The organism is Helicobacter enhydrae, assembly GCF_001693335.1.
Taxonomy (GTDB): Bacteria; Campylobacterota; Campylobacteria; order Campylobacterales; family Helicobacteraceae; genus Helicobacter_G; species Helicobacter_G enhydrae.
This window is the reverse complement of sequence record NZ_CP016503.1, coordinates 288,358-346,028: the sequence shown is the minus strand read 5'-3', so window position 1 is coordinate 346,028 and position 57,671 is coordinate 288,358. Positions and strand designations below refer to the sequence as shown.

Below are 57,671 nucleotides of genomic sequence, written 5' to 3'. Positions count from 1 at the left end.
GAGATTTGGAATCTGCAACATTCTAAGCGTATGGAGATTATGAGTTATTTGGGGGCACCTAGTTGGATGAAAAACAAAGTATTGTTCAAACTCGCCTCTATTGATTCATTGATTGCTTCGGTGCTTGTGATTGTGGGGTTGATGTTTTTCTTGGAGAGCGAGGAGCTCAAGCCTTTGTTTGTGTCATTGGAGATTGAAAATGTGATTTTCACTCCTGTTCAGGATTTTGCTATGTTGCTAGTGATTTCTTTGGCAATTTCATATCTATCCGCAATTGTAGTGATAGCAAGACAGAAGGATTATTAAGTCGTGCGTGTCATTGTGATTGCTTTTTTGATACTAAGTTTTGCGGTTGCCAACTCGTTGCAGCGTGATATACAGACAAATCAAGACAAGATTCGCAAAAATATCAACGAAGAAAAAAGAATCAACAAAAAAATCAATGCCTTGGGGCAGGAGATCCGCGTCCAAAGCAAAAATCTCAAAGGCATTATTGAGCAGATACAGGTTTTGGAAAAAGAGCTTGAGGACAATCAAGCGCGTTTTGCACAGCAAGAGAAAGATCTCTTTAGCGTCAAAGAGCAAGAACAGAGTTTGCAAAAAAGAGACGAGGAGATACAGCAACAAATCACCCAGCTTGTCGCACAGAAACTCGCCTTTCGCGTAATCGTGAATCAAAAGCAGATCACCTCTGCAGAGGGGTTGATCGCCCAAGAGTTTTTCCAAACAATGAGTCGCGAGGCAAAAAACAAAATTAGCTTTTTGACACAAGAGAAAATGCGGCTTGGTGTTGAGATAGGCAAACATTCAGTAGAGGTTGAGAGATTGCAAGGGTTGATCGCTCAACAAAATGAAAAACGCAAACTTTTGGGCAAACGACTTGATGAGCGTAATGGATTGATCAAAAAACTTCAAACAGATATTCAAAACTACAATCAGCGTTTGGTGATCATCAGTCAAGAGAGAGCAAACCTTGATGAGATTCTAGAGAAGCTCAATATCAAAAAACGCAATCTAGAGGCAATTGCACGCAACAAAAAAGACGCCAAAAAAGACGGATTTAGTGCTCCTCTTGAAGTCAAACAAATGGCAAGTTCTTATCGTCAGGTTTCTACGACCAAATATTATGGCAAAACAACTATCGCTCCATTGGAAAAATATGAGATTGAGCAGAAGTTTGGGGCTTATTTTGATCCTGTGTATCAAATCAAAGTGTTCAACGAATCTGTGATTATGACTCCTAAGCATTCGGGTGCAAATGTGAGAAGTGTGCTAGGTGGTAAGGTGGTTTTTGCCAAAGACACGCCAGTCTTGAAAAAAGTCGTGATTATCGAGCACGCCAATCAGCTCCATACGATTTATGCTTATTTGGACAAGATCGCTCCAACGATACGACCCGGATTGCGTATCAAAAAAGGCTATGTGATTGGAAAAGTGGATAACAAGCTAGGATTTGAGGTGACGCAAAAAGACAAACATATAGATCCGCTAGAATTATTTAGATAAATTAAAGTAAATAGATTTCTGCCGATGTTGTAGAAATTACTCTGGTTATAACAATATACAAGGAGGAGTGAATGGTAATACAAGCAATAAATTTGAACGCACAAAACAAAATTATCGAGCTTGCAAAGCAATACACTCAAGAAGTGAAAAAAGCAGAGCCACCCAATGGTGACAAGATCGCTCAAGGGCATTTCGAAAAAATCGAAAATGATCTTGAACGCACAAATCGCACAAGCAAAGATGAGCTAATGAAGCTAAGTCAAGATCTCAACACAAAGATGAAGAATCTAAACACCAATGTAAAATTCACATATAGTGATGAGATCAAGGGTTTGCTTGTGACGGTGAGGCAAGAGGGGAGTGACAAAGTCATTGCTGAGCTTCCATCCAAAGAGGCTATCGCATTGATGCAAAAAATGCACGATTTGGTCGGCATACTCTTTGATCAAAGAGGATAAAGTTAATAAGGATTAGTTGTTATGGCGATGGGGAAACTTAGCTCTTTGGGGGTTGGGAGCAATGTTTTAAATTATGATGTGATTGAGAAGCTCAAAAAATCTGACGAAAAAGCAATGATTGAGCCAATCGATCGCAAGATGAAAGAAAATGTTGAAAAACAGGCTGAATTGGTATCGATTATTTCAATGATTGATACGATGCGTGGAGATGCTCAAACTCTCTCTGATTATTCTTCTTATATCAAACGCAAAACAAGCGTGAGCGGTGAAGGTGTCACAGCGACTGCAAGTCCCGGGGTGCCGATACAAGATATTGCGATTCAAGTAAAGCAAGTTGCCAAAAACGACATCAATGAAGTCGGGACAAAGTTTGAAAGTCGCGATTCGGTTTTTACCGAGAGTGATACGAGACTTTCGTTTTATGCAGGAGGACAACGCCACACTATCAACATCAAAGCAGGGACGACTTTGGGTGATTTGGCACAAATGATCACAGATCAATCAGGCAATAAAGCCATAGGGATTGTGATGAAAACAGGGGGGGCAAATCCCTATCAGCTGATGATCAACTCCAAAGAGACAGGGGAGGAAAATCGTATCTATTTTGGTGCGACTTATCAATCCAAAGAAATCAAAAGTGGTCCGATCTCATTGGGAGAAGGCGATCTTGAGCTGATACTCAAAGACAAGCAAGGGCTAGATCAAAGCGTGATGGTAACGCTCCCACAGACTTTGGAAACAAGCAAATCTAGTGATAATGCTCAAGCTTTGAAAGAGGCAATACTTCAAGCGATTGAGGAAAATGCAGAGCTTGCAGATTTGCTTGGTTCAGACATTAATGTCGGCGTTGGTGTGGGTGGCAAATCTTTGGTGATCAATGATCGCCGTGGGTATGAGGTGCAAGTTTTGGGCACCAAAGCCAAAGAGCTTGGGTTTGAGGATACACAAAGCCCAGAGGACAACCTCATCACAGGAAAAAGTGCGGTCGAAAAAGGCAAGATCAATGGGCGTATCAATATCAATGGAATCCCACTCAATCTCGCAGATCTCACATCATCAAGCCAAAGCGGTGCTCAAAATGCCCAAAAAATCGTTGAAGCCTTGGATAATGTGTCAGACATTCGCGTATATACCGACAAAGATGGGCGTTTGGTTTTCAATTCAAGCAATGGTGAGATTTTTATCAAAGCCGAAGATGAAGAGGGTAGGGAGGCTTTGGCTAAATTGGGATTGGCTGAAGGGACATTTGCAGAATATAGCAAAACTCAAGAGGGGATTTTCAAGTTCAAAAACATTCAGGCAGGGCAAGATGCGGTTTTGACTTATAATGGTGCGACGGTGGTGCGTCCCAAAAATAGTATCAATGATGTAGTGGGAGGGGTCAATCTTGAGATTACAGCACCAACTCCTGAGGGGCAGGAAGTCACAATCAATGTATTGCCTGACAATGAGAACATCATCGAAGAAGTCAAGGCTTTTGTTGAGAAATACAACGAATTGATCCCAAAACTCATAGAAGATACGCGTTATGATCCAGAGACAAAAGTGGCAGGGATTTTCAATGGCGTGAGCTTCATCCGTATGATTCGCTCCTCAATCAATCAGATTTTTTCCTACACTTCAGGAAGTGGATTGGAAACCAAAAGTTTATTTAAGTATGGCTTGAGTCTTGACGATAATAGTAAAGTCGTTTTTGATGAAGCAAAGCTAAGCAGTGCTTTGAGTTCTGATCCTGATGGCGTGAGAGATTTTTTTGTCGGTGTTGATAAAAGTGTGTTGGGCAAAGACACTAGGGTCGGGGGAGTGTTTAGAATGCTCAATGAAACACTTGATGGAATGGTCAAAGGTTCCAACTCTTCATTGAAACTCTATGAGCAGAATCTTACTCGTGATGATAAGAGGCTTAGAGAAGACAGGAAAAGGACGATGGAACGCCTCAACAACAGATACGAATCGATGGCAGAACGCTTTGCAAGTTATGATAGTCAAATCGCTAAGACAAACAATTCTTTTAATAGTGTGCAAATGATGATCAATCAAGCAACTAAGGGAAAATAAAATAAAAAGGAAGAGAGATGAAGAATGCCTATAGTCTTTATCAACAAAATTCTGTTTCTATCGAATCTCCAGCAAAACTCATCGAAATGCTTTATGAGGGGATTTTGCGTTTTGCGTCTCAAGCAAAGCGTTATATCGAAGTTGAGGACATCGAAAAGAAGATTTACTATATCAACAAAACCACAGATATTTTTACAGAACTTTTGAACACACTTGATTATGATAGGGGCGGAGATGTGGCACATTATCTTTCTGGACTTTATACCCATCAAATCAAGCTTTTGGCTCAAGCCAATATCCGCAATGACGGCGAGAAAATCGACACAGTGATTTTGGTCGCAAGAGGTTTGCTAGATGCGTGGAGAGAGATCAATCAAAATGAATTGGCTTGATGGATTGAAAATCGCATTGCTTGAAGAGAATGCACAAAAGGCTTTTGAAATCAGTAGCAATCTCCCCAAAGAGGGGTTTGCCAACCTTGAAGAAATGCTCCAAGCTCGAGAGCTAATCGCACAAACCACAGATTTGCTCAAAAGAGAAAAAGAAAAACTACGCATTGCAATGCAACAGATTCGCACAGCACAGAAGTTTTTGCAAGATTAGATTTGACTGATGCGTGTGTTTTTTGTCACAGGTAGCGATACCAATGTGGGGAAAACTTATGTCACTTCAGCATTGGTGAAGCTTTTGAATCAAAGGGGGCACAAATCAGTAGCACTCAAGCCCATTGAAACAGGAGTGAGCGGTATGCCACTTGATTCGATGTTGCATTTGGAGACTGCAAATAGCTTGGGATACAATCTGACACTTCCACAGATCAATCAATACGCCTTTGCTTTGCCCGCCTCGCCTTATTGTGCCGATGTGGAGCATAGGATTTGTGTCGCAAGTCTTTTGGAGCATATTGAGCGTTTTCAAGATTTTGATTATGTGTTTGTCGAGGGGGCGGGGGGGTTGTTTGTCCCGATTCTTGAGGATTATTTTATGCTTGATTTTGCCAAAGATTTGCAGGAGAGATTTCAGGGAGAGACGCTTTTTGTCTGTGATACGCATTTGGGGATGATCAATCGTCTTTTGAGTGCGAGATATATTTTGCAACATCAAGGGATTTGCTCTCACTTCTATCTCAACTGCCTAGATACAAAAGAGTTTGAGCAAATCAGCCTACCATTTTTGAGAGAGGCGGGTATAGAATACACTTGCACCCTTGATGAGTTGTCGCTTGTCATTGGGTGAGGTGGGTGTATCAGAAGTTTGATTTCAAGTATCTGATGAAAAATGCTAGAATCCAAACTTCATTAAGAAATTTTAAGGTTATTTATGCAAAACATCGATTTCAAACATTTGGCACAACGCTACCAGACTCCTTTGTATGTGTATGATTTCCCAAAAATCCAAGAGAATTTTTTGGCTTTCAAAGAAGCTTTTGCAGGACGCAAGTCATTGATTTGCTATGCCCTCAAAGCAAACTCCAATCTCTCTTTGATCGCTCATTTAGCTCAAATGGGGGCAGGGGCAGATTGCGTGAGTTTTGGCGAGGTGAGAAGGGCGTTACTGGCTGGGATCCCAAAATACAAAATCATTTTTAGTGGGGTTGGTAAGCGTGATGATGAGATAGAAGGGGCGTTGAGAGAGGATATTTTGTTTTTGAATGTGGAGTCTTTTGGGGAACTCAAAAGGATTGAAAAAATCGCACAAGCACTCAATCTCCAAGCACGAATCTCCGTGCGTGTCAATCCAAACATTGATGCCAAAACGCACCCATACATCTCGACAGGAATGGCAAAAAACAAATTCGGCGTTGAGATTGAGGAAGCCAAAGAAATGTATTTGTATATCAAGCATTCCAATGCCCTTGAAGCGGTGGGGATACATTTCCATATCGGCTCACAGATTTGTGATCTCTCTCCATTTATTGAGGCTTCCAACAAAATCGCCAAACTTCTTACCTCCTTGTTGGCTCTAGGGCTTTCAATCAAGTTTTTTGATGTAGGCGGGGGGCTTGGTGTGTGTTATGATGATGAAAATCCTATCGCACTCTATGACTATGCACAAGGGATTTTGGCGAGTTTGGGGGGCTTGGAGCCTACGATTATTTGTGAGCCCGGTCGTCGTATCGTGGCAGAGAGTGGGTATTTTTTGACGCGTGTCATCGGTGAGAAGCAAAACTCTCACAAGCGTTTTGTGATTGTGGATGGGGCGATGAATGACTTTTTGCGTCCTTCATTGTATGAGGCTTACCACAGAAGCACTTTACTAGACTCCAAAAGCTTGGATTCTAGTTTGTGTGATATTGTTGGACCTATTTGTGAGAGTGGGGACTATTTGGCGAAGGATGTTTTGTTGCCAAGCACGCAAGAGGGAGATTTGATCGTGTTTGAGGGGGCAGGTGCTTATGGCTATAGTATGTCTAGCAATTACAACACACGCACCAAACCCGCAGAAGTTGCTTTGACTGAGAATGGAATCAAACTGATACGAGGACGCGAGTCTTTGGAGGATTTGTTTGCCAAAGAATTGGAGTGCTATGAATCTAACAAAGCTTAGAGTAGAGATTGACAAAATCGACGATGAGATACTAGAGCTTCTCAAAAAACGCATTGAAATCGCCAAGCAAATCGGCATTCTCAAACGAGAGCAAAAACAAGAAATCATTGATTTACAAAGAGAGCGTAGGATTATCGAGCGTCTATCCCAAGATGATATATTTTCTCAAGCAGAGATTGCTTCAATCTATCAAGAGATTTTTCGCCTAACAAAAGCCTATCAGAAAGGAAAAGATGAAATTTGAACCCATTGATTTAGGACATAGAGAGCTTATTTTGAGCTTCCAGCAAGATGTGGAGTTGCCACTATCAGATTTTAATTTTGCAAATTTATTGATTTGGCACAATGCGAGGGAGATTAGTTTTTGCGTGATTGAGGATGCTTTGATTCTTAGGAGCCAATACCCCAATCAGAAGCCTTATTATTTTTATCCTCAAGGCACATCTCCACGAAACGCCTTGCAACGCTTGATAGAAACAGAGCGAGATTTGTATTTCAAATCTCTCACTTTTGCACAAACCCAAGAGCTTGAGGCACTTTATCCCCAAAGGTTTGACATCTCCCAAACCCCAGAGCATTTTGACTATATTTACAATGTTTCTGAGCTTATCGCACTCTCAGGACGCAAATACCACAAAAAAAAGAATCATCTCAACAAGTTTTTGCAGACTTATCCTCATTTTGTGTTTGAGGAAGTTTCTCTTGCCAATAGTGCAGAGCTTGTGCAAACCTATGCCCAGTGGTATGAGGCAAACCCTCACAAAGACGAGGCATTGCGTGCAGAAAAAGAGGGGATTGAGACTTTGCTCAAACATTGGGAGGTTTTGTCCAAGCCAAACGCTCAAGGGCTTTTTGGGCTCAAGGGTGGGATTTTGCGTTTGGATGGAGAGATCATCGCATTTGCTTTGGGTGAGGCATTGAGCACACAAAGCGTGGTGATACATATCGAAAAAGCCAATATTGCTTATGTGGGGATTTATCAGGCAATCAACCAACAATTTTTGGCAAATGTTTGGCACCAGTATTTGTGGGTCAATCGCGAGGAGGATTTGGGGCTTGAGGGTTTGCGTAAAGCAAAGCTTAGCTATCAGCCCACGCAACTCCTCCACAAATACTCCGCTGCATCACGCCTATGAATCTTTTTGGGGAATATGTTTATCATCATTCTCTTTTGAGGATTGTTGCCTTTGATCAGCAGGGGCTTCAAGAGGCATTTGCACAGATACAATCTTGCAGAGACAGGGGGTATCTGCTAGGTTATGTCGCTTATGAGGCGTATTATGCACTCATTGATGAGACTTATCGCTCCAAAACCCCATTGCTTTTTTTTGAATGCTTCGCACATCGTGAAGCATTCACTTCTTTGCCCAAGACTCACAAGATTTTTGCACCCCAAGAAGTGCGATTTGTGGATTATGAGAGCTATGCTCAACAGGTGGAAGCAATCAAAGAGCAGATACTAGAGGGCAATACCTATCAGGGCAATCTGACGACTTGTTTTGAGTTTGTTTCGACTTTGGAGCTTGAGGAGATTTTTGCGGCTTTGTTGTATCGGCAGGACACCCCATATCGTGCTTTTTTGGACACCCCTTATGGCAAAATCGCCTCTTTCTCTCCGGAATTGTTTTTTGAGATTAAGGGGGGAGGATTTATACTGAGCCGATGAAAGGCACGATTGGGCGTGGGGCTGATACTTCAGAAGATCAGAGACTCAAAGAATTTCTACAATCTGACATCAAAAACCGCAGTGAAAATGTGATGATTGTGGATCTGCTACGCAACGACCTTAGTAGGATCGCTACAGAGGTGGAGGTATTGGAGCTTTTTGCAATCAAAACCTATCCTACTTTGTTTCAGATGACTTCAAAAATCGCAGGGAAGCTCAAAGACAACGCCACACTGCTAGAGATTTTCACAGCCCTTTTTCCTTGCGGTTCTATCACAGGGGCACCCAAAAAACGCACGATTGAGATTTTACAAGGGATTGAGAATAGGGAGAGGGGCGTGTATTGTGGGGCGATTGGATTGATAGAATCCCAAGAGATGACATTTTCCATCCCTATTCGCACTCTGGTGCAGAGGGCAGATCAAGGCACATTCAAACAATATGCCTATGGCGTGGGGAGTGGGATTGTTTGGGATTCGGATCCTTGGGAAGAATATCAAGAGCTTCAGATCAAAAAAAGCTTCTTATTTGAAGAGTTTGAGCTGGTTGAAACGATGCGTTATGATGATGGGATCGCCCTGCTAGATTTGCATTTACAGAGATTGCAGAGGAGTGCCAAGTCTTTGGGGTTTTGCTATTGTGATGGCATTGAGGAGCATTTGCGATCCCTTAGATTCTCTATCCCTCACAAAATACGCCTCAAACTTAGCAGAAATGGGAGCTTTGTGCTAGAAAACTCTCCTATCACTCCGATTGTGTGTGACAAAATAGAGATCGCAAAGCGTATCGGAGGCGGGGATTTGATCGCACACAAAACGACTTTGCGTCCTTATTATGCAGATGTGGCAGCTAGGATTGCTAGATGTGAGGTGTTTGATGTGGTGTTTTGTGATGAGGAGGGGCGATTGCTAGAGGGCTCAAGAAGCAATGTGTATCTTGAGATTGATGGGAAGCTTTTGACGCCCAAATCCCACATTTTGCCGGGCGTGTATCGTCAGCATTTGATAGAGCAGGGGAGGGTGCAAGAGGAGGAGCTGTGGGTTTGTGATTTGCAAAGGGCAGAGAGGGTGTTTTGCTCCAATGCGGTTTGTGGTTTGCTAGAAGTTGTGAGGGTTGGTGGCGACCCAAAGGACTTCCTTTTTGAGTTGGCTTGAGAGGATCTATACCCTCTGGTGATTCTTTGGTTGCCGAATCTTGGTTTGAGAGGTTATACTCTTTGGCAATTTTAGAATCTCTTAGTTTCTCTTTTTTGGGATTGGTTTTGCAGAAGCACGCTTTCTAGTTTCCAAATCCCACTTTGCTTTTTTTCTATAAGGGGGACAAGGGGGTTTATTGCGAGGCACCCCCCTTATCCCCCTTAAAATCCCCCAAATCCCTGCCCGCTTTTTGTGTGACAACCCAACGATAGAGTACAATATTTGAGTTTGATTCTTGTTTGTTGATTTTTTGATTTTTTATTTAAATCTTGAATCTAGATTCTTGTTTTTGTTTAGATTCTTTAAATTCTTAGAATCTTTAGAATCTCTTTGCAATTTTTTAAAAAATCACAAAAACACAAAAACCCCACTAAGTTATCAAGGAAATGAAAACTGCTAACCAAACCAACCTTGTAGAACCAAAAAAGATTCCAAGTCAATATAATCTTGAACGAGCCTTGCTAATGCAATGCTGGGGTTATGGGGGTTGTTAAGGGGGATAAGGGGAACGCTTGCTTTAAGTTCCCCTTGCCCCCCTTAAGAGAGATCCTAGGGGATTCTAGAATTGTATAAAGGGTGCTTTGCTCAAGCCAAGATTAAAAAAGAACCCTAGATTCTAGAATCACCAAAAGAACAGACTTCCTCAAACCAACTTCAAAAGAAAAACACCAAGCCAAGCTTGAACCACCCCAAAGCCGTGCTTTATCCAAACCAAGCTTGAGAAATTAAAAAATGTGCTTTTGCAAAAACCAACTCCATTTTTTGTGTGACAATCCAACGATAGAGTGCAGACTTTTGCTTAATGATGTTTTGCGATTTGAAGTGCCAAAGCTAACGAACTTTGACAAATTTAGAATCTTGGTGCTTTTTTAGTGTAATATTTTGGCTTTATTTTGAAACAAACATAGACGGATTTTAATCAGCAAATCGGAGAAAATAGGTGAGAGTGAGATTGAGTGTGGCTTTGAGTGGCATTTTGTGTGCTTCATTGTTATCAGTAGAGGCTACAACACTTGTTGCAGACTTCGGGAGCAATGCAAGTGGGGGTAAGGGCAACTATGCAAGTGTCACAAAAAATGGAAGCTCACCCTCAACACAAGCCACATTTGGCACAGACTGGACAGGGAGCGATAGCTTCCTAAAGCTTCAAACTGATAATCTCACTTTTACTTTCCCCAAAACTTCCCAAACAGGTGCTACTACTCCGACAACTTTAACCCTCAAAGATGGCTTCAAGATTCAAAGAAGTGGTGGTGGCACGGTGACTTTCACAATCAAAAAGGAACAAGAGCCTCAAACTCTAACCACCTTTGCCTTTGGTCAAACTCCCGGTGCTTCCTCAGTGCTTTTGGGAGAGTATATCACCCTCACGCTTGATGGATTTACAAAAAGCCAAATCGTGAGTGGATTGGTTTTGCAAAGAGATAGCCATTTCAAAGGCGTGGGGGATTTGGAAAACAACGGCACGATCACCTTGCAAAAAGATACAAGTCTAGAGGGGGTGAAAAGTATCACAAGCACTTCTAGAGGCAAAATCATACTTGAGAAAGGTATAACAGCCACAATCAGCGGGGCAGAAGAGGGGAGTGCAGGTGGCACAGGCACATTGACAATGCTAAAGCAAGACATCTCTATCGGAGACAATGCAACGCTCAAGATCAATATGCCCAAAGTAGCAAAACCTGCACAATCTCCTGCACCAAATGGAAAAACCCTTATTTTGAAATTGACAGATGGAACTTCTAGCAGAGGTGAGGGTGAGTCCTATGGCGTGACTTTCAAAGGTGGCAAAGACTCAAAAATCACTTTGGAAGATTTTACGGCTTTGGAAACCCAAAGTGCGAGTTTTGAGAATATTACCCTAAACTCCAAGCTCGCTACTCTCAAAAACACCAAACTAGCATTGACTTCCACAACACTTGCAAGTGAAAATGCTCTGACTATTCAAGCAGGTAGTGCCTCCACCTTTGTGCTCACAGGTGAGAATACGATCAATGCCAAAACGATACAGGTGAAAGGAACGCATAGTTTCGAGGGCAAGGGGGTGCTGAAGCTACAGGGTGAAGTAGTGACATTTGGAGAAGAGGGGCAAAGTAGCCAAAAAGCAGAAATCACGACTATTTCATCTACTGGAGCTAGAGAGCAAAACAAGCCAAAGCTTCAAATCTTGGGCAAATTGCAAACCAAAAATCTCAAAATCTCAAATCTTGATGTAGAGATCCTATCAGACAAATCTACGCCTTGGGAAAACAAGAATCTCGTGCTAAATGGTGGGACAATCACAGCCAAAACAAATGACACCAAAAAGCTCTCAACGCTTGAGATCAGCAATGAAGCCAAAAATACTAGCTACGGCACGATAAGCGTGACAGGTGACACCACTCTCAAAGGGAGTGATATAGGAATCTATGGGCAAACGATTACTTTGGGAAATGGTAGTCGCACTCCTACTCCTCCTAAGCTCACATTGGAGGCAGAGGGAACGATCACGCTTGGCAAACAAGACACAAAACCAAAAGCTCGTGGGGCACAAGACACTCAAACCAAAGATGGCAAGGTGACAATCAGTGGAAACACATCAGAAAAACTAGAGCTCAAAAGTCGCAAAGTGGTTTTTGGAGATTTGACACTAAATAAGCTAAATGTCACGATCACAAGCCCTGATTTTGATTGGGCAGTCATCAGTGGTGCTGATGCGAGCTCCACCCTCACTCTTGGCGAGGCAAGCAATGGTGGTCCCCTAACAATCACAACGCAACACTCCAAAGACAAAAGCAGTGTTTTCCAAGCCCTTTCATTTGAGAGTGCAGAAACTAGCACTATCAAGGTTGATGGAGATACGAGTATCAAGGCTTCCAAACTTGGATTTTCACAGCAGGATGTCAAGATAACAAGTGGCAAAGCACTTAGCCTTTATGCGTTGGGGGTCAGTGGTGGGGAGCCGATCGGTGAGTTCAACTTCAAAAACACTTCTATCAGTAATAGCAGTGCAACAAACTCAAGCCTCAAACTCTATGCCAAAGAAAAAGCCAAACTTTTTGCAAACAATCTTACGCTAGAAAATATCCAAGTTAGTGTTTTGAAATCAAGTGACGCAAGTGGCACAGGTCGCACAGACACAAAGGCAAAGCTTGATTTATCAAGTGGTGGGACTTTGAACGCATTGGGTGCAGTGACTATAGAAGCTGGTGGGATATATAGTGGAGAGAATCAAGGGTTCGGACTAGGGATCAATGTGGGGAATAGCACCAAAACAGGGACACTTATACTAAAAAGTGGAGAAAGTGGCACTGAATTTAGAATCGATGGGAGTTTAACGATTGATAATACTGCCAAGGGCAAGAGTGTCAAGACTGATACAGATAGCAGTTTTGATGTGGAGCTAAACGGCAAAAAATTAAGCGATCATCAAGTGGCTTTAAATGTAGGGGGCGTGTTGAGAGGGATTGGCACAAGCACAAATGTAGTAACTATCAAAGCTCAAAATTTCACATTTGGAGAGCATTCAAGAGTAGAGGCGATCAATACTGCTTTGTATCTTGATGAGGGGAGTGCAAGCACAAATAATAGTCCTATCGATTTGAAAGGCATTGTGTATCTAAGCAGTGCCGATTCTAATGAAGCTCAAATCAAAAGCAAAAAAGCAAACAATGGTGGCAATGGATTAAAAATCAAACATCTTATCTCTCAAGGCAAAGCGAGAATTGAGGATAAGCTAACATTTGATAATGCAAATCTTGAAATCTTTAGCAATGGAAATGCCAAAACTCTGACTTTGAAAAACACTGATACTGCTTCTAGCAATAAAGTTTCAGGAGTTTCAAATATCTCTTTGCACAATGCAGACTTAATCATCAATAATGGTGGTAGTAATGCAGAGCTTGAAATGACAGCAGGTGGATCTATCCTCTCGCAAGGGGATTCAAGTATCCAAGCAAACAAGGTAAGCGTAGCGAGTAGTGGCACTTACACACTTCAAGTCAAAAACGGCACTCTGACTTTGCAAGAATCCACTCCAACTGGCAATGCGATAGGCGATCTCACTTTGGGCGATGAGAAGGGACAACAAGGCGGACATTTGATTTTGCAAAAATCAAATGGTAGTGGCAACGCTACTCACAACAGCTTCACACTCAATGGCAATCTGAAATCTTATGGCGACACTTCAATCACCGCTTCAGGCTTCACCCTCAATAATGGGACAAGTAGAACGAATCAAACCAAAACAATTTCAATCAATAATGGAGAATTGAAGTTCATCAAAGGTGGCACCACTAGAGCGAATGCTGGTGATACGCTAACGATTGGGGCAGATGTTAAGCTCAATGCAGGAAGCTTGAGTCATTACAAAACTTCTAGCACCCTTGGCAACATCACTTTGAATAGCGGAGTGAGTATCACAAGTCAAGGTAATTCTGCAATCAAAGCAGGGACTTTGACACTCGCCTCCAATGACATCAATGTCGGCAATGGAGAGTTGCAACTGATTGGGAGCGTGGCTTCTACAAGTCTATCCACCACGACTGCCACAGCACATACGATCGGAGATCTCAAAGTGCAGAATCAAGGGGTTTTCAAGACTTTGGATGGCAATGGATCACGCACGGCGATCAAACTCGCTTCAGGCAAAGCCATCACCCTAAGTGCTGAAGTGGGCTATGTCAATGCGGTGCGTCCGATCGGCAAAGGTGTCTTTGGAAAAGTGGAAGCAAAGAGCATAGAGTTTGAGGGAAGTGGCAAACTAATCAACATCACGCTTGACACCCCCAAAGAAACCAAAGATGATCGATTGTTTGCTTTGAGGGCGGGGGACATCGTTTTGATCGATACAGAGGACGGGATCAAAAAAGCAAAGCCAAGCGCACCGGGTGGAGCAGGTGCTAGGACTCCAACAGAAAAGATCACCCTAGAGGATATTAGCGTCAATACAGGGCGATTCCATACGCTCACTTTGACTCCCAAACTCATCGAGGATACACAAAAGCAGTTTGTCCAAAAACTAGCTTTGGGTCTCTCCGTCTCCCAAACCAAAGCCCTAGAGCTCCTAGAGAGTGTAGAAAACCCCCAAGCCAAAGCACAACTCCAATCTCTCATCACTTCAGGCAACAATCAAGCAATCATTGATTCTATCCTTACAACCAACAATGCCCTCAAGATAGGACTTGCAGAGAGTATCGCTAGTGGAAATGTGACCCTTGCCTCTCAAGCACTCTTTATGATCAATCAATCTTTTGCAAATCTAGGAGAGAGCATTTATGCAGGGACTCAAACCCTCCAAGCCCTCAAGATGATACGACACAATAACTATGAAGCAAGAATGGCAAGAAAAGGCAATCCTTTTAACTCCAAAAACGAAGTTGCCTCCCTTATCCAAGAAGCTTCCAAATACCACTATGCCAACAATGATGATAGCCTCCTTATCGGACTACTGGATGAACCACAACCCAACAACCCTTTTCAAGGAGAACTTTGGGCAACCTATGATGGAGCCATCAATGCCAACCAAACACAAAACGCCACACTCAATGGAATGAGTGCAGGTTATGATTTGATTTTGGGAGATAATCAAGAATACCTCCTAGGCTTTGCCCTAAGCTATGGCTATGGCACCTATACCACTTCCACATTGACAAACTATTCTCACAATATAGGTTTGGGAGTTTATACAAGAATGTTTTTTGGAGAAAATGAAATCGATCTCACCCTCTCTCAAAACATCGGACTTGCACACTCTACAAACAAGCTTGATACGATTTATTATCAAATCAACAACATTCTCAATCAAGATTTATCTTATAACTTCTATTCTACAGACTTAAGTGCTCTCTATGGATATAGCTTCAAAGTAGGAAATGAAGAAAGCCCTTATTATCTCAAACCATTAGGAGGGATCAATTTCTCTTTCCTTTACAATGGTGAAGCACAAGGCAATGGTGTAGAAAAACTAGGAATGCAATCAATGAGCAACTATCGCCTTGATATTGTCCTAGGAATGGAAATGCGTAAATATCTCAATGAGCACACTTATTTCTATCTCCTCCCATTCCTTGAAAAATCGTTGTTCAATGATGGAAGTGATGCAAACATTGGATTTGCCAATGCTCTCATAGTCCCTTATGTTTTACCAAGAAACAATGCAGTCAATCTAGGAATCTATGCAGGAGGAGAAGGCAATATCACTCAAGGCTTTGCTCTCACAGGAGGCATAGGAGCCAAAATGTCAGTGGATCAAAAAGAAGTATTCACAAACTGGAATGTTGGATTGAGGTATAGGTTTTGATAATGAGAAACAAAGGGAATTGGATGAGGGTGAGTTTGGCGCTGAGCTTGATGCTTGGTGTGGCTGTGGCAGAGGATAAAAGTCCTGATTTGATAGCTAATTTTGGCAAAAATGATACAGGGGGGAAGGGGAATTATGAGACTGCGAAAAAAGATACGAGCAGTGATGCAAAATATGGCACCGATTGGACAGGGAGTGATAGCAATCTCACACTCAAAACCACTTCACTAGAATTCACTTTTCCCAAAACTCCAAAGGATCCTCCAACAGCCACAAATCTAGTCCTCAAAGATAAATTTAGCTTTGTCAATCAGACTGATGGAACCGCCAATCTCACTTTGAAGATTGATACTTCAAAAACTGGTGGGCTAAAAAAGTTTATCTTTGGAGAGACATCAGGCGTTTTGGCAAGTATGATCACTATAGGTAAGAAAATCAATCTAACCTTGGGTGTTTTTACTGATGGCGTGGAGTTCAAAGGACGCACAAAGGTAGAGGCAGATTCTTCTATCGCTACGACTTCGCAAGTGAGTATCACTGGAGGATTGATCCTCGGAGAGAACGCAAGTTTGAAGCTTAATGGCACAAACTCCACTTTGACAAACACAGGGAGTTTGCAACTCTCCAAAGGTGCCTCTCTGGTGGGCGTGAGTGAAATCAATGCAACTCCACCTAGCCCACAAGCTCCGTTGGACTACAACCCTTCAGCCAATCTCATAATCAAAGGAGATGCAAAGATCCAAGTAAAAAGCGGTAGTGGTCTCACAATCAAAGATCAAAAGCTACAGATTGATACTGGTGCGACTTTGAGCATTTCAAGTATAAAGGCAAGTGGGGTGGGGAAAACTGCACAAACTCTAAGCTTTGATACAGCAAATGGTGGCACTTCTCTTATCCAAGGTGGCACGCTCAATGTAGGGGCGACTTTTGAGACTTTGGATGCTAAGGCATTGAGCCTTGTGGATCACAAAATGGATTTTGCCACCTTGACATCGCTCAAAGTGAGCAACCTCACAATGCAAAATAGTAGCATTGTGAGCACGAGTGATCTTGGGGTGACTATAGACGCAAGTGCTGGGAAACCACCTGCAACCCCTACTTTCACCGCCAAAGGAATGAACAAGATTGAAGCTACAAAAATCACCTTTGGTGCAGGGAATTACAAATTTGGAGGTGGTGGGGATTTGGATTTTGTCGCTAAGGGGGGTATCACTTTTGCAAATGCTTCAGGGGTGACTCTTGGGATTGCTGATAGCGAGAGTTTTAGACATTTAGGGCTAGGTGCGACAAGTATCACAAATCAAGGCACTTTGAGCATTTCTAGTCTCAATCTTAGACTTTTTGCTGACACAGCAATCACTTGGACAAACATCTCTACTTTGACTATGAGTGGCACGAATGTTGAGGCTTTGAACGCTGATAAGAATGCAAGACAGGATCTAAAGATTGTCGGTGCTAATGCTAGCTCTAGCACGATAAAAGCTAAAACAAGCGGGACAATCTCGGCTAAAAATCTAGAATTGAGCCAACTGCAAGTTGAAGTGGGTTTGCCTACTCCTGCAGGCACCTCAGGTGGTTCGCCTAGCACGCTCGTTCTAGACACTCAAGGCGTAGGGACACTCAAACTCGGTCTCCAAAATGGTAGCAGTGATGGCACCAATCCCAACAAAGTCAGCTTCGAGGGCAAAAGCACACCAACTTCCACGCTCAGACTAGAAGCAGAATCTGTGCAGTTTGGAGATCTTTCATTCACAAAGCTCAATCTCATCACTGATGCCAAAAGCAGAGCAGGGGGATTGAGCTTCTTGGCTGAAAATGCAAGTTCTAAACTTGTTTTTGACACTGGGACAAGTATCAAAGCAGGGGATGAAAAGAGCTATCAAACATTGACTTTTGGCACATTGGGCGATTTCCAATCCTCTCTTGAGATAAAAAATGGCTTGACTATCACAGCTTCGGCTTTGAGATTCCAAAATCAAAATATAGAGTTACAAAACGGAGAATTTAAACTCTATGCACTCGGAGCAAAGGGAGAGGGTTGCACTCAAGAATGCGGGGTGATTGGGGCAGGAAGTGGGACTTTTGCTTTTGAACACACCAAGATCAGCAAAAGCAATGGTGTCGGTGTTAGTGCGGGTGCTACTACCGAAGTGAAACTCTATACTCAAGGGGGGGCGTTGTTGCAACTCAATGGCAAAGAGAGTGCTTCAGGTCTGACACTTGATGGGATCAATCTCACTTCTTATAAGAACGCTACTACTAGGACAGATACACTCAACCCTTTGGATCTCTCAAGCAAGAGTGCTGATCTGTCCATACTGGGATTGACTGCACTTGAGGGTGTGACAATCAAGGCAAGTGGTATCTATACGCAAGGTGAGGGGGGGACCAAGCAAAGGGGGTTTGGCATAGGGATCGGCGTGGGGGATAAAAACCAAACTGGGCAGTTAGTCCTTACAGACACATTGGATGGCACAGACACTTATCTCATCAATGGCAATCTCACTTTGGACAACACAAAGGGAAGTGCTGAGGGTGGAGTTGTTGAAAATGGAAGCTCAAATGGCAAAACAACTTTTGATATTCAAGTGGGGACAAGTAGTCTTAAAAAGCTAAGTGATCAAACATTGGGGCTCAATATCGCAGGACACCTCACCGCAAAGGGTGAAGGTGCGACCAAGAGTGTTAGGATCAAGGCAAAAGAATTGACCTTTGGCAAAGAATCCAAAGTGAGCGTTTATGACACAACCCTAACGCTAGAAACAAAAACAAATAGCACAGGTGGATCAAGCACTCCTCTTGATCTGCAAGGAGAAGTCTATCTAGAGGGACAAACTGACAAAGAAGCGATTTTGGCAAAAGGCACTAATGGTGGCAATGCACAAGGGCTAAAGCTCCACAATATCACCGCCAAAGGCAAGGCAAGCATATCAGATAATCTCACTTTTTCTGATTCGACAATCAAAGTGATCGGCAATGGAGCAAAAGCCAATAACGGCTATACACTTAAACTTTGGGATAAGACTGCTTCTGCTACAAAGATGACAGATATTTCTAAGATTGAGCTAGAAAATGGAGTATTGCAACTCAAAAGCAATGGTAGTGGCAATAACGAGACAGATAGCGAAGTGTTGCTGAATGCTGGGGGGACTATCATTTCCTCTGGGGATTCCAAAATCGAAGTGAAATCCCTCAAAGCTCAAGTGAGTGATGGGGCAAAAACAGGGCTTTATGCACTTCAAGTCAAAAACGGCACTTTGACTTTGCAAGAATCGGATCGCACAGAAACTCAACCCTCACCACCGCCACCCCCGCCACCACCCTCACAACAAGTAGGCAATGTGGATTCTATAGGCAGTCTCACTTTGGGCGATGAAAAAGAGCAAAAAGGCGGACATTTGATTTTGTTGAAATCAAATGGTAGCAGTAGCCCCACTTACAACAGCTTCACGCTTAAGGGCGATCTGAAATCTTATGGAGAATCAAGTCTGCAAGCACAGGATCTCACACTGGTAGGCAAGCTAGAAGAGGGCACGCATTCTATCTCAAGCACTGGCGGGGAACTGAAGTTGTTCAAAAAAGATAACACTACACCACAAAGCATAGAAATCAACGCCGATACACATCTTGGCAATGGTGCGATTGGTGCGTATAGTGGAAGTTTGGAAAATCCCTCATTGATTGATATGAAGTTTGGCAAAGATGTGAGGATCACAAGCTATGGGGATTCAAGTCTCAATGCTAGAGTGCTGACTTTGCGATCCAATGCTATCAGCGTGCAAAAAGGCACTCTCTCGCTCAATGGCGCGCGTGATGGGATCGAGGCGGGCAATGTGTTTGTCGATAGTGGGGTGCTAAGGATCAATGCACACACACGCCCCTCTGGAAATCAAGAACAGGCTTCTTTGTATATCGCAGAGGGAAGCTCGATCACGCTTAGTGCGCGTATCGGCTATGTCAATGCAGAGAATCCTCTGGGGGGTGGTGTCTTTGGAAAAGTGGAAGCAAAGAGCGTGGAATTCAAAGGGGATAGCAAATCTGATGCCAAGCTTGTCAATGTCAAAGTCAATGCGTCAAGCTATTTGAGCGATCAGGATGATCGATTGTTTGCCTTGAGGGCGGGGGCACATACAATCATCCAAACAGAAGAGGGGATCAAGAAAAAAAGCTATATGCCCGGCGGAAGTGCGGAAAATCTCACATTGCAAGATGTCGCAGTCTCAAGTGGGGAGTTTAGCACGCTCAAAATTAAGCCAATCCTAGAAGAAGCGACTTTTGGGGGGCAAAAGATCGTCAAAAATCTCAATCTCTCTTTCTCCGTCTCCCAAACCAAAGCCCTAGAACTCCTAGAGAGTGTAGAAAACCCCCAAGCCAAAGCACAGCTCCAATCTCTCATCACTTCAGGCAACAATCAAGCAATCATTGATTCTATCCTTACAACCAACAATGCCCTCAAGATAGGACTTGCAGAGAGTATCGCTAGTGGAAATGTGACCCTTGCCTCTCAAGCACTCTTTATGATCAATCAATCTTTTGCAAATCTAGGAGAGAGTATTTATGCAGGGACTCAAACCCTCCAAGCCCTCAAGATGATACGACACAATAACTATGAAGCAAGAATGGCAAGAAAAGGCAATCCTTTTGGCTCCAAAAACGAAGTTGCCTCCCTTATCCAAGAAGCTTCCAAATACCACTATGCCAACAATGATGATAGCCTCCTTATCGGACTACTGGATGAACCACAACCCAACAACCCTTTTCAAGGAGAACTTTGGGCAACCTATGATGGAGCCATCAATGCCAACCAAACACAAAACGCCACACTCAATGGAATGAGTGCAGGTTATGATTTGATTTTGGGAGATAATCAAGAATACCTCCTAGGCTTTGCCCTAAGCTATGGCTATGGCACCTATACCACTTCCACATTGACAAACTATTCTCACAATATAGGTTTGGGAGTTTATACAAGAATGTTTTTTGGAGAAAATGAAATCGATCTCACCCTCTCTCAAAACATCGGACTTGCACACTCTACAAACAAGCTTGATACGATTTATTATCAAATCAACAACATTCTCAATCAAGATTTATCTTATAACTTCTATTCTACAGACTTAAGTGCTCTCTATGGATATAGCTTCAAAGTAGGAAATGAAGAAAGCCCTTATTATCTCAAACCATTAGGAGGGATCAATTTCTCTTTCCTTTACAATGGTGAAGCACAAGGCAATGGTGTAGAAAAACTAGGAATGCAATCAATGAGCAACTATCGCCTTGATATTGTCCTAGGAATGGAAATGCGTAAATATCTCAATGAGCACACTTATTTCTATCTCCTCCCATTCCTTGAAAAATCGTTGTTCAATGATGGAAGTGATGCAAACATTGGATTTGCCAATGCTCTCATAGTCCCTTATGTTTTACCAAGAAACAATGCAGTCAATCTAGGAATCTATGCAGGAGGAGAAGGCAATATCACTCAAGGCTTTGCTCTCACAGGAGGCATAGGAGCCAAAATGTCAGTGGATCAAAAAGAAGTATTCACAAACTGGAATGTTGGATTGAGGTATAGGTTTTAATGCTCGTTGAGTAGGCGGATATTGGGGGTGGATTTGTGGGGTGGCTTGTGCGTGGGCTTGTGGGGCGTGGCGGGTTTTGGTTGTGGGGTAGGTTTTGGGGTGGATGGTTTGGGGGGGCGTGGTTTGGCGAAAAACCCTTGAAGCACCTTGACTTTGTGTGCAATGCCTTGATAGTAAGCCTCAGCTTGTTTGTCTTTGTTGGGATTGTTTTCCCAACTGAAGCCTTTGTTGTAGGATTTGATGATAGCTTTCCAGTCGTTTTTGCGGATTTTTCTCCAATAAAGCAACTCTTCTAATGCGATTTTTGAAGCAAAGGTGCGATTGGAGATCAACTCTTCGGCGACTACATTGCGTCTAAAAGGCGTATCTTGCTTTTTGTAATGGCGTTTGATGACATTGGGAAGATAGGCGTGGTAGATACCTGCACTTGGGTCGGCGAAATTGATCCGATAGCGTCCTGCACAAGATTCTTGCCACGCAATCGCAGCCATTGTGTAGCCCAAGCCGTATTTGTTGCCATAATTGTAGGCATACTCAATTACATCAAGTTGGTCTTGATTGAAAAGCTTGATGTCTTTGCAAGAATCAGTGTGGGCTTGGGCAAAGAGAGAAAAGAGGCAAAAAGTCAATGTTTTTCTCAAGCAAATCCTTATATAAGTTGCTAAAATTTTAATCATTCCAAAAACTGACAAAAGGATCACCTTTGAAATTACTCATTGAGATTTTAACAGAAGAATTACCTGCTATTCCTTTTTTGAAAGAGGAAAAAAATATTTTGCAAAAATGGATGGAGATTTTGAGAGAGAGGCATTTGGATGCGGAGTGTCAGTTTTTCTACACTCCAAGGCGGATCGTCCTCTATAGCGAGGATTTTCCTCAATCTCAAGCGACGCAAAAAATCGAGCTGTTTGGTCCTCCTGTTCAGATTGCCTATCAAAATGGAGATGTTGAGCAAGGCTATAGTCAAGCTGGTGAGAGCTTCGTCAAAAAATGTGGGGGTGCTGCAATCCAAAGGGTGCAAAAGGGTGGCAAAGAAGTGCTTTATTGTGTGCAGGAGAAGCAGGGGGAGGCAAGTGCAGAGATTTTGGGAGAGATGATTGCGACTTGGTTGGATTCTCTACATTTTGGCAAAAGTATGCGTTGGGGGAGTTTGGAGGAGGGCTTCATCCGTCCTATCCGCAATATCGCTGTGATGCTGGGCACACAACGCATTGAGTGTGAATGTTTTGGGGTGCGTAGCCAAAATCAAACTTTTGTGCATCGCGATTTTGGGTTTGAGCCTATGGCGTTTGGAAGTGTTGAGGAGTATTTTGGGATTTTGCAAAAAGGTGGGATTGTCCTCTCGCCCAAAGAACGCAGGGAGCAGATACTCTCACAGATTAGGGAGATCGAGGAGCAGAGTGGCTTGAATGTGGAGATTGATGAGGATTTGCTCTGTGAGGTGGTAGCGATCACTGAATACCCTCGTGCCTTGCTTGGTTGCTTTGAGGCGGAGTATCTACAACTACCCTCTGAAGTCATCATCACTTCAATGAAAGAAAATCAAAGGTATTTTGCAGTGTTCAAGGAGGGGCGTTTGCACCATCAGTTTGTCGTCGTGATCAACTCTATGAGTGCAGATACTCGGCAAATCGTGCTAGGCAATGAAAAGGTGTTGCGCGCGCGTTTGAGCGATGCGATGTTTTTCTACCAAAACGATTTGAAGAGGGATTTGGCAAGTTATGATTTGAGCAAGATCGCTTTTGTCGAGGGGCTTGGCAGTATGCAGGACAAAATAGAGCGTGAGCAAAAGATCGCCAAGATTTTGCTAGAGCATCACAAAGGGGTGGTGGATGAGGAGGATTTGCTAGAGTGCATTGCGGTGAGCAAATCAGATCTACTCTCTGAAATGGTGGGTGAGTTTCCGGAGTTGCAAGGGGTGATGGGGCGTTATTATGCAGTCGCAGAGGACAAAAGGGGGATCGCACATCGTGGGAGACATATCGCTCAGGCATTGCAAGATCAATACTTGCCCAAAGGGGAGGGGAGTGCGTTGCCTCAAGAGTGCTTTGGCTCTATTGTAGCTTTGAGCTATAGGATCGATGTGATTATGGCACTCTTTAGCGTAGGCAAAATCCCAAGTGGCTCCAAAGATCCTTTTGCTTTGCGTCGTTGCGGGAATGGGATTTTGAGAATCATCAAGGATTTTGATTTGCTTTTGACTTTTGAGATGTTAGAGCAAATGGCAGGGATTTATCAAGGGCTCCAAACTCAAAAAGTGTGGGAGTTTTTGCTAGAGAGAATGGAGGGCGTGCTCAAGCTCAACCCCTCGATTTTGAGGAGCGTGATACAGGGTAGAGAAAAGGCGGTGGGTGCGATGATGCAGAAAGCAGTTTTGCTCAATGAGGTGCTAGAGGGCGATGATAAGGAAACTTTGATTTCGACATTTAAGCGTGTGGCTAATATCACCAAAGAAATGCAATCTTGCCAAAAGATTGATGTGGGGAAGTTTCAAACTCAAGAGGAGCGAGATCTGTATGAGGCGATGTGTGCGATTGATCCTCAAGGCTTGATGAGGGATTATATCCGAGCACTTTTTGCTTTGAAGCCTTTGCTTGAAAGGTTTTTTGATGCTGTGATGGTGAATGTTGAGGATGAGGGGATCAGGGAGAATCGCAAGGCTTTGATTTATCGGATTTATGAGATGTTTTTGGAAGTGGGCGACATCAAAGAGATAGCAATCTAGTGTTTTGGGAAGCAAAATACTAGAGGGCAAAATAAGCTATGTTTTTGCAAAAAGATTGAGAAAGCTTCAGGGATCTTTGGGTTTGGGGGGCTTTTGGTCTTTTGTTTTGGAGCTAGGCTTTTAGATTCTTGTTTATTTGGCTATCATAACAACAATTTTTCTAAAATCTTAAGTTTTGTCGTGAGGATCGTGAAGTATGCTAGAGCTGTATGAGGGACCATTGCCTACAGAGGCGATTTATCGTCATTGGGAAACAATCGCTAGAGAAAACAACTTCGGTGCTGTTTGTATGTTTTGTGGAATCGTGAGAGATGAAAACGGCTTTGATGGACTGAGTTTTGATATTTATGAACCACTTTTGAAAAAATGGTTTGGCACTTGGGAGGATTTGGCATTAAAAAAGGGCATCATCATCTGTATGGCACACTCGATAGGGGATGTCCCAAATGCCCAAAGCTCATATATGAGTGCGATTCTTTCTTCCAATCGCAAAGTGGCTTTGGAGCTTTATGCTGATTTTGTTGAGGATTTCAAGCACAATGCTCCCATTTGGAAGTATGATTTGCTAGGCTCTAAGCGAATCTATGCCAAAGACAGAAGCTATCTGTTGAAAGGTGCTGGAATTTTAAAAAAGGAGAATCAATGAAAAAAGTCAAAATAGGGATTTTGGTCGCTAGTGATCGTGCTGATGCAGGGGTGTATGAGGATTTATCCGGCAAGGCGATTATTGAGGTTTTGGATTCTTATATTGCAAATGAGTGGGAGCCTATCTACCAAGTTTTACCCGATGAGAAACAAAAAATCACAGAGGCTTTGAAATACTTGTGCGATGAAAAATGTTGCGATTTGGTGCTAACCACAGGTGGCACAGGTCCTGCACCGCGAGATATTACTCCTGAGGCTACAGAGGAGGTGTGCGAAAAAATGATGCCGGGGTTTGGGGAGCTGATGAGGAGTGCAAGTCTCAAATATGTGCCTACGGCTATTTTGTCGCGTCAGACTGCAGGGATCAGAGGGAAAACCCTCATTGTCAATCTCCCCGGGAAACCCAAAAGTATCGGAGAATGCTTGGAGGCAGTTTTCCCTGCGATTCCTTATTGTATCGATTTGATTGGCGGGGCTTATATTGAGGGCAATGCCGAAGTGATCTCTGTATTCCGACCCAAAAAATAGGCACAAGGAGAGAGGATGAAACTAACACATCTCAATGAGCATCAACAGCCCACGATGGTGGATGTAGGGGCAAAATCCACAACAAGTCGCACAGCAATCGCTAGTGGCAAAATTTATATGAGTGCTCAAGCCTATGAAGCCTTCAAAAACTCTACAGGCAAAAAGGGACCTGTGTCTCAGACTGCGATTGTGGCAGGGATTATGGGGGCAAAAAAGACAAGTGAGCTCATTCCGATGTGCCATAATATTTTGATTGATAGTGTGAATATAGAGATTTTTACCGATGATGACACACACTCTGTGAGATTGGAATCCACTTTGAAATGCAATGGCAAAACAGGGATTGAAATGGAGGCATTGACAAGCGTGAGTGTCGGGCTGCTGACAATCTATGATATGCTAAAAGCAATTGACAAAACAATGCGTATTGAAGAAATTTTTTTGAAGTATAAAAGTGGAGGTAAAAGTGGGGAAGTTTCCCAACAGCATTGAACAGAGGTTTGGAATGATTGGTAGGACTGCTGTTTTGTTCTCTTGGTTTGTGTGCAGTAGCTATGCACAAGATCAAGAAATATTGCAGCAATCCAAAAAAGAAGCGATCCCACAAGTGAGCAAACAAGATCCTTTCTTGAAATTCAATCAACCTTATTATGTGCCGACAAGTCGGGCAGGGTATTTGGGAGTGAGTGCAGGTTTGACTGTGATGGCTTCATTTGGAACTGCAGGGATGTTGTTTATGATGCCCGAATCTGTCACACATTGGGACAAAGACGATGTCCGCAGACTCGGCTCAAAGTATTGGCAGAGGATTTCAAACTCCCCCAAAGTAGATCCTGATGACTTGTGGCTCAATTTCATCGCACACCCTTATTGTGGAGCAATCTATTATCTGCAGAGTAGGCGTGCTGGATTTAATTGGGCGTTTTCGGCTTTTTATGGTTTTTTGTTCTCTACATTTTTTTGGGAGTATGGGATTGAGGCATTTGCTGAAACACCTAGTTGGCAAGATCTAGTGGTCACCCCGGCGATAGGGGCGTTGCTAGGAGAGGGCTTCTATCGCTTGATCAATGCGATACAAAACAATGATTCTAAGGTGTTGGATTCTAGGTTTCTTGGGGGATTGTGTCTGTTTGTGTTGGATCCTTTGGGGTTTGTGATACAGGATTTGCAACTTGGATCAGCTCTAGGGATCAAAAATCGCAATCAGTTTCAGAGTTTTTATGTCCCCAAAGCCGATGGTATTGCATTGGTGGCTCGTTATAGTTTTTGAGATTAAAAAGGATTGAGTGTGAGAGTAGATATTTCTGAAGAATCAAAACTCCCCACGCCCTATGGCACTTTTAGATTGAGGGTTTTTAGAGAATATACTCAAAATATTGAAGGCAGGGAGTGTGAGCTTGAGCATTTGGTTTTGAGATCGGAGCATTTGGGGGAGGTGCCTCTTGTGCGTTTGCATTCTGAATGCTTGACTGGAGATGTGTTGCGTTCGCTCAAATGTGATTGTGGCGATGAGCTTGAGATGGCACTCAAAAGCATTGGCAATGAGGGTGGGATGCTTTTGTATTTGAGGCAAGAGGGGCGTGGAATCGGATTGTTCAACAAAATCAATGCCTATGCTTTGCAAGATCAAGGGCTAGATACCGTGGAGGCAAACCTAGCCTTGAATCTGCCTAGCGATGCAAGAAATTATGAAATAGTCGGGGAGATTTTTAGGTTTTTTGATCTTAATAAGATCCGATTATTGACAAACAATCCCAAAAAAATAGAGCTTTTGGAGAAGTATGTGCAAGTGGAGCGTTGCTCGATCATCGCACAAAGCAATCAGCACAATCAAGAATATCTCCAAATCAAAAAAACAAAAATGGGACATCTGCTTTGAAGGAGTGAAATGAAAACTAATATCAGTTATGAAGAAAGTGTAGAGATTCTTAGAGAGCTCAAACTTGAGCCACTAGGGATAGAGAAAGTCTTTTTTGCCCAAAGTTTAAATCGCGTTTTGGCTGAAGACATCGTGGCACAAGAGGATATGCCCACCCATTTGACCTCTGCAATGGATGGCTATGCTTTGAAGTTTGAATATTTGGAGATACTTAAACATCAAGGATTGGTTGTAGGCGGGATCTGCAAAGCTGGAGAGAGTGCGTATATCTCTTGCAAACAAGGGGAGTGTATCAAAACTTTTACAGGAGCCAAAATGCCACAAGGCACCGATACTTTGGTGCTTGTAGAAGATGTGAGAGAGGAGGGGGGCAAGATATTTCACTCAATGCCTCAGGCAATCCACAAAGGGCAATGGGTGAGACAAGTCGGAGAGAACTATCGCCAAGGCGAGGTATTGCTCAAAAAAGGGACCAAAATCACTCCGTTTGAGATTGGGTTACTCGCAGAGCTCAACAGAGTGTTTGTGTGTGTCTATATTGCCCCCAAAATTGCGATTTTGAGTGGTGGTGATGAAGTGATTGAGGTGGGCGAGGCAAAAAGAGAAAACACGATTTATAGTGTCAATCATCATCTACTCAAAGCGATTGCACAAAATTGGGGGGCAGAAGTGTTCCTCTTTCCGCTCCTCCAAGATGACAAAAACCACAATCTAGAGAGTGTCAGACAAGCCCTCAAACAATGTGATATTTTGGTCACCACAGGGGGGGCGAGTAAGGGGGATTTTGACATCACTCAAGATGTGATTAGGCAGGAATGCGATATGGTTTTCAAGGGGGTGCGTATGAAGCCCGGCAAGCCTGTGGGGTTTGGGATCAAAAATCAGCAATGCGTTTTTTTGCTTCCGGGCTTCCCAAACTCTTGCGCGATGACTTTTATGCTGTTTGTGCGTATTGCGTTTGCCAAGCTTACAGGTAATGTCACAGGATTGCCTATGCCTCTAAAAGCAAGGTTGCAAGGGGGGATTGTGCGTAAAGACACACGCAAAGAGTTTCGTGTGTGCAACTATGAGATTGTCGATGGAGAATATAGAGTGGGATTTTGGGACAAAAAGGTTTTGCAAAGCTCTGTGGTGAATAATTTTTGTAACCAAAGTGGGCTATTGGTATTGCCTGAGGGCGGGGGAGATGTGCCTGATGCTCAAATGGTTGATTTTTATCCACTACAATCTTTGCTCAATCTATAGAAGGAGAAAAAATGGCAAATGTCAAAGTAGAGTTTTTGGGACCAATCGGGTTGGATAGTCGTGAATTTCAAGTGCTGAATCTACAAGAGCTTAGAAATGCACTCAATCAAATCGCAGAGCTTCAAGAATGGTTGCCATTGAGTGCGATCGCAGTCAATGATGAAATCAAAGAGGATTTGGATTTTGTGTTTCAAGATGGGGATAAGGTGCTTTTGCTCCCTCCAGTGTGTGGAGGATAAGCACTACAGAGCGATCTCTCGGACTTGGCAGAGATAGCCCTCTCTCTCTTGTGGAGACATCCAAGCGACCTCAAATCCGTTTTCTACAAGCTGTCTGATCTCCTCTTTGGAGAGTTGATGTCGCATCGCTAGTTGGAATAGATTCTCATTGACATAACCGCGGAAATACGCAGGATCATCAGAGTTGATCGTCACTTTGACCCCTTGACGCAAAAGCTCGATGATCTCTTTGCCTTTCATATCCCCGGTGATAAACTCATTGCTCATAGGGCAACAAGTCAGTCCGATTTGGTGTTCTTTGAGATATTGGACAAGGCTAGGATCTTCTAGCACATTGGTGCCGTGATCTAGTCGGTTTGTCTTGAGATCAAGCAGGGCTTCTTTGATGTGGCAGATAGAGTTTTGCTGATCTATATCGCAATGGATAGTGATGGGGAACCCATCCTCTTGAGCGCGTTTGAAAACTTCTGCAAACTTGGAAGGCGGATTGCCCTTTTCATCAGAATCAAGCCCAATGCCCAAAATCCTATCTTTGTATTTGAGGGCTTGTTGGTAAGTTTCCATTGCTGATTCAGCACTCAAATCTCTCAAAAAACACATAATCAATCTAGCCTGTATCCCCAATTTTTGAGCATCTTGTGTGGCTTGATAGTAGCCCTCAAAAAAAGTCGCAAACTCTATCCCTCTAGAAGTGTGTGCTTGGGGATCAAAAAACGCCTCAACATAGCAGATGTTGTTTTCTTTTGCCTTGTGGAAATAACGCATTGCAAGATTGTAAAAATCCTCTTGAGTGCGTAAAACCTCCATACCAGAATAATAAGCCTCCAAAAATGATGTGAGGTTTTCGAAGCGATATTCTGTGGCGGAATGGCTATCAGAGTGGGGGAGTGCGATTTGGTTTTTGCGCGCAAGTTCTGCTTTGAAATCTGCCTCCAATGTCCCCTCTAAATGCACATGTAGCTCTGTTTTTGGTAGCTTTTGTATAGACGCTTTGATTTGGTTATCCATACGAGACTCCTTATTTTTGATGGAAATTGTAAGCTACTATTGGCAACGATGACGCACTTCTAGAATCATCTGTGTGATTGGCAAATGAAAAGGGCAGATTGTTTCACATTCTTTGCACAAATCACAATGGCTTAGCACTTCTTGGAGGTTTTTGTCCATCGCGATCTGTTGGGAGTTTGCAAGCTCACATAGGTGCAAATACCCTCGCGGAGAATACAACTCATCATAGCTTGAGATGAAAGTGTGGCAGTGGGGGTTGCATTTGGCACATTTGACACAAGGGGCGGTGGAGGTTTGAAGCATCAGAGTGTCTTACTGAAGGTGTCTTTGCGTATTTTGGCAAGATAGGGATCAAACTCCATTGCGATATTGCGGATCAGTATCCCCCCTGTCGGAGTGGCACGGAAGCCATTGTCGTGGAATTGGATCAAACCGATTTCTTGGTATTGCTTGAGTGCTTGAAGGCTTGAGGCGAAGTGTTCTTGGAAATTGATGTGGAATTTTTGCTCAATCTGTGTGTATTCTATGGAGAGATTGTTCATAATCTGCATAATCACTTCTTTACGCAATCTATCCTCTTGTGTGAGCCATATACCTTTGCTTGTAGGGAGGATCCCCTCATCTAGTGCTTGAGTGTAGGCTTTCATCTCTTTGTGGTTTTGTGCATAGTAGTTCTCCCCCTCTCCAATGCTTGTCAAGCCTATGCCGATGGTTTGAGAAAACCCACGCGTTGTGTAGCCTTGGAAATTGCGTCTTAGCTCTCCTTTTTGTTTGGCGATATAGAGTTCATCTTCTTGTTTGGCGAAGTGATCCATACCGATGAGCTTGTAATGGTTTTGATCCAATAGCTCAATGGTTTCTTGCAAAATCTTGAGTTTTTCTTTGGGGGTGGGTAATGTGGTTTCATCGATTTTACGCATTGTTTTTTTGAGCCAAGGCAAATGGGCGTAGTTGAAAATCGCCAAACGATCAGGGGAGAGTTTTATCACTTTTTGGAGCGTTTGTAAAAAGCTCTCTAGTGTCTGATAGGGGAGCCCTGTGATGAGATCGAAGTTGATACTTTTGATTCCTGCATCGCGTGCGATTTTGACAGCGTTTTCTACAAGCTCAACACTTTGGATCCTGTGGATGGCATTTTGCACTCTTTCATCAAAATCCTGCACACCAAAGCTCACACGATTAAATCCTCCATTACTTAGCACTTGCATTTGTTGAGTGTTAAAAAATCTCGGATCAATCTCACAACTCACTTCTGCTTGAGTGGAGAAGTTTGTAAAAGTTTCTTTGATGAGTTCGATGATCCTAGCGAGTTCATCTGCATTGAAAAATGTCGGAGTGCCACCCCCAAAGTGGAGTTGGATCACCTCTCTTTTGGTGTCTAAATGTCTTTTGAGAAGTTCCAATTCTTTTTGGAGATAGACAATATATTGTGCTTTTTTCTCTTCTTGACTTGTATAAATCACATTGCACCCGCAAAAATAACACGCACTGCGACAAAATGGCAAATGAAAATAAAGCGATAGGGGGAGATTGGAATGATTAGAATCTTGCAGGGCTTTTTGATAATCAAGGTGTGTGAAACCATCGTGAAATTCTATAGCCGTGGGGTAGCTGGTGTATCTTGGACCTGCTTTGGAATATTTGGCAATCTTGTCAAAATCAATCATTTTATTTCCTTAAGTATTTATCAATATTGTAGAACAAGTTTGGGTATTCTTTTTTGATTTCCTTGACAAGTGCATCGCAATCTGTCGGCAATAGTTTCTGATGTTTCTCCTCGATTTTGGCTCTTGCGACACTCATCACATCCTCAAAATCTAGGGGCATTTCATTGACAATATCGCGTTCCAAAGACATTTCAAAAACCTCTTCTTGCAAAGTCCTCATCCTCTCCAAAAGATTTTTCAAAAGTGTGGATGAAATCAACACATACTCTGTGTCATTGTGAGCAGAGAGGACGCACGGAGATTTGGAATCAAACTCTTGATTGAGGCAAATCCGCAGTTCTTGCCCATTAATGTGTTGGAGTTCCCCATCGATGATTTGTTCTTTGAAATCAAACATTGTTATCCTTTGTGTTGTTTGCTAGATAGACCATAATCCCTTTTTGTGCGTGCAGACGATTTTCAGCTTCCAAAAACACTTTGCTTGCTTGGCTCTCTAGCACCTCATCGCTCACCTCTTCTCCGCGATACGCAGGAAGGCAATGCAAAAAAATCGCATCTTGAGAAGCAAGTTGCATCAGCTGTGTATCCACCATAAAACCTTGAAAAGCTTGTTTGCGAATCTGTTTCTCGCTCTCTTGCCCCATCGAAGACCAAGTGTCTGTCGTGACCACATTGCAATGCTCCACCGCCTCTTGTGGGTTGTTGGTGATTGAGATGTTTGCTTGGCTTTTGGAGGCGAATTGTTGTGCAAGGGAGAGGATCTCAGCATCGACCTCATAGCCTGGAGGTGTGGCGATATTGAGATCAAAGCCCAATTTGCTTGCTAGCATTAGCCAAGAATGTGCGATATTGTTGCCATCGCCGATGTAGGCGACTTTGGGCTTGTTGTTTTCCAAATCAAACCCACATTCTAGCATCGTGAGATAATCTGCCATAAGTTGCACAGGGTGGAAGCTATCGCTTAGCCCATTGATCACAGGAACTGGAGAGTAATGGGCAAACTCCTCAAGCCGACTATGTGCAAAAGTGCGAATCATCACCATATCCACCATAGAGCCAACCACTCTTGCGGTGTCTTTGATGGGTTCTCCGCGACTTAGCTGAATGTCATTGCTTGAGAGGAAGATCCCCGTGCCTCCTAGCTGATAAATCCCTGATTCAAAACTCACGCGTGTGCGTGTCGAGTTTTTCTCAAAAATCATCGCCAAAATCTGATTTTTGAGCAACGGAGTAGGGCGTTTGGCTTGAAAATCTGATTTAATGCTTTGTGCGAGTGCGATCATCTCTAGTATTTCATTTTTTTCAAAATCTTTGAGACTCAAAAAGTGCTTCATCATTTAACTCCATAAAGTTACATTTTTGGTGGGTGGTATTTTTGAATCGAGATTGTAACACCTGTAGTGAGATTTTTGAACAATGTAAAATCCACAGAGCGTTCATAAAAGATTTCTTGATCGTTGAGCAAAAAGCGTTGAATCAGATTTCCATTTTTGCCGATACGCAATCCTTTGGAGTTGAAAATATCGCGTGCCAAAAAAATATCATCAAGCAATTCTGGATAACTCACAAGCCCAAGTATTTTGCGTGTCACCAATGATTTGGGAGCACACTCTCCTTGATAGCAAATCTCATCGCGACCTATGGCAATGACTCCGATAGGAGTCCCTGCTTGGAAGAGATCGATATTGATAGCATATTGCGTGATTCTGATGATAGCAATATCATAAAACTTAATCGGAATCGTGTTGAATAGCAAAAGCTTGGTGCCTGAGATATGCTCTAGCTTGTCAATCGCATCGGGATTGATTTCACCATTGGCACCAAAAAATGAAAGGAACTGATCCCACCCATTGCCACTTTGTGTGCTAGAGGCACAACCGCTCATCATCAAAGCACCACCAATGAAGCAACAATATAGGGCTTTCCTCATTTTCTCAAACATCCAACACTCCATCTAGTCGGCTTAGAAATTTCCTGATAAAACTCTATGCCATACTTTTCCATCAAGTTTGAGTTCCATACTCACTTGACACAATCCATCTTTATAAACCGTTTCTGTGATTTCGGCGTTGCGAATGAGTGCTTGAACCTTTGTTTTGACCACAGAGTTTTGGAGCATCATATCTTTGACCGTATCTTGACCATTGACACGGATACCATACATTTTTTCACCGATTTGTCTATAAGCATCGACAATTGCAGCTCTTTTGGCAAGTGCTAGAGCTTGTGAGGGTGAAGCTGAAGTTTCAGGTGCGACTCCCATACCTACAGCATTTAGCTCGATTGTATTGCTAGGCGTGAGGATAGGTGAATTTGGAATCATCGGATCAGCCATTTCTGATGCAATCGATTGAGGGTTGCTCATCTGCAAATTAGGCGTTGGTGCCGGAGTTGGTGCAGGTGCAGGTGCCGGAGTTGGTGCAGGAATCTCTGGTGCATCCATAGGGATACCATCATTGACACGCCTTGTTTGAGGAATATCATTGAGCATATTTCCTCCCAATCCTTGCATCATCGGTGGTTGCAATGGCACATAACTTGCCTGATAGTTTGCAGAAGGTGGAATCAAGGCAGTATCACTCACACCATCTGTAAATGCTCCACAACCTGTAAAACCTAAAGCTGCTACGCTTATCAATACCGAATAAGTCATTCTAACTCTCATTTCTCATCCTTTAAAAATTTGATTTGACAACAGCAAGATAGCAAAACCTGTTCCAACTTTATTTGAGACATTGGACAAAACGCTTGGTAGCGATAGCTTTTTGGAAAAAATGCTGATTGTTGAGATTGATAACGAAGTCTTTTCGCCCGTCAATGAAACTAATCAAATCCTTTTGCACGATAAACTTGCAATGCATAGTAGGGAACACCTGCTGTGTGCCAATGACTTCAAAGCGACTCGGATCGATCTCTTTGAGTTCGAAAATCAGCTCATAAAATTGTTTTTTGTTTTTGATTGAACTAGAATTGACATAAGTCCTGAAATTTTTATCGGCATTTTGGAACTCCGTATAGCCTCCATTGAGAAACACAGATTGCGAATCAATGTTTGAGTCGCCGAGATTGGAGTTGAGGAAGTGTTGCAGGGCTTGAGAATGGATACTCAAAATCACTTTGTTTTGATTCTGCTCAAGAGCAAACTCCCCACTTTTTGAGTTGTAGGAATAAGATTGTGTGATCTGTGCTTTTTGAACTTCAGCGACCAACACACCAAGCAAACACAAAGTAAAAATCAAGCTACGCATTCAATCACCTTCTAAGCTTAAAGTTTTCAAATTGTATCCAAAACTTTTAAGCTCTTAGGAGTGTAAAATCAGCCTATAGAATCCACAAAGCCAAAGACCATAAGCCTAAAAAGTGATCGAGGCAAAACCACCAAACCTCATCAGATTGTATTGGCGATCTTTGCTTTGGATGGCTGTCTCAAGTCCGCTACCATTGGCATTGCGTGCGGTGTTTTGGAGTTTGCCAAACATTGCTTTTAGCCCAAGGTTTAGGATGTTTTTGTAACGCCAACCAAGTTGCACGCCATAAGTGAAGCCGTGATAACGCATATTGATCTTGACGATACTTTGTTTGTTGCTTGCGACATCAAACCCTTCTGAAATCTCATTGTATGTATAGCCAAACAATCCTTTGAGCCAGAAATTTTTAGCTTCGATACCAATTGTGAGCGGTAGCACGACACCCCAGCCTAGCGATTCTGAGATTTTGTCTCCACTTGTAATCCCATTGCTTGACCCAAGAGCAGAGACATAGAGAGGCACTTCGATGTCTAGCCCAAAAGTCCTCCTCACTCCCCCTGTCGGTGCATAGGTTGCAATCGTCAGAGAGTAGCCAAGATCCACAGAGATATAACCTGTATCACCGATACTAGACCAAGACGCACCAAGCGAAGTGTCATTCAAAAAAAGCCAATTTTTGATCTCCTCTTTTGGCTTTTTGGCTGCTTCCATTGAGGTTATTGTCAAACACACACATATCAGACTTGCAATCATATATCTAAACATCTTTTGCTCCTTTGGTTTGAAAATCTTGACAACAAAATCGGATATTTGGAAATTTTTGTAGCCAAAATTCCTCTCGTATCGAAACAAAAGTTTATGAATTGTAAATCAAACAAGAATATTTGCAAAAATTCGTTTCGATTTTAAACATTTTTGGGTATCTTGATATTTCAGCAATTATTTATAGAAGGAGTCAAGATGAAAATGACACAACGCAATCGTATAGACAAAAATCTTGTGCGGGGGGGGGGGGGTATTATGAGCCATTACAAGCCTCTCATCGCCACTTCGTTGGCACTAGCACTCGGCGTGAGTGTGGCAAGTGCGACAACTGCACCTTGTCCTAGCGGCAGTGCGATTTGCTATAGCACGGATGGCGGAAAGAATTTTGAGCAAACCGATGCAGTCGCAATCCAAGCAGGAAGCACACCCACAGATTTCAATCAGCTTTTTCAAAAAGGGGGCACAGCTCTTGATAGCCTAACTTTCCAATTTGAGCAAAGTGGTTCTACAACGCCCACTTTGACGGGATCCACCCTCAAACTAGGTGGCAACAATGCGGAGTTCAAGCTTACCAATGTGGGCAAGGGACTTCTATTGAAAGATGACGGCACCGGCACTCTCACCATTGATTTTATGCAATATGAAGGTAATGGATTTGCTCGCAAAGCTATACTAAATTTTGAAGGCACCACTACTGCAGAAGGTAGCACGCTAGGAACTGCTCTCAAAGGACAGATTCAAATTAAGGCTGGTAGTTTTCCTAATGACGAAGTGCAAGCCACCTTCAATGGCGATATGAGAGGCAACATCACCATTACTGCCCAATATCATAAACCAACAGACGATCTTGATGTCAATGTAAAAACAAACTTTAATTTCAAAAATGGATCAAGTCTTAAGGGAAATTTAGAAGCAAAATATGTGGAAGGAGGACAAAATTTCACTTTTGAGGGAAATGGGGGGATTGAAGGAAAAATTGAGACTGAGGGATTTTATCCCAGACTAGTGCGTTCAAACATTGACACTAATACTGAAGTTAGTATCACTTTCAAAGGTGAAAATAACTTCATCAAAAAAGGCAGTGGAGATGGAAAGATTCAAGCCTATGCTGGACAAAGATTCCCTGATAGCAACAATAATGCCTACAACAGAATCCTTTTTGAAGGCAAGGGAACAATTGGGGAAAATGCTGCTGATAAGCGTATGAACATTATTGCACATGCACTTAGTTGGAAAACAGGTATTTCTGAAGCTCAAAATCTGATTCAATTCAAAAAACAAGCCACTCTCTATCTTGATAAATTGCAAGTATCAGAATACAAGCCTAGTGATCGTCGCAATATGATTAGCCTTGAGGGCGACACAAACACCCTTGACATCAACACAATCGAAGTGAGAAATTCTCAAGGACGCAACTTCATCGGTAAGGGCTTTTTGACACTTAGAAATGGTGGCACTGCCAAAGATTTGACAATAAGTATTGACGAAAGCAAATTTGCTGATTCTGAGTATGCAAAAGCACACATTGCCAAAGGCACACTCACTGCTGGAACTATCAAAACCGCTACTGATGTAGGGGGAACAAATGGAATCTTTATAGAGAATCTAGAGGTTACAAAAGGAATCTACGCAAGTGCTGGCGGAGGTAATCGTATTTTTATTGGTGGAAGTGGAACAATCGGACAAGTTGGGATTAAAGAAAAAGATGATGGATCCGAGTTTTATTCTATCGTTACTACAGCAAAGAACACTAGTGGAGGAAACAATTTCATCACTCTTGAAAACGACAATACCACACTGACTTTACACAAAGGGGTAAGACATACTTGGCAAGGTTGGCAAACAGAGTTTAATCTCAATGGAAACAACAATAAGATTCACATCACAGGCAACAATACAAATGGAACTGATGGCACTCAAATTGCTAATGTTGGAGTTGATATTGGAGGAGGGGACACCAATGCAATACCCGGAATGACTTTCAACTTCAATGGTAATAATGGAGAGCTTGATGTCAAAAGTGGTGGTGATGTAAGTGGGATGGGAAATATCATCGTAGGGTGTAATAATGGTGATCAGTATGCCAAACTTACCTTTAATGTGAATGGTGATAACACAACGATTAAAGGCAATATCTTTACTCAAGGTGGAGCAAATATAGACAATAAAAACACCACAGAATTCAACATTGCCAATGGCAAAAGTGTAGAAGTGCAAGGAAGCATTACAAATCAAAAAGCAACTGCTCAGGGTGGAAACAATAGTATCACACAAGCTAGTGATTCTGCTCAAACCATTTTCAACTTCCAATCCCCAACATCAGGCAATGGAGCGATAACCACCCTCAAGCTCAAAAACAACATTGAAAACACTTCAGGAAATGTAGTTTTCAATTTCAATGCAGGGGATTCAAGAGTGAATGTAGCAAGTGGAAGCACAGAATCTAAAATCATCACCAATGGTGCAAACGCCACCACAACTTTCAATCTTGCCAATGGTACCAATGCAACCATAGAGCAAGAGATTGCAACAAGTGATTCAGGTGTGACAAATATTGCTTTTAACGGCAACTCCACCCTCACATTGCAAGGAAAAAAGAATCAAATCACCACCATTTCTGCCACTGGTGCCAACTCCACCCTCAATCTCTCAAGCAATGCCCAAGCCACATTGGGACAAGCCCACAACTTCAACCTCTTAGAGATTGGAAAAGCAACATCTCCTGCCCAACAAAACACAGGACTCACTGCCGATAACCTCACCTTTGTTGTCTCTGTGGATACCGCAACGACACAAACAGGTAGCAAAATCGGAGGAGTAAATGTAGGAGCAAACGATACCTATGGACACGCCTACTCCGATAGAATCATCGTGCATAATGTAGGGGCTAGTGCTAGCACGGATACAAAATCAGCCAACCTTGCCGTTGCTATCGACCCTAGCCAAACTTCAAGTATCAAATATTCAAGTGGTGGCACAGAGACAGAACACAACATTGCCGTCGCTACCATAAAAAATAGAGATAATAGCGATAATGTCAATGACGCCCTAGCCACATTCACCTCTGTTGAAACAATCAATGGTGGAGAAAAGATTCTCATTGACTTTGAAAAAGTAGCCACAGATGAAAATGGCAAAGTCAATGGAGCAAATGGCAAAGTTGATAGCACTACTAGCAACAATACCTACACCACCTACTTCCTAGGCAAAGCAATCAGTCTAGGAGTGGATAATACCACCCAACAAGCTCTCGCTTCTGCTCTCTCTATCAATTATGATTTATACATTGCAAACCTCAATTCTCTTAATAAACGAATGGGAGAACTTAGAGACAATCCTTACACTCAAGGAGTATGGGCTAGAGTGTTTGGAGGACTCCAAGAATCTAACTTTGGATTGGGAGCACGCACAAGCTATGTGACTGCTCAAGGAGGATATGATTATGCACTAGAAACAGAGGGTGCCAAAAACTACATAGGACTTGCATTCTCTTATATGCACTCTAAGGGTGAGAGCAACAAAGCCACTCAAGCTAGCAATGCAATCAATGTGAGTGGTATCAATACTATCTATCTCTCCAATATCCAATCAAGTGGATATGAAATTGCTCTTTACAATTCTTATGTGAGCAATGTAGGTCTTTATAATGACACAATTGCCAAACTCAGCTATATCACTTCTGATTTTTCTTTGAGCAATAGTAGTGATCACAACAACACTGCAAACAATCTAGGATTCACTCTCTCCAATGAAGTGGGTTATCGTTTCATTCTAGGAGAACAACAAGATTATTTCATTGATCCACAATTAGAGTTAAGCTTAGGTTATCTCAATCAATCTGACTTCACCACCAAGATGAAAACTAGAAGTGGTAAAGGTAATCAACTCAAAGCACTCCAAGAGAGTGTGTTTTTGACTAGAACTAGACTAGGAGCTAGTTTTGGTAAAAAGATTGTAGAACAAGACAAAAACATCTCTCTTTATGTTGGAACATTCTATGAATATGATCTTGTCACAGGAGGATCCAACAAACTCACGACAAGCACAACAAAAGCTTACAATCCTGAGTTTGCTTCCAATGGTAGAGTGGTCTTAAATGTAGGAAGCAATCTAGAGCTTAATCAATCCACTAGAGTCTATGTGGATGTAGAGAAAAGCTTTGGAGACAAACTAAGGACACAACTCCAATTCAATCTAGGAGCTAGATATAGCTTTGGAGAGAAAACAAGCATTGAGAATGCAAAAGCACAAACCACTGCTCCTTTGAGAGTAGGGAATACTCCTACAGAGGAAACAGAAAAAGCTTCAATAGTTCCTTCAGGCTCTCAAAAAGTCAAAGACACAGGGACAAAGGCTGCTAATCAGTAGTGGGATACTAAAAGGGGGAGGGGGTGATTCAAAATGAAAGGGGAAAGGGGGTAAAAAAAGCAAAGAGGGCTAAAGCCTTTGGCGTTTGGGGTTAAATGAGGGTAATTATAAAGAAGCCTTTGGGTATGCCTTAGGACTGGGGGTAATGAGGGCAACTACAAAAGCAAAGGGGCTAAAGGGGAGATAGGAGATCATCATTCCTTGCAAGAAGTATCGAGCCTTTGGTGGGGCATTTGGTGTCAAATGCCCCTTAGAATGCTCCTACAGACAAATTGTGCTGTTGTTTTCATTTAGATTCTTTAGAATCTCCTTCCTGCCTATTGTCCGATAGGCAGGGGTGTTTTACAAAACTCAATACTTAACCCACAAAGCCAAACAAAAACAAAAAACGCAAAACCTCACTAAGTTATAAAGGCAATGCAAACTGCTGACCAAACCAACCTTGTAGAACCTCAAAAGATTCCAATGCAATCTGATTCTTTGCTTGAGATTGGTTTTGCCACAGCACACTTTCTGGTTACCAATTCCCACTTTGCTTTTTTCTATAAGGGGGACAAGGGGGTTTATTGCGAGGCACCCCCCTTATCCCCCTTAAAATCCCCCAAACCCCTGCCCGCTTTTTGTGTGACAACCCAACGATAGAGTGCAATGTTTTTGTTTGATTCTTGTTTGTTGATTTTTTGATTTGAAACTAGATTCTTGGAATCTTTAGAATCTTTGTGAAAGCATTTTTGATTTTTGATTCTTTGGATTCTTAGATTCTTGGAATCTTTTTGAAAAGTTTTGTTTTTGATTTTAAGAATCTCTTTGCAAACTATCAAAAAACTCTAATCAATTATAAACCCTCACTATTTCAATATAAGCACAAACAACTGCTAACCAAACCAACCTTTGTAGAACCAAAAAAGATTCCAAGTCAATGTAATCTTGAACGAGCCTTGCTAATGCAATGCTAGGGTTATGGGGGTTGTTAAGGGGGATAAGGGGAACGCTTGCTATAAGTTCCCCTTGCCCCCCTTAAGAGAGAATCCAAGCCGTGCTTGAAAAAGTAGCAAATGTGCTTTTGCCAAAGCAAAGCTCAAAAGAAAGTTTCAAGCTAAACGCACAAAAAATCAAAAAGCGTGGTTTTTGTCAAAGCAACTCAAAGAAAGAGAATCCTAAGAGATTCTAGAAACACCAAAAAGAAGTATGAGGGAACAAGCAATGCAAAAACTGCGTAAGAAAATTTACAAGGGGGGAGAGACACTGGGAATAATCCCAAACTCAATCTAACCTCCGTTTATGGACTTACTTCCTTGTATATTTTTGCTGTGTTGAAGAATCAATCAAAACTTTGGCTAGATTGAGTATAATGCCTCTTGTTAAAATTATGATAATTGAGCTAGAAGCTCAAGAATGGCTTCCACTAGCTCTAGCAAAGCTAGCAGAAGCTTTATGATGAGAATAAACATATTCATCACCACCACCTCCTTTCACAAGGAAGCGTCCTTCTCCAACACAGATATGATTATACAAAATCAAAACTTCAAAACCCTCACCACTTCAATATAAGCACAAACAACTGCTAACCAAACCAACCTTGTAGAACCAAAAAGGATTCCAAGTCAATGTAATCTTGAACGAGCCTTGCTAATGCAATGCTGGGGTTATGGGGGTTGTTAAGGGGGATAAGGGGAACGCTTGCTTTAAGTTCCCCTTGATCCCCTTAAGAGAAATCCTAGGGGATTCTAGAATTGTATAAAGGGTGCTTTGCTCAAGCCAACTTAAAAAGAGAGAATCCAAGCCAACCTTTGAAACATCACAAAGTCACCCCTTCCCCCAAGGTAACTCAAAGAAAGAGAATCCCAAGAGATTTTAGAATCACCAAAAGAACAGAGCTCCACAAGCCAACTTCAAAAGAAAAAATCCAAGCCAAGCTTGAAATACCAAAATCCGTGCCTTCACAAAACATCATTGACTTGTAGTTTCTTGCGATTGGATTTTTGCATTGAGATTAGTTTGAGTAGTCATGTGTTTGGGTGATTTTAGATTCTGATAAATGGTGGAGCTGTGGGGGATCGAACCCCAGTCCAAAAGCCAAACCCACTTGAACTTCTACACGCTTAGACAGGGTTGTGTGTCTTGGATATAGAGCCACAACCCCCAAAACTCTCTATATTGCAGTCTATTGTCTTAGTTTGTACCCCTAGACTTGGCACAAAAGCAACTAGCAGGTATGACGACTAGAAGAGTTGGCTAGTATGGCTCAACTAATCGGCTCCGAAGAGTTGTGAGACTTACGCTGCTGCGTAAGCTGGAGCAAAATTTTTGTTGTTTGCGTTTAATTTTAAACTTGGCAGGATTACGGAATGCCATCCGGCGTGCTATTCAAGCTATCTAGCTCCTGTCGAAGCCAAATCAGCCCCAAATGTTGTAAAGGTGAGATTATAGCAAAACAAAGTTGATAGCCTTTGGTTGTCCTAGCGTTTTTGTAATGAAAAGAATCAAGGCAAAACACTCCACAAGGGTGGAGTAGGGGAGATGGATCAGGCGTTGGGGTTGGAGGAATGGATACAAATCTCGATGATTGTGTCGTCTTGCTTGATTTGATTTAACACCTTCAAACTCTCTTCATCTTGGATTTGCCCAAAAATCGTATGCACCCCATCCAAATGCGGCTGTGGAGCGAAACAGATGAAAAACTGACTGCCACCTGTATCTTTGCCTGCGTGTGCCATAGAGAGTGTGCCTTTGATGTGTTTATGTGGGTTATCTTGTGTTTCACATTTGATATTGTATCCCGGACCACCGCAACCATTGCCAATCGGACAGCCTCCCTGTGCGACAAAGTTTGGTATCACGCGATGAAAAGTCAATCCATTATAGAAGCCCTCTTGAGCCAAAGTGGCAAAGTTGCACACATTTTGTGGTGCGTCTTGGGGAAACAGCTCAAGCACAATCGTTCCTTTGTCTGTTTGAATACTTGCATAAGCAAAACTTGCTAACTCTTCTTGAGTGGGGGTGTAGGTTTTGAGTGCCATTTTTTATCCTTAATTTTGTAGTATTGGTTTATAAAGTTTCGGATTTTACCGATATTTTGGAAATCACTTAATTGTTTAACCAAAAAACAAGGAAACAAATGAGAAATCTGTCGGTCATGTGCGTATTTTTTGCTTTTCTTTATGCTTCGGAAGCTCCCAAAATACATAAAATGCGTGAATTGAATCATCAAGAGATTCGAGTATTGAAAGAATCGCAAACAACACAACAGGGCTCTGCCGACAAAAAACCCCAAAAAATTATCAGAGGCTCTACACATCTGCAAGAAAGTCAAGGGAAATCTCCTTATGAAGGGATGGATAATCGCCCCAAAGACACAACTAGACAAATCCAAGAAGAATATGTGCAGAATCAAAGTTGGCTATATGGAACTTCAGTGATTACGACTATTTTTTTGGATGGGAGTATCAAAAGAAGCTATGGCATTTTGCTAAGAGATGGGATATTTTTGACTTCAGCCAATATGGTTTATAGCGAAGAAATCTATGCACGGGCTAGTTATGCGATGATGCAAGATGATAGCTCGATCCCTTTTGTGTGTGTGGCACAGCTATCTATCAAGGCACTTGACTTGCAGAGAGGACTTGCGATTTTGGAAACTTCCGCTTATACGGACACTTATTGCAACCCCCGCCCAAAAAGCTATTACCACGATCGCCTTTATTCCAAATATTGGATTGATGTGTTTGATAATGTCCTAACACCTCAAGGGGTGGTTTATTCCCCCACAATCAGTGAGCTTAATTCTTTTATGTCCAAACGCACGATTGTAGAAAACGAGGATTTGAACAAACTCACCATGCTTGAAACCAACGACTTTAAGGGATATAAGTATTCTTATGGCAAGGGGTTTTATACACGCGATGGCAAACTTATCGGCATTTTGGCTTCAGATCTCAATGGGGGTCCGAAGTTTGTTCAAGCTGACGATATTGCACATTTTATGTGTGAGCTACAAGATAAGAAAATTTTACAAAAAGACTATTTGACTCCTCTGTGTGCAAACCTCAAAGAACATCAGCATAGTGAATCATAACACCCAGCCATTGTTGGATACGCCAAAAGAGTGGGGTGGCTTTGGTTTGATTCTGTTGTGCGTGGCACTGCTCTTTTGGGGGATGAGATACACGCAATATCAATCTTATATCACGCAAGATAAGCAGACTATCAGTGCTTTGGTATTGGCACAATATCCCAAAAAGGATTATTGGGTTTTGAAGCTCAAAACAGACAGTTCTCAAATCCTCTACACCACAAGCAAAGAACATCTCAAAAACCTCCAAAACCGCCATATCACAATCTTTGGAAAACCTACCAAATGTAGCTTCATCCAGTCGCTCAAAAGTTGCTTTTTTGTCACTTTTTCCATTACCCTTGAGCCACAAGGATCAAGCGTGCGTCATTATTTGTCGAGCTGGATTGCATCACAACATCAAGAGGCGATTTATGCTGAGTTGTATGAGACACTTTTTTTGGCATTCCATTTGCCCAAAGAGTGGAGGGATTTGGCTTCAAAGTTGCAGATCTCTCATCTCATTGCAATCAGTGGTTTGCATTTGGGGATTTTGCTTGGGGTGTTTGTTGGGATCGTGGGGGTGCCGTATCGATTTTTGCAACAAAGGTATTTCACATATCGGCATCGGCATTTTGATTTGTCTTTTTTGGGTTTGTTGCTATTGCTGGGGTATTTGGTTGTGATTGATTTCCAGCCCTCTTTTTTGAGGGCGTTTGCGATGAGTGCCTTGGCTATTTTTCTGCTGTATTACAATCTGCGTATCTTGGAATATAGGTTTTTGTTTGTGTGTATGGCAATCCTTTTGGCGTTGTTCCCCTTTTTGGCTGTGAGCATTGGGTTTTGGTTTTCTTGTGCGGGTGTGTTTTTGATTATAGGCATTGTGAGATATTTCCATCTCAATCGCTTGGGCAAATTGGCACAAATCGTGATTTATGTGCTGTTTTTCAATGCCTATCTGTTTCTCTCAATGCTTCCTTTGAGCTTGTTTGTCTTTCCGATATTTTCACCTTGGAGCATTTTGAGCATTCCTCTTAGTATTGTTTTTCCTGCATTTTTTGTTTTGGCGTTGTTTTTGCATATTTTGGGCATTGGCGGGGTGCTAGATTGGGGGCTAGAGTGGATGTATCAAATCGTTCTTGATGGAAGTGGCGTTGAGCTCCCTGATTGGATATTTGGAATCTATTTGATTTGCTTTTTTGCTTCTATACGCTTTGCTGTAGCCTTTTGGGCGTTGCCCGGTTTGGGCTTGGCTCTATGGCTGTATTTGAGTTTAGAAAAGCTGTCGTAAAAGCTTCTCTGTGTCTAGACTAAGGGTGATCATTTGTTGATGGGCGAAGTGCTTTTGTGTGGTGTGAAAAATCACACTGCATTTGAGGTTGAGATAGGAGTTTTGGTATTGATAATAAAGCTCTGATCGATTATAAAGTGAGGATTGATAAAAAGGAAGACCGCTATATCCTGCATTTTTGAGATCATCCCCATATTGAGAGAAAAACTTCATATGAGAATCACCCACATACAGAGAATTGCCAAATCCAAAACCTTGGTATTGGATCTGAAATCCAAGTTCCCCGCCAATCCTGTGATCAAATGGCTCGATCCCTTTATCCAAAAATCTCTTGCGTTCCAAGGAAGCTAGAAGTGAGAGTTGCAGTGAGAGCTGATCAAAACTAGGGGCGAGTGAGGACAAATCACTCCCTATGCGGGCTTCATAGTAGATCCTATCCAAAAGATAGGCACTCTCATAGATGGTGGGGTTGAGTATCTCATCGTTTTTGATATGAAACACTAGAGATGACGCACCAATAAACAGCAACCTATCATAGAAGTTGCTTTGCCAAAAGCCCTCTAGCATAAACTCATCAATACGCTTGATGAGTTTGCCTCCATACCAATTCAAAATCAATTCCACATCAGTGCCATTGTCCGCAGAGTGATATTGAAACATCGTGCCATTGAAGTTTGAATGGTAGAAATCATAATCTTCACGCCAATACAGAAGGGGGTATTTGCCTATTTGGTATTTTTTGGGAAATGCACCTAGATATGCAGAAAAATCCGCACTATCAAAGCTATAGTAGAGTGTCATACCTCCATTTTGAGGGACTTGTTCCCCCATATCAAGGATGAAATACCCTCCAAGCTTGATTGTTTGATTATCAAAAGCCAAGCCCACTTCTGGAGAGAGTTTTGCAGATAGCAGGGTGCGTGTAGCCCAATAAGGATCTGAATCCTCTAGATTGTCAAACAAAAATCCAAAATCTACATCATAAATCCAATGAGCCTTTGGGGCTAGGGAGTCTCCTAGAGCCTGATTGCTAGTAGGGGAGGGGGCAGAAGTGGAGGCAGGAGATTCTCCATACAGAAATATCAAGAACAAAAAACATTGAAGTTTGAAGAATCTGCACATCATTGCTTCCTCAAAATGTAGGGATTTTTGCAGTGATTATAGCTTAAAGCTTTGGGATGAAGCTCTGAAGTTTTTTCTTGCGATGAAAATTGATTGCGAAACGATGTGCCTCATCTCTTAGCTTTTGGCAAAACTGCAATCGCTTATCGCTTGGAAGCAAAGCGAAGCTTTTGCACTGGGTGTCGATGTAAGCACGCAAGATGTCTTTTGCCCTCCCTTTGGCACGATGTGCTTTGGCATCAAGTTTTTCTTTGGCAATCGCGACTATATCGATATGCACTCCTGCACTCTCCAAGACTTCTTGTGCGATATGGATTTGTGCGACCCCTCCATCAAGGAGCCACAAATCTGGAGGAGAGGAACGCTCAAAATCTTTGGCACGACGCGTGAGCATCTCACGCATTTGGGAAGACTCATCGCTTCCTTCTAGCATATAATGGCGATAGGCACTTTTGAGGAATCTCCCATCTTCATAGACGATCATCGCTCCGACATTGTGAGCTCCATTGTGATGACTTGTGTCAAAAACCTCGATTTTGTGTGGCAATGCAGTCAGTTCGCACAAATCTTTGAGCGCTTCTTTGATAGGGGATTCTTCATCTTGGATTTTTAATTGTTCTTGGGCATTTTCTTTGGCAAGTTGTAGAAGCTGTGCTTTGATGCCTTTTTGTGGAAAAACAATATCGATTTTTTGGCTCTCTTTGAGCCATTGTTGGCACTCTGACAATCCATCTGATAGATGTTTGGGCAGAAGTAGCGTTTGTGGGGGTAGGGGGAGATTTTTTTGGTAATGATTGATGATGGCTTGTTGGTAGATGGTTGTTTCATCTTCGAGAGAGAGGAGTGGGTATTGCAGAGAAAACCTCTCATAATCACTTGCGATGATTTTTCCATTACGCATATAGAGCTTGAGCAATACCGCCCTTCTAGCCTCATGCATAAGATAGAAAATATCCCATTGTGCATTTTTTTGGTGCAAATCAATCGGGGTTTGAATCTCTAGGGTGCTAATTTTTGCAATCCTATCCCTCAAAATCAAAGCCCTTTCAAACCTCTCTTGTGAAGCTAGTGTCTGCATTTTTTCCTCTAGTTGCTTGATGAGGGTGCGTTTGTCTTTGAGATAAGCGATGGCTTGTTGGACAAAAATGGCATATTCACTAGGGGTGATTTTGTTTTCGCACGGGGCTTTGCAACGATTGATTTGGAAAAACAGACAGGCTTTTTTTTCTTTGGGGCAACTGCTTTTTTGCACAAGTGGGAGGAGCTCATAAAGGCTTTGGAGAATATCTCTTGCACCTTGAGTGAAGGGTCCGAAATATTCTAGTTGTTTTTGGGTGCGTTTGATTCTTGTGATTTGAGGACGGGGGAATGGCTGACTTAAATCAAAGAAAATATAAGGATAGGTTTTGTCATCTCGGAGCAAAATGTTGTAACGCGGCTTGAGTTGTTTGATGAGAGAGTTTTCCAAAATCAAGGCGTCTGTTTGGTTATCAACGATGATGATTTTGATCGTTTCGATTTTTAGCACCATATTGTAGATCCTTGGACTTAATTGCTTGTTGGGTGTGCCATCGCTGATACGGAAATAACTCCTGATGCGGTTAAAGAGGTTTTTGGCTTTGCCTATGTAGAGCAAATGCCCTTTGTGGTCGTAGTATTGATAGATGCCACTTTTTTTGGGTAGATTTTTGAGTGTGGCGGTGAGATGGGGTTTGGGATTCATTGATGTTTGTTTCTGATGATGGTGGCACGGATTTCTTCAAACAAATCAAAAAGCTTGGGGTTGCTGGAGTGATTGATAAAATCGCCATTGGCACGCTCTACATAGGGTTGCAAAAACAACACTTCTGTCTGTTCGCTCAAAATCGCATAATTCTTGGGGGCTTTGAAATATTTGGAGCCTTGATCGTCTTGATGAAGGCGTTTGTGAGGGATGTATCCTTGCACTTTTTGTATTTGGCTTAGGCTTGACAAATGCTCTTTGAGGGGAAAAAGAGCGTTTAGAATGTCTTTTGCTTTGTAAGTGTTGAATTCGGGTATATAATTCGGATTTTTGAGTGCAAACAAAAGTGTTGTGCCTTTTTTGCATACAAAATCAATCTGTTTTTGTAGCTCAAGTGGCAAAGAATGACGCAGTTTTTGAATCTCATCAAGCTCTTGCAAGCGTGGCAAAGAATTTCTGATCTGGGAGATAATGCAATGAGAAGTTTTCATTGGATGATTTTAGCATATTGTTGTTTGTTTTTGTATGCCTGTGGATACAAGACACTTCCTAAGTGGGAGCAAGACACAGAGCAAAACACACATATCGAGAAATAAGAGGGGTTGTGTCCTAATAAATGGAAAAATATGATGTCATTATCATAGGTTCTGGTGTTGCTGGGTTGTATTGTGCGATCCATTTGCCCCAAACGCTCAAAGTGCTAGTCGTGTGCAAAGATGAGCCTAATGTTTGCAACACCTTTTATGCTCAAGGCGGCATCAGTGTCGCACTGGATCAAAACGATGTTCAAGCCCATATTGAGGACACTTTGAAAGCAGGACTAGCGATGAATTGCCCCCAAGCTCTCCAAATCCTAAGCCAAGAGAGCCTCAATGTCACGCAAGATCTTGCAGAGTTGGGATTGCTGGTTGATAGGGATTCTGCAGGAAAGATACTCTACACAAGAGAGGGGGGACATCAAAAAGCAAGGATTATTCATTTCGGGGGCGATGGGACGGGCAAAATCCTGCATTCTTTTTTGTTGCAAAAACTCAAACACCCCATACGCAAACACACCAATGTGCTAGATTTGCTATTTGAGGCAAATCAATGTGTCGGAGTGGTGCTAGAGAGTGGGGGAGAGGTCTCTCAAGTCTATGGCAAACACATTGTTCTAGCAAGTGGGGGGATTGGCGATTTGTATCAATACCATACCAATGCACACACTTTGGGTGGGGAAATGCACGGGGTGATGTTGGAGCATCATTTCAAGCTACAAGATATGGAGATGACGCAATTCCACCCAAGTGTTTTCACTCAAGCACAAGGTGCTAGGAAGCCACTCATTAGTGAAGCGGTGAGAGGGGAGGGGGGAATGATCGTTGATCGAGATGGTTTGCGTTTTTTGCTCGAATATGATTCTAGGGGTGAGTTAGCACCAAGAGATGTGGTCTCAAGGGCGATTTTTGATTATTGTTTGAAGCGACAGATGCAAGAGGTGTTTTTGGATTTGTCGGCTTTTGGAGAGAGGGAGTTTCAAGGGCGTTTCCCAAATATCTACAAAGTCTTGAAATCTTATGGATTCAATCCACCGCAAGATCGGATCCCGATTTTTCCTGCTTTTCATTATTGTATGGGGGGAATCAAAACTGATTTGCATTCTCGCGTGATTGGAGCAGAAAATCTCTACGCGATTGGAGAGTGCAGTCATATCGGTATCCACGGGGCTAATCGTTTGGCTTCCAACTCGTTGCTAGAGGGGTTTGTGTTTGGGAAAAGGGTCGCACAAATGATTGCAAATGCTAGAGATTGTGAGCATACGCCCAAATGCCTAACGCCAAAAAACTACTTGCTCCATCACGAAAATGATGAGGCTTACAAAAGAGCTCTCAAGCGATTGATGTGGGAAAAAGTCGGGATCGCACGCAGTGATGATGGACTGGCGATGGCTTTTGGGGAGATTGAGGGAATGTTGCAGAAACGATGTGGGCGTATGGTGTATTTGCGTCTATTGTGTGCTAGAGAGATAGTGTCTAGGGCAATGGAACGCAAAGAAAGCTTGGGGGCTCATTATCTTTTGGGGCAAAAATCTTAGAATCCAAAAAAGATAAGCAAAAAAACAGAGAGGACAAACTACAATATACAAAATAATATTTCTACAAAGGGTTTAGATGAATTGTGTTGAAATTTTGGTGCTAGATTTTGGAAGTCAATACACGCAACTGATTGCAAGAAGATTGCGTGAAGTGGGGGTATATACAGAAATCGTTCCTTATTTTGAGAGTATTGAGACGATCAAAAACAAACAACCAAAAGGAATTGTTTTGAGCGGTGGTCCTGCAAGTGTGTATGAGGAGGGTGCCTACAGACCTGATAGGGCGATTTTTGAGCTAGGGATTCCTGTGCTTGGTATTTGTTATGGAATGCAATACATCGCAGATTTTTTTGGCGGAAGTGTTGTGCGTGCAGAGAGTCAAGAGTTTGGCAAAGCAGAACTCGAGCTGATCGAGCAAGGAGGGATTTTTGAAGGGGTTTGTGATAGAAGTATCGTATGGATGAGCCACGCTGACAAAGTTGAAAAAATCCCTGATGGATTCAAAGAGTTGGCAAAAAGCGGCAACACTCATTATTGTGCGATTGCAAACCCTGAGAAACAAATCTATGCCCTGCAGTTTCATCCAGAAGTTGTCCATAGCGAGTGTGGTGGGTTGATACTCAAAAATTTTGCACTTGATATTTGTAAATGCCAAAATCATTGGAATATGCACAATTTCGCTCAAACTGAGATAGCAAAACTGCGAGAAATTGTTTGGGGTGCAAACAAAGAGAGTAGGGGAGCCAAAGTCCTGTGTGCCGTGAGTGGAGGAGTGGATAGCTCCGTTGTGGCGACCTTGCTTTATCGTGCGATTGGGGAAAATCTCATCCCTGTGTTTGTCGATCACGGACTTTTGAGAGCAGGGGAGAGGGAGGCTGTAGAGGCGATGTTTGAAGAGCATTTGAAGGTGCCATTGATCACCATCGATGCCAAAGAGGTGTTTCTCAACAAACTTAGGGGGGTGAGAGATCCTGAAATGAAGCGTAAAATCATCGGCGAAACTTTTATTGAGGTTTTTGAAGCGGAAGCCAAAAAACACAATGCACAAGGAGAGATCAAGTTTTTGGCTCAAGGCACACTTTATCCCGATGTGATCGAATCAGTGAGTATCAAAGGTCCTAGCCAAACAATCAAGAGTCATCATAATGTGGGAGGATTGCCCGATTGGATGAAGTTTGAGCTGATTGAGCCATTGCGTGAGCTTTTTAAAGATGAGGTGAGGGCTCTGGGTGCTGAGCTTGGGATGCCCAAAGAAATGCTAATGCGTCATCCTTTCCCCGGTCCCGGACTTGCCATCCGCATAATGGGAGATGTCAATGAGGAAGATTTGCAACTTTTGAAAAAAGCTGATGCGATCTTTTTGGAGGAACTGCACGCGAGTGGATATTACGATAAGGTGTGGCAGGCGTTTTGTGTATTGCTCAATGTGCGTAGCGTGGGCGTGATGGGGGATAATAGAACTTATGACAATACGATATGTGTGCGTGCAGTAGAGGCAATCGATGGGATGACAGCGACTTTTGCACATCTGCCCCATAACCTCCTAGAACGCATTTCCAATCGTATCATCAATGAAGTAGAGGGGATCAATCGCGTAGTGTATGACATCACAAGCAAACCACCCGGCACGATTGAGTGGGAGTGATAGGCAAACGAAAAATAATATCTTTTTTGGAAATTGCCACATCAAACGACTTGGCACAGATTTGGGCAGTGGGGTAGGGGGATTTTAAAATATCATAGAGGTAAATACAATGGATACCCGTTGATTCTACGGCTAAGGCTGCACAATTAGCTTCCAAAGAAAAGCATACCGCCACGATTTGCTCAAAGATTGCAGCACAAATTTACAATCTCCCCATAATGTTTCAAAATTTTGAAGGGCACAAAGATGATGCAAATGTCCAAGCATTATTCAAAAAGAGAGGTGCAGAGTTGAAATGGTTAGGAAGTTATATAAGGGAGTTATGATGCTAGTTGATTGAATTTTAGATGTTTTATGAATCACCCAACCACTACAGATGGTTGGGATTTCTGTCTGCATTGTTTTAAACTCTATCTTTTATTTCTGCATTACTCACCCTATCTACAAGATAAATGAGATTTTGCCATATAATATTTGTATTATCATTTAGCCCAATCTCACAAGTGCTAGAACTAGAAAAGCCTAGTTGCAATTTCTGCTCTTTTGTCTTGCTATGTAATTCTCCCCCAAATGCTCTCTTGGATTCTAAAGTGGATTGATGTGCTAAAGCCTTATATGCTTTTTGCTTGTTTGCATAAAATTCGCTTAGCTCTCGTAGGGCTGAAGTATTTAATGCATTGCAATTAAAGCCCTTATTCCCTGCAAAGCCACAGCATTGCGTTTTAGTATGGATTATCACTTCGCCATTGGTGCAGGTTTTGGCAATAGATTCTAAACTTTTATCCCATTTGCCCTTCCTTGTAGAACACATTGCATAAAGGGCAATATTTTCATCTAAAGGCACAATAGCAAGGCGTGGTAAAAGAATAGATTCTACAAATTCAGGCATATCTAAGATTTGCAAATTAGAATCTAGCTCTTTTATATTGCTTTTTAATTCATAGCTACACGCACTATGATCGCATGTGATGTGGATTTGTTTCACTCCTTTGCTTTGTAAATCTTTCACACTACAATCTAATGCCCTATATGCTTCTTTACGCTTTTTATCTGCACTTTGTGGATAGTCTTTATATGCCTTGCCACAGCAAAGATTGCTTACATTTTGTGGATATACCACACTTACCCCTGCTTTTTTACACAAGGATTCAAAGACTTCCTGCAAAGGACGAGTATCTTTTAGACTAGATGAGGGGCTAAAGGCTCGGTTGATACAAGTGCTAAAATATATTACAGCAATTTGGTTAGATTTCCCATAGTCTTTAGAATCTAGCTTATAGTTATTTGCCAGAGGTAGTGATTTTGGGATATAGGGCATAAAAGTGAGTTTTTTACTTAGGGCATTAAGCGTATTTTTGCTTAAGACACTAAAGCCAAAGTTTGCCACATTTAACGCCCCTTTAGCAATGCTAAGTGTGGGTTTAAAATGATTGGCACTCTGTTTTGCTACAAAGCGTGAGAATACGCTCTTTGTCATAGGGTTTAGCTTTGAAGCAATGTTACCACTATCAATTTCTAATGGACAAGATAGGGAGCACATTGAACAAGTCGCACAAGTATCAATGCCAAAGTATTGGTAACCTTTTTGCAAGGCTTGTAATTCTGCTTGAAGTTGCCTCTTATTTGCTAAAGGAACTGCGCCTTGTTTTGCCAAGCTAGATTCTATAGGAGTGCTAGAATCTATGCTATGAAGCAAAGATTGCAATCTTGCAATTTCCTTTCTTACAGCTATCCTCTGTCTAGGCGTGAGGGTGAGTTCTCTACTTGGGCAGACTTTTTCGCAAAATCCACATTCCATACACTGATTGATAAAATCATCTACTTCACTGCTTTGTTTGAGATTATGCATGTGGATTTGTGGATTATCACTAATAATGACATCGGGGTTTATGAGATAATGCGGATCAAAAATCTCTTTTATCTTGCGATTTATAGCATATGCCTTTTTTCCCCACTCTTTTTCCACAAAGGGCGCTATCATGCGTCCTGTGCCATGCTCTGCCTTTGTGCTACCTTGCAAGGAAAGGACAGAATCTACCATTGCCTCCATAAACTCCCCAAATGCTCTGCTTTCTTGTGCATCATTGAGATTTGGTGTGATGATAAAATGCACATTCCCACTTAAAGCATGTCCAAAAATAATGCCCTCAAAATTAAATCTCGCAAAAAGCTTGGTGATGGATTGTATACCTTGTGCAAAAGTGCTAATAGGGAAGCAAATATCTTCAGTAATAACAATGCTTCCACTTGGGCGTTTTCCTGCAGCAAGGGGCAAAAGGGCTTTACGGATTTTCCACCAAGATTCCATTTGTGCTGCATCACTGCTAAAATGTGTCCCAAAGAGGCTTGGCACAGATTCTATTGCCTTGCTAATATGTGCAACTTTGGAATCTAGCTCTGCTTTTGTGCTAGATTCTAACTGCACCAAAATCGCACAAGCCCCACTTTCTATTTGCTCTAATTCATTAGGTGCAGAATCTAAATCTTTAGTTGAACGCAAAGAAGCATAATCCATAATTTCTGCTGCACTCACAAGGCTTTCATTATTTGCTAGAATCTCCACTGCCTTTGCCCCAATGCTTAAATCCTTATAAAATAGCAATGCACACGCCTTGTAAGCATAATCTTCTACGGATTCATATTCCACCTGCGAAACAAAGCCCAAAGTCCCCTCCGCACCTATGAAAATATGATTGATAATATCTTTTATATCACTAAAATCTAACAAGGTATTGATGCTATAACCTGTGGTATTTTTAATGGCAAATTTCCGTCTAATCAGTTTGCATAGCTCTTTGTCTTGTAGAATCTGCTCCCTTAATGCAAGAAGTGAATCTACTTTGTCTTTATGTTTTTGTAAAAAAGATTCTATATCCTGCCCCTTTTTGGCACTATTGCTTGTATCAAGGATGCTGCCATCATGGAGAATAAAACGCGCTGATTTTATAGTATTGTAACTATTTTGTTTTATCCCACAGCACATACCACTAGAGTTATTAGAGAAGATTCCACCAATCATTGCATTATTAATCGTTGCAGGATCTGGTCCTATCTTTTTGCCATAGGGTTTGAGTGCTTCATTTGCCTCTATACCAATCACTCCACAACCACAAGTAATGCTTGAGCCATCCTTTGAAACTGCAATATTCTGCCAAAACGCATTAGCTAAAACCAGCACAGAATCACTACACGCCTGCCCACTTAGGCTAGTCCCTGCAGCACGAAAAGTAAGTGGAGCATTGTATTTTTGACTAAGCCTAAAAAGTGTGATAATATCACTCTCATTTTTAGCCCTAACCACCACTTTTGGCACATACGTATAGCAAGATGCGTCAATCCCATAGGCAAAGCGACGGAGATAATCCACATAAACTCTATCTTTAAAATGTTCTTTTGCTTCAATGATAAAGCCCTCAAAATCTGACTTGTGTGTTTGCATTTTTGCTCCTTAAAATCAAAATTAAAAGCATATCTAAAGTTAAAAGGGATTGTTGTCAAAAAATAATTGAATGAGTTTGAAAATTATGGTTTTCATAACTAAAATATAAAAAACAAAAAAGAGAGACCTCAAGGCAAAGCCCCAAAGCCCCTCAAAAAAGTTTTATACTGCTCTTGTGATGGTTGCATTTGCTGCAAATGTCAAACCTTTTCCAAACAACAATCTCCATACGGCATTGACAACTAATAATTTAGCTTTTTCAAGCGTTGTAATTATACTAAAATTCATTTTTTGCACATAAGCTCAAAATTAGGAGAGTGGATGCGTTATCCTTTGGATCATAAGCAAAGCTTTGAAGAAACCTTGTTGTTTTGGTTGATACGCTTTTTGCGTTATAAGCTCACGACACTTTCAAACAAAAATGTAACAGACAAAGGACGCCTCACTCTCCTTGTGGGCAAACTACAAAAAGGCGTGAATACGATTCAAGAATTGGAGGAGATTTGCAAAGAAGCGCGTAATGTAGGTATGATTGGCATTGCAACTTATGCCAACCCCCTACTTCGCTTGTTTCCCTATCTAGTTAATATCGGTTTTGGAAGTATGAAAGAAATCGATGAGGAATGCTTGAGCGATTTTTTGGTGATCGAGGGCAGTGGTCTTAGTCCTGCGAGTAAAAAAAATTATAGAATCGCTATCATTGGGTTTTTTGGGTATATCGATAAACAAAATCAAGAAGCCGATAACACTTCTTATGTTTTTGACATTACGCTCAAAAATATTGGTGGCATACGGGGCAAAAGTGGGCAAAAGTTACCTGCATATATGAATGAAAAAGAACTAGAGATTTTTTTGCAAGCGATCGATGATTATCGGCAGTCAGATAAAGTGAGTGCTAGGAATTGCCTTGCAATCAAGCTAATCGTATATACCGGGGTGCGTGTGAGCGAGGCTCTCAATCTGCGTCTCAAAGATATTTTCCCAGAGAATGAAGTGTATTTGTTGCAGATTCGTGGGAAAGGAGACAAAATGCGTGTGGTGATGATCAAAAAAAAGCATATCCAAAATCTTTTGGAACAATGGCTTGAGCAACGCAAGATTTTGGGGCTTCAGGGAGAATATTTGTTTTGCAATCAAAAAGGCAAACCTATCACTCAAGCCTACCTTTATAAAATAGTCGATCAGATTCTTATGTATGCAGGGATCCACAAAGAAAAAATGGGGGCGCATATGTTACGTCATAGTTTTGCCACCCTACTCTATCAAAAGAAGCAAGATCTTGTGTTGGTGCAAGAGGCTTTGGGACATGCTGATCTCAACACGAGTAGGATCTATACGCATTTTGATCAGAAGCGTTTGCTTGAAGCGGCGAGTATTATGGATGATCTGAGCGAATGAATGATTTGCTGACAAACAAAGCGATTGATACAAGTGTGAGGATATATAGGCACAAACCAAATACTCCAAACCAATGCAATGTCCCAGAGGCAATGGCATAGTTGTGCAATGTAAAAACCAAAGGTGGGGTGATCCCTCCCGCAATAGCATAAATGATATTGTAAGAAAAAGAGAGACCCGAGAAAGCAAACTGGGGTTTAAACAATAGAGTCATTATGAGTGGGCTAAAAATCATAATCCCACAAAAAAAGCAAACCAAGCAATACGCAAACATAATCCAATTGTTTGGAATCATCAAGCCATAAAGTCCAACAAAGAACACCACCGAGCAGATTCCAAGTCCGATCGCAAACGACCTACAAGCTTTTGGTATCCCCCAAGAATCAGCACTTTTTCCAGCGATCACGCAGCCAAACATCAAAATAAAAATACCTATCATTTGCCAGTAAGATCTTGAAATAAAATCTAGATTCAAAATCTCTTGTATGAAGTTTGGCATCAACAAAATAAATATCAAAATACAACCTGTAAGGACTAGAGAAATCAGCATTGAAAACACAATGGGTTTTTTGGAAGAATACAGCATTGTCTGCAATGGAAATTTTTGCAACCTCCCCTCTTGACGCATTTGAACAAAAATGGGCGTTTCTTCCAAAAAGCGACGCAAAAAGATCGCAATAATGCCAAAAATACCACCGACAAAAAACGGAATCCTCCACGCCCAAGCCATCAATTCATCTTGAGTGAATAGATAATGAGTGATGAGGGCGATAATATTTCCTAGCAAAATACCCCCAACGATAGAAGCAGTCAAGACGCTCAAATACAATCCGATTTGCTTGGGAGGTGCGTGCTCTTTGACAAAAATCCACGCTCCGGGCACCTCTCCCCCAATAGCAATCCCCTGCATGAAGCGTATGCCAATCAGCAACAATGGGGCAAAAATACCAATCTGTTGATAGGTGGGAATGAGTGATAGCACAAAAGTCGGAATCACCATGAGAAACAAACCTAGCATAAACATTTTTTTGCGACCAAATTTGTCACCAAAATGTGCCATTACTATGCCACCTACCGGTCGTGCCAAATAACCCGACGCAAAGATAGCATAGGTGTTAAAGGTTTGCCAGAATATGTCTAACTCTGATGAAAAAAAAAGTTGAGAGATGAACCGCGTAAAAAAAATAAAAATAATGAAATCATAAAACTCAAGCATCCCCCCAAATGAGGAGAGGGCAAGGATCTTGAAATCTTTTTTGGAAAGTATTTTGTCAGTTGTCATTTTGGTGGGATTTTGACAAAAGCTCATAGGATTTTT

Annotated in this window: 47 protein-coding genes, 1 other RNA gene and 1 pseudogene (2 of these 49 only partly in view); 29 read left to right on the top strand and 20 right to left on the bottom strand. The window is 42.1% G+C overall.

What is annotated here, in order from left to right:
• The 14 genes and pseudogenes from BBW65_RS01600 to BBW65_RS01535 all read left to right on the top strand — a co-directional run.
• A protein-coding gene (locus tag BBW65_RS01600) for an FtsX-like permease family protein (RefSeq protein WP_066338814.1) crosses the window boundary here: on the top strand, positions 1–306 show its end. The gene continues 504 nt to the left of window position 1, outside the view; only the last 306 of its 810 coding nucleotides appear in the window; the start codon falls outside the window, past its left edge; it ends in the stop codon at positions 304–306.
• Between the two features lie 3 nt (positions 307–309).
• Complete coding sequence (locus BBW65_RS01595; protein ID WP_083985979.1) at positions 310–1,506, top strand: murein hydrolase activator EnvC family protein; 1,197 nt, start codon at positions 310–312, stop codon at positions 1,504–1,506.
• Positions 1,507–1,577: 71 nt separating this feature from the next.
• The gene (locus BBW65_RS01590; RefSeq protein WP_066338812.1) at positions 1,578–1,964 is read left to right on the top strand and encodes a flagellar protein FlaG; all 387 of its coding nucleotides are present in this window, start codon (positions 1,578–1,580) and stop codon (positions 1,962–1,964) included.
• A 27-nt stretch (positions 1,965–1,991) separates the two neighbouring features.
• A complete protein-coding gene (gene fliD, locus BBW65_RS01585; RefSeq protein WP_199919454.1) occupies positions 1,992–4,022 on the top strand; it encodes a flagellar filament capping protein FliD in 2,031 nt (676 codons plus the stop codon).
• A 17-nt stretch (positions 4,023–4,039) separates the two neighbouring features.
• Positions 4,040–4,414: a flagellar export chaperone FliS gene (gene fliS / locus BBW65_RS01580; protein WP_066338809.1), complete on the top strand. Its 375-nt coding sequence runs from the start codon at positions 4,040–4,042 to the stop codon at positions 4,412–4,414.
• Positions 4,401–4,625 carry a hypothetical protein gene (locus tag BBW65_RS01575; protein WP_066338807.1) on the top strand — a complete coding sequence of 75 codons (225 nt, stop codon included), beginning with the start codon at positions 4,401–4,403 and terminating at the stop codon, positions 4,623–4,625. Before fliS ends, BBW65_RS01575 begins: the two co-directional genes overlap by 14 nt.
• A 9-nt stretch (positions 4,626–4,634) precedes the next feature.
• A complete protein-coding gene (gene bioD / locus BBW65_RS01570) occupies positions 4,635–5,258 on the top strand; it encodes a dethiobiotin synthase (RefSeq protein ID WP_066338805.1) in 624 nt (207 codons plus the stop codon).
• Positions 5,259–5,342: 84 nt separating this feature from the next.
• A complete protein-coding gene (lysA, locus tag BBW65_RS01565) occupies positions 5,343–6,569 on the top strand; it encodes a diaminopimelate decarboxylase (protein ID WP_066338803.1) in 1,227 nt (408 codons plus the stop codon).
• Positions 6,550–6,813 (top strand): chorismate mutase, encoded by a 264-nt coding sequence (locus BBW65_RS01560; protein WP_066338793.1) that lies wholly within the window; start codon positions 6,550–6,552, stop codon positions 6,811–6,813. The genes lysA and BBW65_RS01560 overlap by 20 nt, the downstream gene beginning before the upstream one ends.
• Positions 6,803–7,705, top strand: a complete 903-nt coding sequence (locus tag BBW65_RS01555; RefSeq protein WP_066338786.1) for a DUF2156 domain-containing protein — start codon at positions 6,803–6,805, stop codon at positions 7,703–7,705. Before BBW65_RS01560 ends, BBW65_RS01555 begins: the two co-directional genes overlap by 11 nt.
• Positions 7,702–8,690 (top strand): annotated as a pseudogene (locus BBW65_RS08160) (chorismate-binding protein); the annotation flags it as partial. The gene BBW65_RS01555 and the pseudogene BBW65_RS08160, both read left to right, overlap by 4 nt.
• 99 nt (positions 8,691–8,789) lie before the next feature.
• Complete coding sequence (locus BBW65_RS08155) at positions 8,790–9,389, top strand: aminotransferase class IV (protein WP_407645232.1); 600 nt, start codon at positions 8,790–8,792, stop codon at positions 9,387–9,389.
• 982 nt (positions 9,390–10,371) lie between these two features.
• Positions 10,372–15,711, top strand: a complete 5,340-nt coding sequence (locus BBW65_RS01540; protein WP_199919453.1) for an autotransporter outer membrane beta-barrel domain-containing protein — start codon at positions 10,372–10,374, stop codon at positions 15,709–15,711.
• Between the two features lie 2 nt (positions 15,712–15,713).
• Entirely contained in the window at positions 15,714–21,293 is a 5,580-nt protein-coding gene (locus tag BBW65_RS01535; RefSeq protein ID WP_066338770.1) for an autotransporter outer membrane beta-barrel domain-containing protein, read from the top strand.
• On the opposite strand, the gene BBW65_RS01530 is transcribed toward BBW65_RS01535, so the two are convergent.
• A complete protein-coding gene (locus BBW65_RS01530; RefSeq protein WP_066338768.1) occupies positions 21,290–21,934 on the bottom strand; it encodes a hypothetical protein in 645 nt (214 codons plus the stop codon). The two genes, BBW65_RS01535 and BBW65_RS01530, sit on opposite strands and share 4 nt — an antisense overlap.
• Positions 21,935–21,996: 62 nt before the next feature.
• Here BBW65_RS01530 and glyS point away from each other — a divergent pair, with 62 nt between their 5' ends.
• The 8 genes from glyS to BBW65_RS01490 all read left to right on the top strand — a co-directional run bounded on the left by glyS (position 21,997) and on the right by BBW65_RS01490 (position 28,554).
• The gene (gene glyS / locus BBW65_RS01525; RefSeq protein ID WP_066338766.1) at positions 21,997–24,018 is read left to right on the top strand and encodes a glycine--tRNA ligase subunit beta; all 2,022 of its coding nucleotides are present in this window, start codon (positions 21,997–21,999) and stop codon (positions 24,016–24,018) included.
• Between the two features lie 196 nt (positions 24,019–24,214).
• Positions 24,215–24,664, top strand: coding sequence for a molybdopterin synthase catalytic subunit (locus tag BBW65_RS01520; protein WP_066338764.1), 450 nt, complete (start codon positions 24,215–24,217; stop codon positions 24,662–24,664).
• On the top strand, positions 24,661–25,191 hold the full coding sequence (gene mog, locus BBW65_RS01515) for a molybdopterin adenylyltransferase (protein WP_066338762.1): 531 nt from the start codon (positions 24,661–24,663) through the stop codon (positions 25,189–25,191). The genes BBW65_RS01520 and mog overlap by 4 nt, the downstream gene beginning before the upstream one ends.
• Before the next feature lie 15 nt (positions 25,192–25,206).
• Entirely contained in the window at positions 25,207–25,683 is a 477-nt protein-coding gene (moaC, locus tag BBW65_RS01510) for a cyclic pyranopterin monophosphate synthase MoaC (protein WP_066338761.1), read from the top strand.
• A complete protein-coding gene (locus BBW65_RS01505; protein ID WP_233702072.1) occupies positions 25,658–26,461 on the top strand; it encodes a DUF3943 domain-containing protein in 804 nt (267 codons plus the stop codon). The genes moaC and BBW65_RS01505 overlap by 26 nt, the downstream gene beginning before the upstream one ends.
• 18 nt (positions 26,462–26,479) lie before the next feature.
• On the top strand, positions 26,480–27,070 hold the full coding sequence (gene ribA, locus BBW65_RS01500) for a GTP cyclohydrolase II (protein WP_066338757.1): 591 nt from the start codon (positions 26,480–26,482) through the stop codon (positions 27,068–27,070).
• 9 nt (positions 27,071–27,079) lie between these two features.
• Positions 27,080–28,315, top strand: a complete 1,236-nt coding sequence (locus tag BBW65_RS01495) for a molybdopterin molybdotransferase MoeA (protein ID WP_066338756.1) — start codon at positions 27,080–27,082, stop codon at positions 28,313–28,315.
• Positions 28,316–28,326: 11 nt separating this feature from the next.
• Positions 28,327–28,554, top strand: coding sequence for a MoaD/ThiS family protein (locus tag BBW65_RS01490; protein ID WP_066338753.1), 228 nt, complete (start codon positions 28,327–28,329; stop codon positions 28,552–28,554).
• Between the two features lie 3 nt (positions 28,555–28,557).
• Here BBW65_RS01490 and add read toward each other — a convergent pair whose 3' ends face one another.
• The 9 genes from add to BBW65_RS01445 form a co-directional block, all read right to left on the bottom strand.
• Entirely contained in the window at positions 28,558–29,562 is a 1,005-nt protein-coding gene (add, locus tag BBW65_RS01485) for an adenosine deaminase (protein WP_066338751.1), read from the bottom strand.
• Positions 29,563–29,598: 36 nt separating this feature from the next.
• The gene (locus BBW65_RS01480) at positions 29,599–29,865 is read right to left on the bottom strand and encodes a 4Fe-4S dicluster domain-containing protein (RefSeq protein WP_066338749.1); all 267 of its coding nucleotides are present in this window, start codon (positions 29,863–29,865) and stop codon (positions 29,599–29,601) included.
• The gene (hemN, locus tag BBW65_RS01475; RefSeq protein ID WP_066338747.1) at positions 29,865–31,229 is read right to left on the bottom strand and encodes an oxygen-independent coproporphyrinogen III oxidase; all 1,365 of its coding nucleotides are present in this window, start codon (positions 31,227–31,229) and stop codon (positions 29,865–29,867) included. The genes BBW65_RS01480 and hemN overlap by 1 nt, the downstream gene beginning before the upstream one ends.
• Before the next feature lies 1 nt (position 31,230).
• Positions 31,231–31,626, bottom strand: coding sequence for a DUF2603 domain-containing protein (locus BBW65_RS01470; protein WP_066338744.1), 396 nt, complete (start codon positions 31,624–31,626; stop codon positions 31,231–31,233).
• Positions 31,619–32,563, bottom strand: coding sequence for an ornithine carbamoyltransferase (argF, locus tag BBW65_RS01465; RefSeq protein WP_066338741.1), 945 nt, complete (start codon positions 32,561–32,563; stop codon positions 31,619–31,621). Before argF ends, BBW65_RS01470 begins: the two co-directional genes overlap by 8 nt.
• 17 nt (positions 32,564–32,580) lie before the next feature.
• Positions 32,581–33,171 carry a hypothetical protein gene (locus tag BBW65_RS01460; protein WP_066338739.1) on the bottom strand — a complete coding sequence of 197 codons (591 nt, stop codon included), beginning with the start codon at positions 33,169–33,171 and terminating at the stop codon, positions 32,581–32,583.
• Between the two features lie 21 nt (positions 33,172–33,192).
• A complete protein-coding gene (locus BBW65_RS01455; protein WP_233702071.1) occupies positions 33,193–33,894 on the bottom strand; it encodes an LPP20 family lipoprotein in 702 nt (233 codons plus the stop codon).
• Positions 33,895–33,952: 58 nt separating this feature from the next.
• Positions 33,953–34,477 (bottom strand): hypothetical protein, encoded by a 525-nt coding sequence (locus BBW65_RS01450; protein ID WP_066338735.1) that lies wholly within the window; start codon positions 34,475–34,477, stop codon positions 33,953–33,955.
• A gap of 105 nt (positions 34,478–34,582) precedes the next feature.
• A complete protein-coding gene (locus BBW65_RS01445; RefSeq protein WP_066338732.1) occupies positions 34,583–35,242 on the bottom strand; it encodes a hypothetical protein in 660 nt (219 codons plus the stop codon).
• Between the two features lie 195 nt (positions 35,243–35,437).
• Here BBW65_RS01445 and BBW65_RS01440 point away from each other — a divergent pair, with 195 nt between their 5' ends.
• Positions 35,438–39,610, top strand: coding sequence for an autotransporter outer membrane beta-barrel domain-containing protein (locus tag BBW65_RS01440; RefSeq protein ID WP_066338730.1), 4,173 nt, complete (start codon positions 35,438–35,440; stop codon positions 39,608–39,610).
• A 563-nt stretch (positions 39,611–40,173) separates the two neighbouring features.
• On the opposite strand, the gene BBW65_RS01435 is transcribed toward BBW65_RS01440, so the two are convergent.
• The 3 genes from BBW65_RS01435 to BBW65_RS01420 form a co-directional block, all read right to left on the bottom strand.
• On the bottom strand, positions 40,174–40,431 hold the full coding sequence (locus BBW65_RS01435) for a hypothetical protein (RefSeq protein WP_066338727.1): 258 nt from the start codon (positions 40,429–40,431) through the stop codon (positions 40,174–40,176).
• A gap of 1,218 nt (positions 40,432–41,649) precedes the next feature.
• Positions 41,650–42,015: a transfer-messenger RNA gene (ssrA, locus tag BBW65_RS01425) on the bottom strand.
• A gap of 120 nt (positions 42,016–42,135) precedes the next feature.
• Positions 42,136–42,630, bottom strand: a complete 495-nt coding sequence (locus tag BBW65_RS01420) for a peptidylprolyl isomerase (protein WP_066338723.1) — start codon at positions 42,628–42,630, stop codon at positions 42,136–42,138.
• 98 nt (positions 42,631–42,728) lie between these two features.
• On the opposite strand from BBW65_RS01420, the gene BBW65_RS01415 reads away from it, so the two are divergent.
• Positions 42,729–43,685, top strand: coding sequence for a hypothetical protein (locus tag BBW65_RS01415; protein ID WP_199919451.1), 957 nt, complete (start codon positions 42,729–42,731; stop codon positions 43,683–43,685).
• On the top strand, positions 43,675–44,952 hold the full coding sequence (locus BBW65_RS01410) for a ComEC/Rec2 family competence protein (RefSeq protein ID WP_083985975.1): 1,278 nt from the start codon (positions 43,675–43,677) through the stop codon (positions 44,950–44,952). The genes BBW65_RS01415 and BBW65_RS01410 overlap by 11 nt, the downstream gene beginning before the upstream one ends.
• Here BBW65_RS01410 and BBW65_RS01405 read toward each other — a convergent pair.
• Genes BBW65_RS01405 through BBW65_RS01395 form a run of 3 tightly spaced genes read right to left on the bottom strand, consistent with a single transcriptional unit; the run spans position 44,935 to position 48,246 of the window.
• Positions 44,935–46,077: a hypothetical protein gene (locus BBW65_RS01405; protein WP_199919450.1), complete on the bottom strand. Its 1,143-nt coding sequence runs from the start codon at positions 46,075–46,077 to the stop codon at positions 44,935–44,937. The two genes, BBW65_RS01410 and BBW65_RS01405, sit on opposite strands and share 18 nt — an antisense overlap.
• A 40-nt stretch (positions 46,078–46,117) precedes the next feature.
• Complete coding sequence (gene uvrC / locus BBW65_RS01400) at positions 46,118–47,797, bottom strand: excinuclease ABC subunit UvrC (RefSeq protein ID WP_066338716.1); 1,680 nt, start codon at positions 47,795–47,797, stop codon at positions 46,118–46,120.
• Entirely contained in the window at positions 47,794–48,246 is a 453-nt protein-coding gene (locus BBW65_RS01395) for a hypothetical protein (RefSeq protein WP_199919449.1), read from the bottom strand. Before BBW65_RS01395 ends, uvrC begins: the two co-directional genes overlap by 4 nt.
• 167 nt (positions 48,247–48,413) lie before the next feature.
• Between BBW65_RS01395 and BBW65_RS01390 the strand changes: the two genes are divergently transcribed.
• From BBW65_RS01390 to BBW65_RS07775, 3 genes are all read left to right on the top strand, one after another.
• Positions 48,414–49,871: an L-aspartate oxidase gene (locus BBW65_RS01390; RefSeq protein ID WP_066338709.1), complete on the top strand. Its 1,458-nt coding sequence runs from the start codon at positions 48,414–48,416 to the stop codon at positions 49,869–49,871.
• A 76-nt stretch (positions 49,872–49,947) separates the two neighbouring features.
• Positions 49,948–51,516, top strand: coding sequence for a glutamine-hydrolyzing GMP synthase (guaA, locus tag BBW65_RS01385; RefSeq protein ID WP_066338706.1), 1,569 nt, complete (start codon positions 49,948–49,950; stop codon positions 51,514–51,516).
• Positions 51,517–51,620: 104 nt separating this feature from the next.
• Positions 51,621–51,842, top strand: coding sequence for a prephenate dehydratase domain-containing protein (locus tag BBW65_RS07775; RefSeq protein WP_083985973.1), 222 nt, complete (start codon positions 51,621–51,623; stop codon positions 51,840–51,842).
• A 77-nt stretch (positions 51,843–51,919) separates the two neighbouring features.
• Here BBW65_RS07775 and BBW65_RS01380 read toward each other — a convergent pair whose 3' ends face one another.
• Positions 51,920–54,955, bottom strand: a complete 3,036-nt coding sequence (locus tag BBW65_RS01380) for an FAD-binding and (Fe-S)-binding domain-containing protein (RefSeq protein ID WP_066338705.1) — start codon at positions 54,953–54,955, stop codon at positions 51,920–51,922.
• A 162-nt stretch (positions 54,956–55,117) separates the two neighbouring features.
• Positions 55,118–55,243, bottom strand: a complete 126-nt coding sequence (locus BBW65_RS08075) for a hypothetical protein (RefSeq protein ID WP_267886404.1) — start codon at positions 55,241–55,243, stop codon at positions 55,118–55,120.
• A 33-nt stretch (positions 55,244–55,276) separates the two neighbouring features.
• On the opposite strand from BBW65_RS08075, the gene BBW65_RS01375 reads away from it, so the two are divergent.
• Positions 55,277–56,353 carry a tyrosine-type recombinase/integrase gene (locus BBW65_RS01375; protein ID WP_066338702.1) on the top strand — a complete coding sequence of 359 codons (1,077 nt, stop codon included), beginning with the start codon at positions 55,277–55,279 and terminating at the stop codon, positions 56,351–56,353.
• On the opposite strand, the gene BBW65_RS01370 is transcribed toward BBW65_RS01375, so the two are convergent.
• Both BBW65_RS01370 and BBW65_RS01365 read right to left on the bottom strand, forming a co-directional pair.
• Positions 56,331–57,635: an MFS transporter gene (locus BBW65_RS01370; RefSeq protein ID WP_066338700.1), complete on the bottom strand. Its 1,305-nt coding sequence runs from the start codon at positions 57,633–57,635 to the stop codon at positions 56,331–56,333. The genes BBW65_RS01375 and BBW65_RS01370 overlap by 23 nt on opposite strands.
• Positions 57,625–57,671, bottom strand: partial view of a TerB family tellurite resistance protein gene (locus tag BBW65_RS01365; protein WP_066338695.1) — the end only. 754 nt of this gene lie beyond the right edge of the window; 47 of the gene's 801 nt are visible here — the last part of the coding sequence; its start codon lies beyond the right edge, outside the window; the stop codon is at positions 57,625–57,627. The genes BBW65_RS01370 and BBW65_RS01365 overlap by 11 nt, the downstream gene beginning before the upstream one ends.

Bases quoted from the DNA above. Each gene is read 5' to 3' on its own strand.
- BBW65_RS01590 (WP_066338812.1), top strand. From the start codon at position 1,578: ATGGTAATACAAGCAATAAATTTGAACGCACAAAACAAAATTATCGAG.
- fliD (WP_199919454.1), top strand. From the start codon at position 1,992: ATGGGGAAACTTAGCTCTTTGGGGGTTGGGAGCAATGTTTTAAATTAT.
- fliS (WP_066338809.1), top strand. From the start codon at position 4,040: ATGAAGAATGCCTATAGTCTTTATCAACAAAATTCTGTTTCTATCGAA.
- BBW65_RS01575 (WP_066338807.1), top strand. From the start codon at position 4,401: ATGAATTGGCTTGATGGATTGAAAATCGCATTGCTTGAAGAGAATGCA.
- bioD (WP_066338805.1), top strand. From the start codon at position 4,635: ATGCGTGTGTTTTTTGTCACAGGTAGCGATACCAATGTGGGGAAAACT.
- lysA (WP_066338803.1), top strand. From the start codon at position 5,343: ATGCAAAACATCGATTTCAAACATTTGGCACAACGCTACCAGACTCCT.
- BBW65_RS01560 (WP_066338793.1), top strand. From the start codon at position 6,550: ATGAATCTAACAAAGCTTAGAGTAGAGATTGACAAAATCGACGATGAG.
- BBW65_RS01555 (WP_066338786.1), top strand. From the start codon at position 6,803: ATGAAATTTGAACCCATTGATTTAGGACATAGAGAGCTTATTTTGAGC.
- BBW65_RS08155 (WP_407645232.1), top strand. From the start codon at position 8,790: ATGCGTTATGATGATGGGATCGCCCTGCTAGATTTGCATTTACAGAGA.
- BBW65_RS01535 (WP_066338770.1), top strand. From the start codon at position 15,714: ATGAGAAACAAAGGGAATTGGATGAGGGTGAGTTTGGCGCTGAGCTTG.
- BBW65_RS01520 (WP_066338764.1), top strand. From the start codon at position 24,215: ATGCTAGAGCTGTATGAGGGACCATTGCCTACAGAGGCGATTTATCGT.
- mog (WP_066338762.1), top strand. From the start codon at position 24,661: ATGAAAAAAGTCAAAATAGGGATTTTGGTCGCTAGTGATCGTGCTGAT.
- moaC (WP_066338761.1), top strand. From the start codon at position 25,207: ATGAAACTAACACATCTCAATGAGCATCAACAGCCCACGATGGTGGAT.
- BBW65_RS01495 (WP_066338756.1), top strand. From the start codon at position 27,080: ATGAAAACTAATATCAGTTATGAAGAAAGTGTAGAGATTCTTAGAGAG.
- BBW65_RS01490 (WP_066338753.1), top strand. From the start codon at position 28,327: ATGGCAAATGTCAAAGTAGAGTTTTTGGGACCAATCGGGTTGGATAGT.
- add (WP_066338751.1), bottom strand. From the start codon at position 29,562: ATGGATAACCAAATCAAAGCGTCTATACAAAAGCTACCAAAAACAGAG.
- BBW65_RS01480 (WP_066338749.1), bottom strand. From the start codon at position 29,865: ATGCTTCAAACCTCCACCGCCCCTTGTGTCAAATGTGCCAAATGCAAC.
- hemN (WP_066338747.1), bottom strand. From the start codon at position 31,229: ATGATTGATTTTGACAAGATTGCCAAATATTCCAAAGCAGGTCCAAGA.
- BBW65_RS01470 (WP_066338744.1), bottom strand. From the start codon at position 31,626: ATGTTTGATTTCAAAGAACAAATCATCGATGGGGAACTCCAACACATT.
- argF (WP_066338741.1), bottom strand. From the start codon at position 32,563: ATGAAGCACTTTTTGAGTCTCAAAGATTTTGAAAAAAATGAAATACTA.
- BBW65_RS01460 (WP_066338739.1), bottom strand. From the start codon at position 33,171: ATGTTTGAGAAAATGAGGAAAGCCCTATATTGTTGCTTCATTGGTGGT.
- BBW65_RS01455 (WP_233702071.1), bottom strand. From the start codon at position 33,894: ATGAGAGTTAGAATGACTTATTCGGTATTGATAAGCGTAGCAGCTTTA.
- BBW65_RS01450 (WP_066338735.1), bottom strand. From the start codon at position 34,477: ATGCGTAGCTTGATTTTTACTTTGTGTTTGCTTGGTGTGTTGGTCGCT.
- BBW65_RS01445 (WP_066338732.1), bottom strand. From the start codon at position 35,242: ATGTTTAGATATATGATTGCAAGTCTGATATGTGTGTGTTTGACAATA.
- BBW65_RS01440 (WP_066338730.1), top strand. From the start codon at position 35,438: ATGAAAATGACACAACGCAATCGTATAGACAAAAATCTTGTGCGGGGG.
- BBW65_RS01420 (WP_066338723.1), bottom strand. From the start codon at position 42,630: ATGGCACTCAAAACCTACACCCCCACTCAAGAAGAGTTAGCAAGTTTT.
- BBW65_RS01415 (WP_199919451.1), top strand. From the start codon at position 42,729: ATGAGAAATCTGTCGGTCATGTGCGTATTTTTTGCTTTTCTTTATGCT.
- BBW65_RS01405 (WP_199919450.1), bottom strand. From the start codon at position 46,077: ATGATGTGCAGATTCTTCAAACTTCAATGTTTTTTGTTCTTGATATTT.
- uvrC (WP_066338716.1), bottom strand. From the start codon at position 47,797: ATGAATCCCAAACCCCATCTCACCGCCACACTCAAAAATCTACCCAAA.
- BBW65_RS01390 (WP_066338709.1), top strand. From the start codon at position 48,414: ATGGAAAAATATGATGTCATTATCATAGGTTCTGGTGTTGCTGGGTTG.
- guaA (WP_066338706.1), top strand. From the start codon at position 49,948: ATGAATTGTGTTGAAATTTTGGTGCTAGATTTTGGAAGTCAATACACG.
- BBW65_RS01380 (WP_066338705.1), bottom strand. From the start codon at position 54,955: ATGCAAACACACAAGTCAGATTTTGAGGGCTTTATCATTGAAGCAAAA.
- BBW65_RS08075 (WP_267886404.1), bottom strand. From the start codon at position 55,243: ATGAATTTTAGTATAATTACAACGCTTGAAAAAGCTAAATTATTAGTT.
- BBW65_RS01375 (WP_066338702.1), top strand. From the start codon at position 55,277: ATGCGTTATCCTTTGGATCATAAGCAAAGCTTTGAAGAAACCTTGTTG.
- BBW65_RS01370 (WP_066338700.1), bottom strand. From the start codon at position 57,635: ATGACAACTGACAAAATACTTTCCAAAAAAGATTTCAAGATCCTTGCC.